The sequence below is a fragment of the Pseudophaeobacter leonis genome, assembly GCF_002087335.1.
Taxonomy (GTDB): domain Bacteria; phylum Pseudomonadota; class Alphaproteobacteria; order Rhodobacterales; family Rhodobacteraceae; genus Pseudophaeobacter; species Pseudophaeobacter leonis.
Genome location: NZ_MWVJ01000018.1, coordinates 1 through 57,671, shown reverse-complemented (window position 1 = coordinate 57,671; position 57,671 = coordinate 1). Strand labels below are relative to the sequence as shown.

Annotated in this window: 44 protein-coding genes and 13 pseudogenes; 25 read left to right on the top strand and 32 right to left on the bottom strand. The window is 58.2% G+C overall.

Going from position 1 to position 57,671, the window contains the following annotated elements; all coding sequences use genetic code 11:
• Positions 1–2: 2 nt before the first annotated feature.
• A complete protein-coding gene (locus B4968_RS06320) occupies positions 3–236 on the bottom strand; it encodes a DUF1127 domain-containing protein (protein ID WP_083097551.1) in 234 nt (77 codons plus the stop codon).
• Between the two features lie 96 nt (positions 237–332).
• On the opposite strand from B4968_RS06320, the pseudogene B4968_RS06315 reads away from it, so the two are divergent.
• A pseudogene (locus B4968_RS06315) lies at positions 333–1,737 on the top strand (aminotransferase-like domain-containing protein).
• Between the two features lie 67 nt (positions 1,738–1,804).
• On the opposite strand, the gene B4968_RS06310 reads toward B4968_RS06315, so the two are convergent.
• Complete coding sequence (locus B4968_RS06310) at positions 1,805–2,290, bottom strand: hypothetical protein (RefSeq protein WP_139792614.1); 486 nt, start codon at positions 2,288–2,290, stop codon at positions 1,805–1,807.
• 342 nt (positions 2,291–2,632) lie between these two features.
• Between B4968_RS06310 and rplM the strand changes: the two genes are divergently transcribed.
• Together rplM and rpsI are read left to right on the top strand one after the other, a co-directional pair.
• A complete protein-coding gene (gene rplM / locus B4968_RS06305; RefSeq protein ID WP_083097547.1) occupies positions 2,633–3,091 on the top strand; it encodes a 50S ribosomal protein L13 in 459 nt (152 codons plus the stop codon).
• 5 nt (positions 3,092–3,096) lie between these two features.
• Positions 3,097–3,582 carry a 30S ribosomal protein S9 gene (gene rpsI, locus B4968_RS06300; protein ID WP_083097545.1) on the top strand — a complete coding sequence of 162 codons (486 nt, stop codon included), beginning with the start codon at positions 3,097–3,099 and terminating at the stop codon, positions 3,580–3,582.
• Between the two features lie 561 nt (positions 3,583–4,143).
• Here the strand turns inward: rpsI and B4968_RS06295 are convergent.
• The 7 genes and pseudogenes from B4968_RS06295 to guaA form a co-directional block, all read right to left on the bottom strand.
• Complete coding sequence (locus tag B4968_RS06295; RefSeq protein ID WP_083097543.1) at positions 4,144–4,758, bottom strand: TetR/AcrR family transcriptional regulator; 615 nt, start codon at positions 4,756–4,758, stop codon at positions 4,144–4,146.
• Entirely contained in the window at positions 4,751–5,620 is an 870-nt protein-coding gene (gene ppk2 / locus B4968_RS06290) for a polyphosphate kinase 2 (protein WP_083097541.1), read from the bottom strand. Before ppk2 ends, B4968_RS06295 begins: the two co-directional genes overlap by 8 nt.
• 148 nt (positions 5,621–5,768) lie before the next feature.
• Positions 5,769–6,692 (bottom strand): homoserine O-acetyltransferase MetA, encoded by a 924-nt coding sequence (gene metA / locus B4968_RS06285; RefSeq protein WP_083097539.1) that lies wholly within the window; start codon positions 6,690–6,692, stop codon positions 5,769–5,771.
• Between the two features lie 54 nt (positions 6,693–6,746).
• The gene (locus B4968_RS06280; RefSeq protein ID WP_083097537.1) at positions 6,747–7,610 is read right to left on the bottom strand and encodes an ATPase; all 864 of its coding nucleotides are present in this window, start codon (positions 7,608–7,610) and stop codon (positions 6,747–6,749) included.
• Positions 7,611–7,690: 80 nt separating this feature from the next.
• A pseudogene (locus B4968_RS06275) lies at positions 7,691–8,586 on the bottom strand (DMT family transporter).
• A 120-nt stretch (positions 8,587–8,706) separates the two neighbouring features.
• Positions 8,707–9,579, bottom strand: a complete 873-nt coding sequence (locus B4968_RS06270) for a hypothetical protein (RefSeq protein ID WP_241525601.1) — start codon at positions 9,577–9,579, stop codon at positions 8,707–8,709.
• A 220-nt stretch (positions 9,580–9,799) separates the two neighbouring features.
• A pseudogene (gene guaA / locus B4968_RS06265) lies at positions 9,800–11,369 on the bottom strand (glutamine-hydrolyzing GMP synthase).
• Between the two features lie 325 nt (positions 11,370–11,694).
• Between guaA and B4968_RS06260 the strand changes: the two are divergent.
• Positions 11,695–13,240, top strand: a pseudogene (locus tag B4968_RS06260) (trimethylamine methyltransferase family protein).
• 57 nt (positions 13,241–13,297) lie between these two features.
• Here B4968_RS06260 and B4968_RS06255 read toward each other — a convergent pair.
• Positions 13,298–13,684 carry a DUF6477 family protein gene (locus B4968_RS06255; protein WP_241525600.1) on the bottom strand — a complete coding sequence of 129 codons (387 nt, stop codon included), beginning with the start codon at positions 13,682–13,684 and terminating at the stop codon, positions 13,298–13,300.
• A 362-nt stretch (positions 13,685–14,046) separates the two neighbouring features.
• On the bottom strand, positions 14,047–14,322 hold the full coding sequence (locus tag B4968_RS25625; RefSeq protein WP_338153222.1) for a hypothetical protein: 276 nt from the start codon (positions 14,320–14,322) through the stop codon (positions 14,047–14,049).
• Between B4968_RS25625 and B4968_RS25620 the strand changes: the two genes are divergently transcribed.
• The 3 genes from B4968_RS25620 (at position 14,299) to B4968_RS06245 (ending at position 16,107) form a co-directional block, all read left to right on the top strand.
• A complete protein-coding gene (locus B4968_RS25620; protein ID WP_338153221.1) occupies positions 14,299–14,994 on the top strand; it encodes a DUF6456 domain-containing protein in 696 nt (231 codons plus the stop codon). The two genes, B4968_RS25625 and B4968_RS25620, sit on opposite strands and share 24 nt — an antisense overlap.
• Before the next feature lie 155 nt (positions 14,995–15,149).
• A complete protein-coding gene (locus B4968_RS25615) occupies positions 15,150–15,500 on the top strand; it encodes a LysR family transcriptional regulator (protein ID WP_338153220.1) in 351 nt (116 codons plus the stop codon).
• Positions 15,478–16,107, top strand: coding sequence for a hydrogen peroxide-inducible genes activator (locus B4968_RS06245; protein ID WP_338153219.1), 630 nt, complete (start codon positions 15,478–15,480; stop codon positions 16,105–16,107). Before B4968_RS25615 ends, B4968_RS06245 begins: the two co-directional genes overlap by 23 nt.
• Before the next feature lie 27 nt (positions 16,108–16,134).
• On the opposite strand, the gene B4968_RS06240 is transcribed toward B4968_RS06245, so the two are convergent.
• Positions 16,135–16,683 (bottom strand): peroxiredoxin, encoded by a 549-nt coding sequence (locus B4968_RS06240; protein WP_083097533.1) that lies wholly within the window; start codon positions 16,681–16,683, stop codon positions 16,135–16,137.
• Positions 16,684–16,789: 106 nt separating this feature from the next.
• Here B4968_RS06240 and B4968_RS06235 point away from each other — a divergent pair, with 106 nt between their 5' ends.
• Both B4968_RS06235 and lipA read left to right on the top strand, forming a co-directional pair.
• Positions 16,790–16,978 (top strand): hypothetical protein, encoded by a 189-nt coding sequence (locus tag B4968_RS06235; RefSeq protein WP_083097531.1) that lies wholly within the window; start codon positions 16,790–16,792, stop codon positions 16,976–16,978.
• 76 nt (positions 16,979–17,054) lie between these two features.
• Entirely contained in the window at positions 17,055–18,008 is a 954-nt protein-coding gene (lipA, locus tag B4968_RS06230; RefSeq protein ID WP_083097529.1) for a lipoyl synthase, read from the top strand.
• A 132-nt stretch (positions 18,009–18,140) separates the two neighbouring features.
• On the opposite strand, the gene hpt is transcribed toward lipA, so the two are convergent.
• Entirely contained in the window at positions 18,141–18,686 is a 546-nt protein-coding gene (gene hpt, locus B4968_RS06225) for a hypoxanthine phosphoribosyltransferase (RefSeq protein WP_083097527.1), read from the bottom strand.
• Between the two features lie 67 nt (positions 18,687–18,753).
• On the opposite strand from hpt, the gene B4968_RS06220 reads away from it, so the two are divergent.
• Genes B4968_RS06220 through B4968_RS25605 form a run of 3 tightly spaced genes read left to right on the top strand, consistent with a single transcriptional unit; the run spans position 18,754 to position 20,528 of the window.
• Positions 18,754–19,209 (top strand): type II toxin-antitoxin system RatA family toxin, encoded by a 456-nt coding sequence (locus B4968_RS06220; protein ID WP_420916476.1) that lies wholly within the window; start codon positions 18,754–18,756, stop codon positions 19,207–19,209.
• Between the two features lie 27 nt (positions 19,210–19,236).
• The gene (locus B4968_RS25610) at positions 19,237–19,803 is read left to right on the top strand and encodes an MmgE/PrpD family protein (protein WP_338153218.1); all 567 of its coding nucleotides are present in this window, start codon (positions 19,237–19,239) and stop codon (positions 19,801–19,803) included.
• On the top strand, positions 19,725–20,528 hold the full coding sequence (locus B4968_RS25605) for an MmgE/PrpD family protein (protein WP_338153217.1): 804 nt from the start codon (positions 19,725–19,727) through the stop codon (positions 20,526–20,528). Before B4968_RS25610 ends, B4968_RS25605 begins: the two co-directional genes overlap by 79 nt.
• Before the next feature lie 130 nt (positions 20,529–20,658).
• Here B4968_RS25605 and B4968_RS06210 read toward each other — a convergent pair whose 3' ends face one another.
• The 4 genes from B4968_RS06210 to B4968_RS06195 all read right to left on the bottom strand — a co-directional run bounded on the left by B4968_RS06210 (position 20,659) and on the right by B4968_RS06195 (position 24,213).
• A complete protein-coding gene (locus B4968_RS06210; protein WP_083097523.1) occupies positions 20,659–21,840 on the bottom strand; it encodes an ammonium transporter in 1,182 nt (393 codons plus the stop codon).
• A 152-nt stretch (positions 21,841–21,992) separates the two neighbouring features.
• Positions 21,993–22,511 carry a CinA family protein gene (locus B4968_RS06205; protein WP_083097521.1) on the bottom strand — a complete coding sequence of 173 codons (519 nt, stop codon included), beginning with the start codon at positions 22,509–22,511 and terminating at the stop codon, positions 21,993–21,995.
• Entirely contained in the window at positions 22,508–23,005 is a 498-nt protein-coding gene (locus B4968_RS06200; RefSeq protein WP_083097519.1) for a phosphatidylglycerophosphatase A family protein, read from the bottom strand. Before B4968_RS06200 ends, B4968_RS06205 begins: the two co-directional genes overlap by 4 nt.
• The gene (locus B4968_RS06195) at positions 23,002–24,213 is read right to left on the bottom strand and encodes a bifunctional 2-C-methyl-D-erythritol 4-phosphate cytidylyltransferase/2-C-methyl-D-erythritol 2,4-cyclodiphosphate synthase (protein ID WP_083097517.1); all 1,212 of its coding nucleotides are present in this window, start codon (positions 24,211–24,213) and stop codon (positions 23,002–23,004) included. The genes B4968_RS06200 and B4968_RS06195 overlap by 4 nt, the downstream gene beginning before the upstream one ends.
• Before the next feature lie 226 nt (positions 24,214–24,439).
• Here B4968_RS06195 and dusB point away from each other — a divergent pair, with 226 nt between their 5' ends.
• The 5 genes and pseudogenes from dusB (at position 24,440) to ntrX (ending at position 31,661) form a co-directional block, all read left to right on the top strand.
• Positions 24,440–25,426, top strand: coding sequence for a tRNA dihydrouridine synthase DusB (gene dusB, locus B4968_RS06190; protein WP_083097516.1), 987 nt, complete (start codon positions 24,440–24,442; stop codon positions 25,424–25,426).
• A pseudogene (locus B4968_RS06185) lies at positions 25,423–26,490 on the top strand (two-component system sensor histidine kinase NtrB); the annotation flags it as partial. The gene dusB and the pseudogene B4968_RS06185, both read left to right, overlap by 4 nt.
• A 15-nt stretch (positions 26,491–26,505) precedes the next feature.
• Positions 26,506–27,873, top strand: a complete 1,368-nt coding sequence (locus B4968_RS06180) for a response regulator (RefSeq protein WP_083097567.1) — start codon at positions 26,506–26,508, stop codon at positions 27,871–27,873.
• A 100-nt stretch (positions 27,874–27,973) separates the two neighbouring features.
• Complete coding sequence (locus tag B4968_RS06175; RefSeq protein WP_083097514.1) at positions 27,974–30,256, top strand: sensor histidine kinase NtrY-like; 2,283 nt, start codon at positions 27,974–27,976, stop codon at positions 30,254–30,256.
• A pseudogene (gene ntrX / locus B4968_RS06170) lies at positions 30,253–31,661 on the top strand (nitrogen assimilation response regulator NtrX). The gene B4968_RS06175 and the pseudogene ntrX overlap by 4 nt, the downstream one beginning before the upstream one ends.
• A 215-nt stretch (positions 31,662–31,876) precedes the next feature.
• Here ntrX and B4968_RS06165 read toward each other — a convergent pair.
• Positions 31,877–32,365, bottom strand: a complete 489-nt coding sequence (locus tag B4968_RS06165; RefSeq protein ID WP_083097512.1) for a hypothetical protein — start codon at positions 32,363–32,365, stop codon at positions 31,877–31,879.
• A 115-nt stretch (positions 32,366–32,480) separates the two neighbouring features.
• Between B4968_RS06165 and trkA the strand changes: the two are divergent.
• The 4 genes and pseudogenes from trkA to hflX all read left to right on the top strand — a co-directional run bounded on the left by trkA (position 32,481) and on the right by hflX (position 37,036).
• Positions 32,481–33,856: pseudogene (gene trkA, locus B4968_RS06160) on the top strand (Trk system potassium transporter TrkA).
• Position 33,857: 1 nt separating this feature from the next.
• On the top strand, positions 33,858–35,393 hold the full coding sequence (locus tag B4968_RS06155; protein ID WP_083097510.1) for a TrkH family potassium uptake protein: 1,536 nt from the start codon (positions 33,858–33,860) through the stop codon (positions 35,391–35,393).
• Between the two features lie 133 nt (positions 35,394–35,526).
• A complete protein-coding gene (gene hfq / locus B4968_RS06150; RefSeq protein ID WP_008204623.1) occupies positions 35,527–35,766 on the top strand; it encodes an RNA chaperone Hfq in 240 nt (79 codons plus the stop codon).
• Positions 35,766–37,036 (top strand): annotated as a pseudogene (gene hflX / locus B4968_RS06145) (GTPase HflX). The gene hfq and the pseudogene hflX overlap by 1 nt, the downstream one beginning before the upstream one ends.
• 77 nt (positions 37,037–37,113) lie before the next feature.
• On the opposite strand, the gene B4968_RS06140 reads toward hflX, so the two are convergent.
• Positions 37,114–38,316 (bottom strand): cation:proton antiporter, encoded by a 1,203-nt coding sequence (locus tag B4968_RS06140; RefSeq protein ID WP_083097508.1) that lies wholly within the window; start codon positions 38,314–38,316, stop codon positions 37,114–37,116.
• A 5-nt stretch (positions 38,317–38,321) separates the two neighbouring features.
• Positions 38,322–40,845, bottom strand: a pseudogene (locus tag B4968_RS06135) (penicillin acylase family protein).
• A gap of 114 nt (positions 40,846–40,959) precedes the next feature.
• On the opposite strand from B4968_RS06135, the gene B4968_RS06130 reads away from it, so the two are divergent.
• Entirely contained in the window at positions 40,960–41,832 is an 873-nt protein-coding gene (locus B4968_RS06130; RefSeq protein WP_083097506.1) for an NAD(P)-dependent oxidoreductase, read from the top strand.
• Positions 41,833–42,012: 180 nt separating this feature from the next.
• Here the strand turns inward: B4968_RS06130 and B4968_RS06125 are convergent, their stop codons facing one another.
• Together B4968_RS06125 and hemB are read right to left on the bottom strand one after the other, a co-directional pair.
• Positions 42,013–42,588, bottom strand: a complete 576-nt coding sequence (locus B4968_RS06125; protein ID WP_083097504.1) for a lipid-binding SYLF domain-containing protein — start codon at positions 42,586–42,588, stop codon at positions 42,013–42,015.
• Positions 42,589–42,846: 258 nt separating this feature from the next.
• A complete protein-coding gene (gene hemB / locus B4968_RS06120) occupies positions 42,847–43,845 on the bottom strand; it encodes a porphobilinogen synthase (protein WP_083097502.1) in 999 nt (332 codons plus the stop codon).
• A 240-nt stretch (positions 43,846–44,085) separates the two neighbouring features.
• On the opposite strand from hemB, the gene B4968_RS06115 reads away from it, so the two are divergent.
• Together B4968_RS06115 and mfd are read left to right on the top strand one after the other, a co-directional pair.
• A complete protein-coding gene (locus B4968_RS06115; protein ID WP_083097565.1) occupies positions 44,086–44,613 on the top strand; it encodes a component of SufBCD complex in 528 nt (175 codons plus the stop codon).
• Between the two features lie 142 nt (positions 44,614–44,755).
• Positions 44,756–48,217: pseudogene (mfd, locus tag B4968_RS06110) on the top strand (transcription-repair coupling factor).
• 83 nt (positions 48,218–48,300) lie between these two features.
• On the opposite strand, the pseudogene B4968_RS06105 reads toward mfd, so the two are convergent.
• The 5 genes and pseudogenes from B4968_RS06105 to B4968_RS06085 all read right to left on the bottom strand — a co-directional run bounded on the left by B4968_RS06105 (position 48,301) and on the right by B4968_RS06085 (position 54,081).
• Positions 48,301–49,975: pseudogene (locus B4968_RS06105) on the bottom strand (tetratricopeptide repeat protein).
• A gap of 59 nt (positions 49,976–50,034) precedes the next feature.
• Positions 50,035–51,258: a multidrug effflux MFS transporter gene (locus B4968_RS06100; protein WP_083097499.1), complete on the bottom strand. Its 1,224-nt coding sequence runs from the start codon at positions 51,256–51,258 to the stop codon at positions 50,035–50,037.
• Positions 51,259–51,396: 138 nt separating this feature from the next.
• Positions 51,397–51,816 carry a potassium channel family protein gene (locus B4968_RS06095; protein WP_083097497.1) on the bottom strand — a complete coding sequence of 140 codons (420 nt, stop codon included), beginning with the start codon at positions 51,814–51,816 and terminating at the stop codon, positions 51,397–51,399.
• Between the two features lie 2 nt (positions 51,817–51,818).
• The gene (locus tag B4968_RS06090; protein ID WP_083097563.1) at positions 51,819–52,520 is read right to left on the bottom strand and encodes a DsbA family oxidoreductase; all 702 of its coding nucleotides are present in this window, start codon (positions 52,518–52,520) and stop codon (positions 51,819–51,821) included.
• 52 nt (positions 52,521–52,572) lie between these two features.
• Positions 52,573–54,081, bottom strand: a complete 1,509-nt coding sequence (locus tag B4968_RS06085; protein WP_083097561.1) for a class I adenylate-forming enzyme family protein — start codon at positions 54,079–54,081, stop codon at positions 52,573–52,575.
• 64 nt (positions 54,082–54,145) lie between these two features.
• On the opposite strand from B4968_RS06085, the gene B4968_RS06080 reads away from it, so the two are divergent.
• Positions 54,146–54,769 (top strand): helix-turn-helix domain-containing protein, encoded by a 624-nt coding sequence (locus B4968_RS06080; RefSeq protein WP_083097495.1) that lies wholly within the window; start codon positions 54,146–54,148, stop codon positions 54,767–54,769.
• 88 nt (positions 54,770–54,857) lie between these two features.
• Here B4968_RS06080 and B4968_RS25140 read toward each other — a convergent pair whose 3' ends face one another.
• The 5 genes and pseudogenes from B4968_RS25140 to B4968_RS06055 form a co-directional block, all read right to left on the bottom strand.
• Positions 54,858–54,986: a hypothetical protein gene (locus tag B4968_RS25140; protein ID WP_277620927.1), complete on the bottom strand. Its 129-nt coding sequence runs from the start codon at positions 54,984–54,986 to the stop codon at positions 54,858–54,860.
• A 371-nt stretch (positions 54,987–55,357) separates the two neighbouring features.
• Entirely contained in the window at positions 55,358–56,014 is a 657-nt protein-coding gene (locus tag B4968_RS06070; RefSeq protein ID WP_083097493.1) for an aquaporin, read from the bottom strand.
• Positions 56,011–56,483, bottom strand: a pseudogene (locus B4968_RS06065) (arsenate reductase ArsC). The gene B4968_RS06070 and the pseudogene B4968_RS06065 overlap by 4 nt, the downstream one beginning before the upstream one ends.
• Positions 56,484–56,505: 22 nt before the next feature.
• Entirely contained in the window at positions 56,506–57,279 is a 774-nt protein-coding gene (locus B4968_RS06060) for an arsenate reductase/protein-tyrosine-phosphatase family protein (protein ID WP_420916473.1), read from the bottom strand.
• A gap of 157 nt (positions 57,280–57,436) precedes the next feature.
• Positions 57,437–57,671 (bottom strand): annotated as a pseudogene (locus B4968_RS06055) (ABC transporter substrate-binding protein); the annotation flags it as partial.

Here is a 57,671-nt window from a genome sequence, read left to right as displayed (position 1 = left end):
GATCAAGGGCGCCAGAACGGAAGAGTACTTTGATAATGAGCGTCTTGGCGGGAGAGCCCAATATCTTTTAGCTGCTCTGCGCTGAGATGGCGCAGCTGTTTACGTGAGCGTTGGCGGTTGGACCACTTGGTGACCAGGACTGCAAAAGCAACTGCCGCCTGCGCCAGCACCGGCAGAGGCGCGCGGTTGCTGAGGTAAGACATCTGTGAGTGGCTGTGAGTTGCAGGAGAAGTCATGGTCGTTGTCCTTTTATTGTGTTGATACAATCCTGATTGTCTGTTACTGGTATTTTGATACAATGGCATATTGATGCTGTCTAAGGATGGATTGTAATGGGTACAATTTGGTCGCCAGACCTTGGTGGGAAATCGGGACCGAAATACCAGCGGGTTTCGGATACCATTCGTACAGCGGTTTCTGAGGGGGTTCTGAGCTGCGGCGCAAAGCTGCCTCCGGTGCGAGAACTGGCCTATCAGCTGCAGATTACGCCGGGCACGGTTGCGCGCGCCTATACGATCCTTACCCGATGAAGGCTTGCTGCAGGCAGAAGTTGGGCGCGGCACCTTTGTCGCTGAAAAGCAAAGCCAGGTGATGGATGATGTCTGGTCTCGCCAACTGCACCTGAAAGAAGAAAAAGACCCGCACCATGTCAGCCTGTTCAGCCCGCGTATGGTTGATGTTGGTCAGGTCGCTGCCGTCCGTGAGGCGCTGGAGATGGTCGCAGAAGGCGACCCTATGATGTTTTTGAACTACCCAACCCGTGATGCCTTTTTGCCTCTGCGGCAGGCCGTTGTTGACTGGCTGGCGGATCAGCCTCTGGGAGCGCTCAATGAGGCTGAAGTGGTTTTGACCCATGGGGGGCAGAACGGTATTCTGACGGTGCTGCAAACGGTTTTGCGGGATCCGCAACCGGTGATCCTGGTTGAGGACCTCTCCTATGCCGGCTTCCGCCGCGCCGCAGAGTTGCTGCGGGCCAAGGTTGTCGGCGTCGCCATGGATGAGCACGGCATTGTACCGGCCTCGCTGGAGCTGGCTATTCGCAAAACCGGCGCGCAGGTGCTTTGTACCAGTCCCGAAGTGCACAATCCCACCGGGCTGTTTACGCCGCTGCACCGGCGCAAAGAGATCGTCGCCGTGGCGCGTCGCCACGGGGTTCAAATCCTTGAGGACGACTGCTATCGCATGGGAGAGGCAGGTGCCCCAAGCTACCGGGCGCTGGCACCGGACATGACATGGCATGTGCTCTCGATCTCCAAGAACCTGACCCCTGCGTTGCGTCTGGGATTTGCTTTGGCGCCAAAGGGCCGGGCGCAGGATTTACGCCGGGCGGCGGAATACAGCTACTTTGGCCTCGCACCGCCCCTGGCAGAAATGACCCGCATCCTGCTGTCTGATCCGCGGACCAGACAGTTGGCTTTGGCGGTGCGCCAGGAGATGGCAAAATATGTGCGCGTCGCTGTGAATGCCCTTGGGGGCTTTGATCTGGTCTGGAACGATCAGGTGCCTTTCCTGTGGCTGAACCTGCCGGCAGGTTGGCGCTCTGCCGCCTTTACCCGCGCAGCCGAGGCTGAGGGGGTGCAGATCAGATCCTCTGATGAGTTTGCGCTGCGGGACGGGCGGGCGCCCAATGCTGTGCGCATTGCGGTGAATGGCCATGTCACCATAAAGCGGTTTGAGGCCGCCATGCTGCGCCTGCGGGCTCTATTGGACAACCCCCCGGAACAGATCAGCGTGTGATCAGCGTGCGATCTGTGGTCATTTACGCCCTTCCTGTTGAAAGGAAGGGCGTAGTGTTGAATTGGCTCTAGTCTTTCAGGTTGACCCAAACGATGATGTCGTCCGCGCTGTAGGACCAGTTGTCTTTGCTGGCGGCAATCCCTGCTGTCACAGCGGCGGCAACAAGCCCGGCAATTGAGGCACCGCCAACAACAACCCCGTCAAGCATCGGGTTGTGGGTGAAATGTGTCAAAAGCTCCGGTGTTTTGCAGGTCATCCGAAGCTTTGAGGGTTTGCCGTGGAATTTGGGGAGGCGGACAATGGCAGGCGTGCGGAACTGCGCCGAGAACTCAGCCGTGTCTATTGCGCAGGTGGCACCAGAAACTTCGGTACGATTGGCCCCCTGTGGTTGCGAATTCGGGTTCGCCAGGTACTGCTGTTTTTGCGCTTCTGTCAGCTCTTTTGGCACAAACGTGCGAACGACGGGTTCCGTGTAGCCAACGACCCTGCTGGCGCTGGTTTGGTTTTTGAGGGTGGCTGTGACAGGGGGCTGTTTGATCGGAGCTCCCTCCATGCAAGCTGACAAAAGCAGAGCAAGGGGCAAAATCTTTAGGGTAGTCAGTTTCAAGGTGTAGCCTTTTAGGTTGTTTTTCACTTGTCTACGCGATTTCTGCAGGCCAGCAATTTAGGCGTGCAGTTTTACCGGGCCTCCAGTGCGGAAATGCCACGAACGGAACTGGCAGGTAGCGGATACTGTGGGGTATTATTATACCTAATTCATAACGCACTGTTTTTGTTGATTTAAAACTTGAATACCTGTGTTGACCAGGCGCATGGAACCCCGTAGATCCCTCACATCAAATTCGGGCGTTGGACCTCTGTCCTGCGTCGCCACGATAAACAGGATAGACCTGCCATGAAAACCTTCTCTGCTACACCAGCAGATATCGACAAGAAATGGATCATCATCGACGCCGAAGGCGTGGTGCTGGGCCGTCTCGCATCGATTATTGCTATGCGCTTGCGCGGTAAGCACAAAGCAACATTCACGCCGCATATGGACATGGGTGACAACGTCATCGTGGTCAATGCTGACAAGATCCAGATGACCGGCAAGAAGCGCGAAGAGCCCTTCTACTGGCACACCGGTCACCCCGGTGGCACCAAATCGCGCTCCAAACAGGAAATCCTGGAAGGCAAGCACCCCGAGCGTGTTGTCTATCAGGCTGTTAAGCGCATGCTGCCAGGCAACCGCCTGTCGCGTCAGCAGATGACCAACCTGCGCATCTATGCAGGCACCGAGCACGGGCATGAAGCCCAGGCGCCCGAAGTTCTGGACGTAAAGTCCATGAACAAGAAAAATACGCGGAGCTGATATAGATGACTGATCAGATCAACACTCTCGAAGAACTGAGCGCCGTTGCTGGCGTAGACGTTGCCGCCGAAGAGATCGTTCTCCGTGAGCCAGTGCGTGACGCGCTGGGTCGTTCCTATGCCACTGGTAAGCGTAAAGATGCGGTTGCCCGCGTCTGGATCAAGCCAGGCTCCGGCAAGGTTGTGGTCAACGGCAAGGAAATGAAAGCCTATTTTGCCCGTCCGGTTCTGCAGATGATTCTGCGTCAGCCGTTCACTGTTGCTGGTGTCGAGGATCAATTCGACGTTTTCGCAACCGTAAAAGGTGGCGGTCTTTCCGGTCAGGCCGGTGCGGTCAAGCATGGTGTTTCAAAAGCTCTGCAGCTTTATGATCCCTCCCTGCGTGGCGCTCTGAAAGCCGCCGGCTTCCTGACACGCGACAGCCGTGTTGTTGAACGTAAGAAGTTTGGCCGCCGCAAAGCGCGTCGTTCCTTCCAGTTCTCCAAGCGTTAATTTTACCGCTTCAGATCAAAGACAAAAGGGTTCGCACAGCGCGGGCCCTTTTTTGTGTTTTCAGGGCCCGTGCAATCAAAAGCCAAAAGCCTGCTGCAATGCCTTCGCAGTGGCCCGTATATTTGTCGGCCGCTATTTTCGGGAGGCATAAATTTACGGCCAATGGGTTGTTTTTCGGTTTTCGTCCTAGGGAAGGGTGAGAGTACCAATATTCTTTAATAAAAATGCCGGATTGTCCCAAAGACTGCCATGCGCGGTTTCATTCGAGAAAAGGTGACAAGATGTCCGACAGGCATGATTATGACGGTTGTCCGCTCTGTGAAGGGCTGGATATCAAGGGGTTCAATAGAGCTGATTGTTCGGGCCACCCCCTGTATTAGCGCCCCTGTCGCCCACGATGTTCTGGAACACGTACCCTATCCTAAAAAATTCCTGCTGGGCGTGTCTGACAGCATGGAAGACGACGGCGTCTTGCTGATTTCCTGCCCAAATAGCGAAAGCCTGATTTTCAAAACCAAAGCTGTCAATCTGCGCAGCGGCGGCTGGCGATCACAGCAGGACCTAGTCCGGATCAATCAGCCCCAGCCCGCGCAGGTAGATGCCAATTCCGGTCTCCAGCAATTCCTCTGGTGGAAACGGCGAGGTCGCGCCGGGGGTATTTCGGGCATATAACTCGACGACACCGTGGCTCATCGCCAGAATATGGGCCGAGAACATCGAAGCCGGCGGGCGTTTGTCGGCCGGGATGTGCTGGCTCAGATCTTCGGCGGCACGTTCAAGGATTGCGCGGGCACGATGGGCCGCATTGGCCAGATCGGGGGTGCGATTGCTGGAGATGCCGCTCTCAAACATCGAGATGTAATGGCCGGGATTCTTGCGGGCAAAGGCCAGATAGGCCCGCCCTGTTGCCTCAAACGCGGCCAGGGCCGAGGGCTGGTATTTGTCATAGGCATGTTGCATCAGGTCGGCAAACATCAAGAACCCCTGCCGGGCGCATTCGGCAATCAGATCCTCACGGCCTTCAAAATGGCGATAGACCGCCGCCGGGGTGACACCAGCGCGTTTGGCCGCCTCTGAGAGCGTAAAGCCGGTGCGGCCCTTGAGCTCGATCAGACTCAGAGCCGCCTCCACCAGAGCCTGGCGCAGGTTGCCGTGATGGTAGCCGCGTTTAGGCATCCCAAATATCCGGTCCGGCGCAGATCAATGGGTCCAGCGGGCCAATGGCCTTTTTGTCTTTGTTTTTGTAGTCGACCCCATGCAGCACGGTGCGGATTGCAGCCAGACGCGCCCGGCGTTTGTCGTCTGAACGGATCACGCGCCAAGGCGCCAGATCACTATGGCTTCGGGTCAGGGTCTCGTGAATTGCGTCCGAGTAGTCATCCCACCTGGCCAGACCTTTGACGTCGATCGGGCTCAACTTCCATTGCTTTAACGGGTCGCTTTCACGTGCCAAAAAGCGGCGCAATTGTTCGGGACGACTGACGTTGAGCCAGAATTTGAACAGCAGGATGCCATCATCCACCAGCGCGTCCTCAAAGCCACCAGGTTGGTGAAAGAAGTGTTCGCGCTGCGCGGGGCTGCAAAAGCCAAAGACATGTTCTACCACACCGCGGTTGTACCAGCTGCGATCAAAGAAGGTGATCTCACCCCCTGCGGGCAGATGATTGATATAGCGCTGGAAATACCATTGGCTCTGTTCGGCATCAGAGGGTTTCGCCAGCGCCACAGTCCGGGCACCACGTGGATTGAGGTTTTCGCGAAACCGCTTGATTGTGCCGCCTTTACCTGCGGCATCGCGCCCTTCAAAGACAAGCGCGATACGGGTTCCGGACGCCTTGACCCAGGCTTGCAGTTTGACCAGTTCGATCTGCAGGCGCGCCAGTTCCTTTTCATAGTCTTTGCGGCCCATGCGCGCGTCATAGGGATAGTCTTTGCCCAGGATATCGTCTTTGTCGCTGCGCTTGATGAGCTTTCTCACATGCGCCGGAGCCTCGGTTTTGAAATAGCTGCTGATGGCGCCGTCAAATGGCAGTTTCATGGTCAAAACCCTCCTGTCCTCAACCCTTTATAGGGCATTGCTGTGAAAGATGTGACTCGCTTTTGCGCAAATTTCCGCGTCCAGCCATCGCTGCCAGAAATCCAAGGGCAGGGCTTTAGCAGCGGTCAAAGGGCGGCGACAAAAACGCCTAGGTCTGTTTGCCAATATCATCCATGTCATAGGGCGTCGACTGGTAGATGTCGTTGATCCAATTACCATAAAGCAGATGCGCATGGCTGCGCCAGCGGTTCTGAGGCACGCGGCTTGGGTCGTCGTCTGGATAGTAGTTTTGCGGCACATTGATTTCGGTGCCATTGGCGATGTCGCGATCGTATTCCTGCTTTAGGGTGTCGCTGTCATATTCAAAGTGGTTGAAAATATAGAGCGCGCGGTGGGCCGGATCCTGCACCAGGCAGGGACCAGCCTCTGTGCTGCCCAACAGCGTCGTGAGGCCTGGGCGTGCGTCGATTTCATCCTGGCGGATCTCGGTCCAGCGCGATACCGGAATGACGCAGTCATCGGAAAACCCCCGCAGAAACTGCGAGGCCGGCGCCAGGTTCTGATGCCGGAAGCAGCCAAAGGCTTTGTGTTCCAGCATGTGTTTGCGCACGCCATTGAAGTAGTTGATCATGGCCATACCGCCCCAGCAGACACCAAATGTCGACTGCACGTTGGTCTGGGTCCAGTCAAAAACTTCGCAAAGCTCCTGCCAGTAGGTGACCTCTTCAAAAGGCATACGTTCAATCGGCGCACCTGTGATCAACAAGCCGTCAAACTTCTGGTCCTTCACCTCCTGAAAGGAGTGATAGAATTCTTCCATATGTTCGGCGGCAGTGTTGCGGGTCTGGTGCTCGGTCATGCGGATCAGCGAAAGCTCAATCTGCAAAGGGGTCGCGCCAATCAGACGGGCAAACTGGTTCTCGGTCTGAATTTTCTTTGGCATCAGATTGAGCAATCCGATGCGCAGCGGGCGAATGTCCTGACGCGCAGCCTGATCCGGCGACATGACCATGACGCCTTCGTTCGTCAGAACGTCATAGGCGGGCAGGTCAGAAGGGATCTTGATGGGCATGTCAGGGCCTCAATGGGATGAATTACAGGGTCAGGAGAGGCAGAGATAGGTGGATTAACTCTGGGCCTCAAGGGTTTGGGCGATCAAGCTGTTGAAATCAGCTTCGGTTTTGACACCCGAGATCTGGTCCGCAGTCACGGTGATGCCCCAGTTTTGGGCCATTGCCGCATAACGAGGTTGGCGATGTGCCAGCGCCTGTGCGTAGGTCCAGCGAATAAAGGCGTCGGGATCAACATCCCCCTCGGATACGCCCATTTGGTTTAGATAGTCTTCCCAAACGCGGTCAAGAAACTCTGGTTGGTAGGACATGGGTTTGGGCGCGCGGTCAAAGCGGCGGATCAGCTCTTCGGTATGGGCCTCATCGCCCTTGATCCAGATCATCAGACATTGCTGTGACAGCTCCGTGAGAATTTGATCCTCGGGATCTTCGGGGTCAACCCATTCGCAGATCGACCCACCACTGTCACAAATGAAATGCGGATAGCCATAGAGCCGATGGGCGCGATCGGCAAAATACTCGGTATCCAGCAACGCGCGCTCTTCGGCCTGACGGAACTGGTCCTGACGGCGACGGTACTCGTCCATCGCCAGGCCGCCTGCGTCAGGGTTACCCGGTTTGCCCAGGTAAGACGAGACTGGCGTCAGGTTTTCAAAGGTGATGTTGGAGCCGATGTAGATCGAATCTGACAGCAGCAGATCACGCAGAAACGGGTTCTTCATGGCTTCTGCTTTTGCGTTGTCAGCAATGTATTCACCCATGTAGCGGGTGCCGATCCGGTAGTCGACGGAGTAATGAAACCAGCTGCCGGCACCGCGCAGGATATTGCTGACATAGGTCTTGCCAAGGCCAGACATGCCAAAGAACAAAACGCGTTTTTGCGGCGCATCGCGCCAGTCTTGTGCGGATTTATAGAGCATGCCCCGGCCTTTCCATTTTTTGTCTGGCCTAGCTAATCCCGCAGGGCAATTTGGTCAATTCTACTTTCACGCAGTGGTCATCAGCTCCGGCGTTGTTTCATCGCGCCAATGCGGCCTGCGGCCTCAAGGATATTGAGGTAGTTGGCGGCAAAGATCAGCGCCGCCCCGACAAAGATCCAGACCACAACTGCCTCATCATACAGGATCATTGCCAGCAGGGCGATGACCGGAAGGCGCGCAAAATCAAAAGGAACCACCACGGTGGCCGGGGCAATCGACAGCGCATTGGAAAAGCAGAAATGCGCCGCCAGCCCAGCAACCCCGATGAGCAAAATCCAGGGCAGGGTTGTAGCGTGGGCAGCGTCATGTCTGCGTCCCATCCCGCCATGATCAGCCCCAGCACCAGTTGCATCGAGGTCAGCCAGAACAGGATCGACGCGATGCCGTCATGTCGGGTCAGCCGTTTTGTGAAAATCACCGTGAGAGCAAAGAAAATCGCACAGCTGGCGGCGGTTATAACCCCGGCGTTAAGGCTGTCAGGCGAGGGACGTGCGACGATCAGGATGCCTGCAAACCCCAACAGGGCCGCGATGCCGCGTATCCGGGTGAGCCGTTCTCCCAACAGCAGCGGTGACAACACCATGACCCAAAGCGGCGAGGTGAATTCCAGGGCAAAGACCTGCGCCAGAGGGCTCAGTGTGACGGCATAGAACCACAGGTTTTGGCCGGTAAAATGGGCGAGGTTTCGGATCAGATGACTGCCAAGGCGATTTGTTTTGACCGAGCCCCATTTGCCGGTAAAAGAGATCAGGCAGACGACAATGATCAGTCCGACCAGGCTGCGGTAGGTCATGATCTCAAAGGTGTCGAGCGCGTGCCCTGCTTCGCGCCCGGCAATAGCCATAGAGGAAAAGGACACGATCGCCCCGGTCATCCATAAAGCGGCTTTGCCTATTTCGGTAGGTTGATTGTGCATCTCGGACCTTCCCACGTTCTTGAAGAGCACAAGGTGGTAAATTCATGGGAAGGTCAAGCGCATGCGCCGGTATTCATGAGGCCAGCATTCACGAGGCCAGTATTCACGAGGCCAGTATTTTCAAGAAGCCAGTCTGGTATCTTGCATCGAAAGACTGTGATTAGCCTCCAGGTAGGCAGAGACGGTGGCGTCCGGGTCAAACCCGCTGTTGGCAATCATGTCGCCGATTTTTGCGACCATCTGGTCGTTGGATGGCTGGGCCGAGGCATTGTATTTGGGCGGCAGGATATGCTCCTGGTCGTAGCCGAGATCCGACAACAGCCGCGCCGCCCCTTCAGCGGTGACGGCCTCTTCGAGCTGGACCTCCACAAAGCGCAACCGATCTCCATAGACCCGCTGATAGTAGCACTGCCTGCTTTCCATTTCCAGGGTGTACCAGACTGCCAGCCCAATCGCGCCAAGGGGACGTAGGGTTTCTGAAGGCACTATGATATTGGGGTAGTCGGGCGCAAGAAACCACTGCCACCACATGAGGATATTTGAGAAATCGTTGCGGTTTATGTAGCTTGCGCATTGCTTTGCCAGGTTTCGCTTCAATACGATAATGGTGTATTCATCCGCATTGGGCTGTTCGGCCAGGGTTTCGATCAGGCCGCATTTGCCCAAGGTGTGATTGGTTTCACAGTAGGGGGCATTTTCAGGCAAAGTCTTCAGTTTACGCTGCCAGAAGTCACGCACCACCGAATCCATGCCGCGGGTATTAAAGCTTCGCAAAACTTTGATGCTCGGCATCCTGACGTCTATATCATCAATTTCCAGAGGCTCATGGACACTGGTAATATCAAGGTTGGCTGCAATGAATTTCGAGAGCCAGCCGCTGCCGGAGCGGCCTGCCGTCAGTGTGAAAATCATCTGGTTCGTGTTGAACAGCTTCCCAAGTTGTCCCCAGCACCTCTTTAAAAGATCGCTGAGGTTTGGCGCATGTGTTTCCATCTAGTTAGCCGAGCATGTCTTAATTGTGCTGCCTGTTACGCCCTTACGGGCTGGTGTCAGTCTGCACAGATCCATGGTCTCAGCGGTCTCACCTCCTTGGTTAACTGAGGAATTTTAACAATTCCCTTAGGTCGGATCTGACGTTTGTTGCCGTTCTGGCTCGAGACACAAAAAAACCGGCCGAGACCCGACCGGTTTTTTCTGTTTCAGCCTGCGCAGACTATTCCCATTCAATGGTGCCCGGAGGCTTGGAGGTGATGTCATAGGTGCAGCGGTTGATGCCCTTCACCTCGTTGATGATCCGGGTTGCGGTTTCGCCCAGGAACTCATGCGTAAAGGGGTAGTAGTCTGCTGTCATGCCATCTACCGAGGTGACCGCGCGCAGCGCGCAGGCAAAATCATAGGTCCGCCCATCGCCCATCACGCCCACGGTGCGCACCGGCAGGATGGCCACAAAGGCCTGCCAGATCTCGTCATAAAGGCCATGTTTGCGGATCTGGTCGATGTAGACCGCATCGGCTTCGCGCAAAATCGCGAGCTTTTCACGGGTGATCTCACCGGGGCAGCGGATCGCAAGACCAGGACCAGGGAAGGGGTGACGGCCAATAAAGCTTGCAGGCAGACCCAGCTCGCGCCCCAGTTCGCGCACCTCATCCTTGAACAGCTCGCGCAGCGGCTCAACCAGTTGAGACCCATCTTTTCGGGCAGGCCGCCGACGTTGTGGTGGCTTTTGATGGTGACAGAAGGTCCGCCAGAAAAGCTAACAGATTCAATAATATCAGGATACAAGGTGCCCTGTGCGAGGAACTCGGCGCCCGCAATCGAGTTGGCGTGTTTCTGAAACACATCGATGAACAGCTTACCGATGATCTTGCGCTTGGTTTCGGGATCAGATTGCCCGTCCAGCTCTCCAAGGAACAGATCCTGCTCGTCGGCGTGAATGAACTGCATGTTGTAGTTGTCGCGGAACATGGTGACGACCTCTTCCGCCTCACCTTTGCGCAACAGCCCGTGATCAACAAAAACGCAGGTCAGCTGATCGCCAATGGCTTCGTGTAGCAGCACGGCCGTAACCGAGCTGTCCACACCGCCGGAAAGGCCGCAGATCACCTGCTTATCGCCCACCTGTTCGCGAATCGCGGCAATCGCCTGCTCGCGGTACAGCCCCATGGTCCAGTCGCCGCTAAAGCCAGCAAGACGCACAAAGTTCTCATAGAGTTTGGCGCCATTGGGGGTGTGGTGCACCTCCGGATGGAACTGCACCGCGTAAAAATTGCGGCTGACATCTGCTGTGATGGCATAGGGCGCATTGGGCGAGGTGCCGTAGACCTCAAAACCGGGGGCGATTTTGCTGACGTGGTCGCCGTGGGACATCCAGACCTGTTCGCGGTCTTCATCGTCCTGGAACCAGCCCGCAAGCAGCGGCAGGCTGTCCACGGTTGGCTTGACATAGGCGCGGCCAAATTCGGCGGTGCCGTGGCCACTTTCGACCTGACCGCCGAGCTGATGCATCATCACCTGCTGGCCGTAGCAGATGCCGAGGATCGGCACGCCGTAGTCAAAAATTTCCTGGGGAACGCGCGGGCTGCCCTCGCGGGTCACGCTGTCTGGGCCACCAGAAAAGATCTCACGGCCTTGGGCGCCAACTGGCGCACAAAATCCATTGTGACGTTCTGGTAGGGGTGAATTTCGCAATAGACGTTCAGCTCACGCAGGCGGCGCGCAATAAGCTGCGTAACCTGGCTGCCAAAGTCTATGATAAGAAGGCGGTCATGGGATGTCTGGCTCATGTTTGGCTCATAGGGCCTGCGCAGGGTTCTGGCAAGAGGACAGATGGGCCTGAAGCGAGGCGAGGACGAAAAAATGCCTGCGCTGATTTTCCAGGGCGCCTACGCGCCCGGATATTGGTCGCAAATATTGGTCGCAAATTGACAACCCTGCTGCAGGTTGCGGTGCGACACGCCAGGTAAGGGGGGTGGGACACCGGTGATGGATCTGGGCCCAAAAATACAGCTGATATGTCGCTTTCCAACCGGATTGGCCGTTATCCTTCGGCGGTGATTGCGGCGGGCGAGCTAAAAGTCACTCAACGCAATTCCTTCAAGAGGGAAGACTATGGCCGAAGAAGCACCACGTCGTCGCAGCCGAGGTGGCGGTGGCGCCGCCCGCCGCGCAGAACGTACCAGCATCAAGATCGAGACCGCAAAATACATCCAGCGCAACATACCGAACTACGAGGTGCTGACGCAGGAGGCGCTGGAGGTCATCGAGGCCAACGCAGACATCATCCTCGAAGAGGTTGGCGTCAATTTTGTCGACAATCCAGAGGCGCTGCAGCGCTGGCGGGATGCCGGGGCTGATGTTCAGGGAGAACGCGTGCGTATTCCCCGCGGGTCTGGCCCGCAAACTCTGCGCCACAGCGCCAAGCGAGTTTACCCAACACGCCCGCAACCCCGAAAAATCGGTGGTGATTGGGGGCAATAACATGGTGCTGGCACCCGTTTATGGCCCGCCCTTTGTGCGCGATGCCAAGGGGGGACGCCGCTATGCCACCATGGAAGACTTTAACAAGTTCGTGAAACTGGCCTATATGTCCAAATGGCTGCACCATTCCGGTGGCACCGTGTGCGAGCCAACCGATATCCCGGTGAACAAGCGGCATCTGGACATGTTGCTGGCGCATATGACCCTGTCGGACAAGCCTTTCATGGGCTCTGTGACAGAGCCAAGCCGGGCACAGGATTCGGTCGAGATGTGCGAAATTCTGTTCGGCAAAGAGTTTGTGCAGAACAATACTGTGATGACCTCGCTGACGAACATCAATTCGCCTATGACTTTTGACGATGTAATGATGGGCTCACTAGAGGTCTACGCGGCCAACAATCAGGCCTGCATCATCTCACCCTTCATTGTTGGCGGTGCCATGGCGCCGGTCTCGGTGGCGGGCACGCTGACACAGGTTCTGGCCGAGGTCATGGCCGGGGTTGCCTATAGCCAGCTGGTCCGCCCGGGCGCACCTGCGATCTTTGGTGCTTTTGTCTCGTCAATCGACATGAACTCTGGTGCGCCGACCTTTGGTACCCCCGAGGCCTCGCTGGTCACCTATGGTGCAGGCCAGCTGGCACGCCGGATGAACCTGCCATTCCGCTCGGCAGGCTCGTTCTGTGGCTCGAAATTGCCCGATGCGCAGGCCGCCTATGAGACGGCAAACTCCCTCAACATGGGGCTGCTGTCCGGTGTGAACTTTATGCTGCATTCCTGCGGCTGGCTCGAAGGCGGTCTGGTGGCGGACTTTGAGAAATTCGTCATGGATGCGGATCAGCTTGGCACACTGCATGGTCTGGCCAAAGGTGTGCCGATCAGTGAAGACGACCAGGCAATGGGTGCGATCCGTGAAGTAGGCCCCGGTGGGCACTATCTCGGCTGTGCGCATACGCAGGCAAACTTCAAGACAGCGTTCTGGAAGTCCGACCTGTTTGACTATAAGCCGTTTGAAACATGGGAAGAGGAAGGCGCACGCGATACCTATGCGCTGGCCAGCAACCGTGTGGAGTATCTGTTGTCCAACTATCAGGCCCCACCGCTGGATCCCGCGATCAGAGAGGCATTGGAAGCCTATGTCGCTGAGAAGAAAAGCGCGAGCCCAGACGCTTTCATGTAAAATTTACGGTCCAGCTCATGACCCATTTGCTCTCGCTTAAGGCGAGGTCGGTCTCGCCTAAGGCGAGAGAGGTCGGGCGGCAGCTGATTTGGTTGCCGCCCCATTTATGACGTCGCCCTGAAGCGCCGCATTCAGATTTGACGCGCCGCTGAACTGCGTTTTGAGCGACGCCGCCAGAATGTTGGCTTCTCCCATCAGCGCGATCAATATTTCGATATGTCGTGTCAGGATATAGCCCGCGTCCCCCGTAAGACGCTGCAGATTAACCTCCTGCTCCAGCTCCAGCAGTCGCAAAATCGTAGCGGTTGGTTTTCGATCTGCGCCAAACCCCAGTATTCTGCGCAGATCACGCTGTCGGCTGTAAGCGGCGGCTCCTATTCTGGCTGTGCGAACCAGAAGCCTTGGGCGGTGAAGAGTTTTCAGACGGCTCATTACATCCTGCATGGGAATGCCCCTTTTGGCGTTTCGTGTGCTCTTTGCCCTACCACAACTTTAACGAGTGTTGCCCGCAGAGGCGGTTCGGCGAACGGTCTATTGCCTGTTGATTGATGAAAATTTGGAAACAATGATGGATAACTCAAAGTTCTGTTCAAAATCAGGCGGGTAAACTATTCGACTCTGTGGGTAACCATGGGGGCGGCTTGTGGATTGTTGACCTGACTGACGGCCGGAGATCAGCAGTCATGCAAAGACAGTCCATACAATCGTTTCCAGAGTGGGTTCCTCAAGATGTGCAGCACTATCTCGACCACACCGAAGGCGGCTGTTCCATCCGCCAGTTGGCAAGAGGTTTGAAATGCCATCCTTCAACGATTTTGCGGCAGGTTCGACGGGTTGAAAATCGTCGTGATGACCCCCTCATTGACCGCGCGATTTGTGAATTGGCAGCGGGTCATTTTGGCGACAATGCGGGCGCTAAAACGCCTCTCTATGATGATGCCGCGATGCTTGAAGCTGCCGCGCTGGAGGTCCTGGCAAGCCTGTGCCAAAGCGGCGCTGTCCTTGCGGTTGCTGCGGGCATGGAAAAGGCCGTGGTCGTGCGAGAAGGTGATAGGGCGATGAGCAAGCTTGCCGTTGAGCAAAGCCTGGCGGGCGTTCTGGCCTTGTTGGGGTGGATCAGTTGTACCAGATCCGGGCGCCTGCGGCGCTATCACATTACGCCTGCGGGTCGCACGGTTTACAGCCGGTTGATGGCCCTGCGCGAAAACCAGGCGCGGGCAAAACTGGAGCAGGGCTTTGGCGAGGCGCAGAGCAGCTTTTTGCCTTGTCGGCGCCAAAAACCAAAGGAGCGGCGCTCCCGGTATGGTCTGGGTGAAACCCCATTGGATACGCTGGCGCGTTTGCTGGACAAAAGCGGAGAGCCGTTTTTGCAACGGGATCTTGTCGATGCGGGAAAGCGCCTGCGCGAGGATTTTGAGCTGGCGCAAATTGGCGACCATCTGGCCCAGAACCAGGCCTATTTTGCAACCTCCGGTCGCTGTGGGCGCAAACCGCCGCCCTGTGCCAGCCCGGCCTCCAGCGCGGCAAAGAAGCGGGCCGCGGCTGCAATGGCGGCCCTTGGATCCGGGCTGAATGACATTGCATTGCGCTGTTGTTGCCACCTTGAGGGGCTGGAGGCGGCCGAGCGCCAGCTGGGATGGTCCGCACGTTCGGGCAAAATTGTCCTGCGCATTGCGCTGTCGCAATTGAAATCCTTCTACGACCAGCTCGACGCCAGCAGTGATGCGGCACATAACAATCAGATGATCGGCTAAAGGCTTGCTTGGCGTTTGCTGTCCCTGGCCAACAGGCAAAACTCTGTTCGAGACATGCAGTCTAAAGAGGGGCAGCCTCAACACGTGCATCCTGAATAAAGGTAGCCTCAATAAGGACATCTTGAAGATATGCGGGTGTGTGATAGGGAGAGGTTATGAAATTCACCCTGCGCCAACTTGGCTATTTCAAAGCGCTCTGCCTGCATCGCAACTTTGGCCGCGCCGCGGAGGCAAGCCATATCTCGCAGCCCGCCCTGTCTGTTCAGATTAAAACCCTGGAAGACCTGATGGGCGGCACTTTGGTTGAGCGCCGGGCGCGGGATGTGCTTCTCACACCGCTGGGGCGCGAGGTTCTGGCCCAGAGTGAACAGATCTTGCAGGCAGCCGAAACACTGGACCGGCTTGCCCGTGATCAGGACAGTGGCCAACGAAACCTGTCGCTTGGAGTTATCCCAACCATAGCCCCCTATGCTGCCGGGCCTGTTGGCAGATCTGCGTGCCCATGATCTTCAGATGAATATTCAGGTGCGCGAAGCCAGAACCGAGCAATTGCTTGAGTCTTTGCAAAGTGGCGCTTTGGATGTGGCGATCATGGCGTTGCCCAGCGGGGTGCCCGGATTGTTTGAGCAAGAGCTGTTTGCGGATCGGTTTCTTCTTGCCGGGTCGGCCAAGCGCCTGGCGCAGGTCAATGCCGGGCAGCCGCATGTCAGCCCAAAAGATCTGCAGGCAGATCAGTTGATGTTGCTGGAGGATGGCCATTGTCTGACCGATCAGGCGCTGGCGGTCTGCGGTGTCGCGCGCACGTCTGCAGGGATCAACATGGGAGCGGGCTCTCTGGCCACCCTGTCGCATCTCGTGGCTGCGGGTTTTGGTTTGACTTTGATGCCGGAACTGGCGGCAGCCTCGGAATGTGGGGCTGCAAAAGGGCTATGTGTGCAGCGGTTTAGCACGCCAGAGCCGCAGCGTCGTATTGGCCTGGTCCGGCGCGCAAGCACCAATGGGGGGGGGTGTTTTGCGGATCTGGCACAGGTGGCGCGCCAAACGGGACAGGCCATATTATCGCAGGCTCAAAGCGACTACGGGCCCGCCAGTGGCGCGCCCGGTCTTTACTAAGCTAACAGCTGCTGCTGCCTGCTTTTCTTAGGCAGAAATGGCGGCTGTTGCGCCCTGAAGATGCGTCATCAGGGTTTCCGGGGAAGAGACGCCATAGGGGTCTTCGCCGTGGTTGTCCGACAGGCCCGGCTCTTCAAACCAGGCCTCAACAACACCATCGTCCACGATGGCAGCATAGCGCCAGGACCGGGCGCCAAAGCCCAGGTTGTCCTTGGCGACAAGCATTCCCATTTTGCGGGTGAACTCGCCAGAGCCATCTGGAATCACGCCGACGTTTTCCAGTTCCTGCGATTCGGCCCATTTGTTCATCACAAAGCTGTCGTTCACCGACATGCAGTAGATGGCATCAATGCCCTCGGCCTGAAAATCGCCAAAGCCCTTTTCAAAACCGGGCAGCTGGTAGGTCGAGCAGGTGGGCGTGAACGCGCCGGGCAGGGAGAACAGCACAACGCGCTTGCCTGCAAAATAATCCGCAGTGGTCTTGTCTTCCCAACGAAAGGGGTTTGGACCCTCAATGGCTTCGTCGCGTACGCGGGTTTTAAAGGTCACGTCGGGCAGTTTTACGCCAGCTTTCATCTTTGAACTCCATGGGTGATGAACCAGTTTTGCAGCCACCTATAAGAGTTGGAAATGGGGCGCAAGAGATTCTGAATACCCGCGACTGCGCTTGAAGTTGCTCTCGGTGTTTTTTGAAATTCTGTTTTATTTTCATTTTGTTATCGCCTGTATTTACAGCGATTTTGAGGCAGGTCTTGGCAGAGCTGGGCAGAATAAGGAACCAAAGGTGCGGTGGCTAAAAGGGAACATCGGTAAAGCAATTCTGAACCAATGGCGGCTAGGTGTTTCCGGTATGCGTCTGCTGCAACGCTGAAATCTCAATGTCGCGGTGACGTCAAGGAAATGAACGTGCTAAGTCAACCTGAACACAGGCCAGAAGCGGACCCACCATGCGTGATCTAAAAATCCCCGAGCAACGGCACCCCGAAAAGGCAAAACGCCCGGACAATGCCCAGCCAAAGAAACCCAGTTGGATCCGGGTGAAAGCGCCGGGCGGCAAGGGCTATGCGGAGACCCGAAAGATCATGCGTGACAACGGTTTGGTCACCGTGTGCGAAGAGGCGGGCTGTCCCAATGTCGGCGAGTGCTGGAGCCAGGGCCACGCGACCATGATGATCATGGGCGAGGTCTGCACCCGCGCCTGTACTTTCTGCAACATTGCGACCGGCAAGCCTCCCGAAGATCTCGACGCGTTTGAGCCGGGCCGCGTTGCCCATGCGGTGCAAAAGCTGGGCCTGAACCACGTGGTGATCACCTCGGTTGACCGCGATGACATCTCTGATGGCGGCGCCGAGCATTTTGCCCAGACCATTCGGGCCGTGCGCCACCGCAGCCCTGGCACCACAATCGAAATCCTGACGCCTGACTTTCTCAAATGTGATATTTCTGTTCTGGAACAGATCGTTGAGGCACGCCCTGATGTGTTCAATCACAATCTGGAAACCGTGCCTGGCCTCTATCCAGAAGTGCGGCCCGGTGCGCGCTACTTCCACTCTTTGCGCCTGTTGCAGCGGGTGAAAGAGCTGGACCCTTCGATGTTTACCAAATCGGGTATCATGGTTGGTCTGGGCGAGGACGAACAATCCGTGCGACAGGTGATGGACGACATGCGCGCCGCTGACATCGATTTCCTGACCATCGGCCAGTACCTGCAACCAACGCCAAAACACCACGTTCTGGATCGGTTTGTCACCCCGGATGAGTTCAAATCCTACGAGAAAGCCGCCTACGGCAAAGGTTTTTTGATGGTCTCCGCAACGCCGCTGACGCGCTCATCCTATCATGCGGGCGATGATTTTGCCCGGCTGCGTACGGCGCGAAACAAAAAACTGGGCATCGCTTAAGGCCACGCGCCCAGTGTGAGGTAGGGCCAGGGGCCCTGTGTGAGGTAGCGCCGGAGGCCCTGTGAGGCCTCACTGAACAAAAAATATCTGCGCCGCAACGATCTGTTGGCGGCGCAGATATTTACGCACCTCTCAGGCGTCGTCGGTAAAGCGCACCTTTCCGATATGTGGCAGGTTTCGATTGCGCTGTGCATAATCGATGCCATAGCCGACAACAAATTCATCCGGGATCTCAAAGCCAATCCAGTCCGAGCGAAAATTCACTTCGCGGCGCGATGGTTTGTCGAGCAACGCGATGGATTTCAACCGGGCCGGTTTACGGCTGGCGAGCAGTTTGGTCACGTGATTCAGAGTGTGGCCTGTGTCGACGATATCTTCGACAACCAGCACGTCTCGCCCTTCAATTGCGCCGCGCAAGTCTTTAAGAATGCGCACTTCTCTGCTGCTTTCCATGCCGTCGCCATAGGATGAGGCCTCAAGGAAGTCGACCTCGATCGGCAGGTCCAGCTCGCGCACCAGATCGGCAATAAAGACAAAACTGCCACGCAACAGACCAACAACTATCAGCTTGTCTGTGCCAGAAAACTCTTTGGTGATTTCGTCGCAAAGCTCTTCGATTCGCGCGGCAATTGTTTTGGCTGAAATCATCACATCGATGACATATGGACGCTGTGACATGGCTGCCCCCTTGAATTTCCCGCGCTTTCATAGGACATGACGCGGCACGATCATAGCAAGAAAATTGATAGCCACCAGGCCAGTTCACTCTGAAACCCGCCAAATGCCCTATTCCGCGCAGCAGATGTACGGGCTGGTGGCGGATGTGGCGCAGTACCCAAAGTTCCTGCCGTGGTGCGCCGCCGCGCGTATTCGCAGCCGTAGCCATCAAGGGCCAGCTGAGGTGATGGAGGCGGATCTGGTGATTTCCTTTAAGGTCTTTCGCGAGAGATTTGGCAGCCGTGTGACACTGTTTGCTGACGAGATGAAGATCGACACGGAATACCTGGATGGGCCGTTTCGCTATATGAAGTCGAACTGGTCTTTTGCAGCCCGCGACGACGGAACCTGTGATGTTACTTTTTTTGTCGATTTTGAGTTCAAAAATGCAGTGTTGCAGGGCATCATTGGAGTTGTCTTCAACGAGGCGATGCAGCGTATCGTTAAGGCATTTGAGCGCCGTGCAGCAGAGCTTTATGGCTAGGCTGCCTCAACAGGAAGCCTGATCACCATGCAAGACACCCTCACGGCTCAATTAGCCCGGTTTGCAACCAACGATATTCTCCCCTCCGGGCTTGCCCGCAACATGGCGCGGCTTTCGGCGCTGGACTGGCTTGCCTGCGGTGTTGCCGGACGCGCCGAGCCCGTCTCGCAAATATTGCGGGCGCAGGCCCTGTCGGAAGGGGGCGCCGTGCCGGCCAGTCTCTTTGGCGGCACGCGGGTGCCTGCCCGAATGGCGGCGCTCACCAATGGCACCATCTCGCATGCGCTGGACTATGACGACACGCATTTTGGCCATATCGGTCACCCCTCGGTTGCGGTGTTCCCAGCGGGTTTTGCCATCGCAGAGACCGCAGGGCTGTCACTGCCACAGGTACTGGAGGCGGCGCTTGTCGGCATGGAGCTGTCCATCCGGGTTGGGCTGTGGCTGGGGCGTAGCCATTATCAGAGGGCTTTCACCAGACGGCAACGGCGGGTGCCTTTGGGGCCACGGCAACTGTGGGGCGGCTTTTGGGATTTGATGCGGATCAGATGGCGATGGCACTGGGACTGGCTGCGACCCGTGCCGCTGGTCTGAAGGCGCAGTTTGGCACCATGGGCAAACCCTACAACGCCGGGCTTGCGGCCTCGGCTGGCGTTGAGGCGGCGCAACTGATTGCTGCCGGGTTCCAATCCAACCCGGATGCGCTTGATGGTGAGCTTGGGTTCGGCGCGACGCATCACGGCGCCGGCAATACAGCAGCCGCGCTGGAGGGGCTGGGACAGGTCTGGCATGTCGAGGGCCTCAGCCACAAATTTCACGCCTGCTGTCATGGCTTGCACGCCGCACTTGAGGCGGCCCGGATGCTGGATCTGGCAGCGCCTGAGATCGCGGCTCTGACCGTGCGCACCCATCCGCGCTGGATGTCTGTGTGCAACCAGATCGCGCCGAGCACCGGGCTGGGGGCGAAATTTTCCTACCGGACTGTGCTGGCAATGCAGGCGCTGGGTAAGGATACCGCACAGCTGGAGAGCTATAGCGATGCGAGTTGCGCAGATCCTCGCCTTGTCACGTTGCGTGACCGCATCCATGTAGAGGCTGATGACACTCTGTCGGAGACAGAGGCCCATGTCAGCCTGCTGCGACGCGACGGTAAGCGGTTTGAGGCCAGCCATGATCTGCAGGCGCCGGTTGACTATACGGATCGTCAAACGCGCCTGTTGCAAAAGGCGGCGGCGCTTCTGGGCACAGATACCGCGACCGAGGTTTGGTCTGTTTTACAAGGCGAGGCTGCGGTGTCTGATTTTACCCGGCACTTTTGAGCCAGGCCCGGACGGGCCTCATAATTAAAACGGGCCTCCCAATGCTTTGGAAGGCCCGTCAAATCTATGGTGATGCATCTGCGTCGTGTGAGCGATGCCATCTGGTTTCTGGCCCTGAAAGAGCCTGACCTTAGCTGGTCATGTCATAGGCACGTTCGCCATGAACCGAGATGTCGAGACCGTTGGTTTCAGTCTCAGGATCAACCCGCAAAGAGGTGAAGGCACCGACGATCTTGATCAGAGCGATGGTCACCACCGTGGTGAAGACACCAACCACAGCCAGTGCACCCAGCTGGGCAACCCAGGCACCCTCGCCGAAGACGGCAATCATGATGGTGCCAAAGATGCCGCCTACGCCGTGCACGGCAAAGACATCCAGCGTGTCGTCGATCTGCAGCTTGTTGCGGACCAGGTTCACCAGCTCCTGACAGAGGATACCGGCAACGCCGCCGATGATCAGCGCCTCAACCGGGCCAACAAAGCCGCTGGCTGGGGTGATCGAGGCAAGCCCTGCAATGGTGCCGGTGACCAGACCCACAACCGAGGCCTTGCCATATTTGACCTTCTCCCAGAACGCCCAGGAGAGCGACGCCGCTGCGGCTGAAATATGGGTGACGGTCAGCGCCATGGCAGCACCGCCATCCGCAGCCAGCTGTGAGCCGCCATTAAAGCCGAACCAGCCGACCCATAGCATTGCCGCGCCAATGACGACATAGCCGGGGTTATGCGGTGGGGTGTGGCGGTTTTTGCGTGGGCCAAGAAAGATCGCAAGGATCAGCGCTGCCAGACCTGCGGTCTCGTGGACCACTATGCCACCGGCAAAATCTCTGACACCGGTTTCGCCAAAAATGCCGCCATCGGACATGATACCGCCGCCCCAGATCCAATGCACCACCGGCGCATAGCACAGCAGCATCCAAAGGCCGGAGAAGGTCAGCACAAAGGCAAAGCCCACGCGCTCAACATAGGCGCCGACAATCAGCGCCGGGGTGATGATGGCAAAGGTCATCTGAAAGGCAAAGAACAGCACTTCCGGCAGGGTGCCGCTCAGGCTGTCTGCGGTGACCCCATTGAGGAACATCTTGTCGAGGCCGCCCCAATAGCCGGTCTCACCGGGGCCAAAGGCGATGCTATAGCCAAAGGCGAGCCACAGAATGCTCATCAAACAGGCAATTGCATAGCATTGCATAAAGACGCTGAGCACGTTTCGCGCCCGCACCAGACCGCCATAAAACAGGGCGAGCCCCGGCAATGTCATGAACAGCACAAGGGCCGTTGCTACAATAATCCAAGCTGTATCAGCTCCATTCATGGGGTCGTCCTTCCATCCCGTCTGCGTGGTTGGTGGATCAAAGACCCGATCTGGAATGGGGAAAAAAGCATCATGAGGCGCAAAAGCGCCAAAAACTTGGGCTTTTATAAAAGTGCATAATAATTAGGCATATGTTAGCGGCCGCTGCTTAATTACTGCTCCATTTGCGAAAGGGCCCGCTGCAGCAAATGCAGGGCATGGCTGCAGCTGGCAGCGCGCACCTGTGCGCGTCCCGGAGCGCCAAATTCGATGGTCTCGACAAAAACCGCCTGGCCTTGTTGCGCCAGACCAAAGCAGACGCGCCCTTCGGGTTTGTGCTCAGAGCCCCCCGGACCCGCGATGCCGGTGATAGACACAGCAAGGCTGACTTTGGCCCGCGTCAGGGCCCCGGCGCACATCTCACTGGCAACCTCTTCGCTCACCGCGCCGTAGGAGGCTAAGGTCTGTGGCCGGACCCCGAGCATGGCCATTTTGGCGTCATTGGAATAGGTGACAAAGCCGCGATCCAACACGGCAGAGGATCCGGGGATATCAGTCAGCGCAGCCGCGACCATGCCGCCGGTGCAGCTTTCGGCGGTAGCGATAGTCACCCCAAGGGCTGTGGCGCGCGAAATAAGGGCTGCGACATCTACGGCTGGGGCGGGCTGCTTCTCTGCTGTCTTCTCTGTCATAGCCCCAAAACCCCATGGCTGAACCCGGCGAGCGCAGCCACGCCCAGCGCGGCCAGGATGCCGGCGATAACATCATCCAGCATCACGCCCACAGGTCCGGTTTTTCGATCGGCCCATCCGACGGGGCCAGGCTTCCAGATATCAAACAGACGGAACAGCGCAAAGGCTGCAACCCAGCCGGGCCAGAGCGCCGAGATGGCGATGTCATGCGCCCAGGCCGGATAGGAAATGGCCCAGATCGCCAGCCATTGCCCGGCCACCTCATCAATGACAATCTCGGATGGGTCGTGATTGGCTTGTCCCCGGGTCATCTCGGCGGTGGCCCAGTATCCGGCGATGCAGACAGCAAGCGTTGCAAGCGCCAGCAGTGGAAAGCCGCCCAGCAGATGCAGCCCATAGGCCAGCGGCAGCGCAGCAAGCGAGCCCCAGGTGCCGGGCGCCGGGCGCAGATAGCCAACGCCCCCAACGGTGCCTATCAACGTCGCGGCATTCATGTCTTCACCAGCGCGGCTGTGGCAATCGAGGCGATGCCTTCGCTGCGGCCGGTGAAGCCGAGGCGCTCGGAGGTGGTGGCCTTGACGGAGACGCGGCCCTCGTCAATGTCGAGTATCCTGGCCATTGCGGCGCGCATTGCGGCAGCGTGCGGCCCGATCTTGGGGTATTCACAGACCAGGGTGCAGTCCACATTGGAGATCTGAAACCCCATCTCGCGCGCCAGATTGGCGGCGTGGCGCAGAAAGATCTCACTGGCAGCACCTTTCCACTGCGGATCAGAGGGCGGGAAGTGCTGGCCAATGTCGCCCTGCGCCAGAGCGCCATAAATCGCATCGCTCACCGCGTGCATGCCGACATCGGCGTCAGAATGCCCCTGCAGGCTGCGATCATGCGGCACCTCTACGCCACACAGGGTGACGCTGTCGCCGGGGCCAAACCGGTGCACGTCATAGCCATTGCCCAGTCTGACATCCAAGTTGATAGCCATTGCCTCTTTCGTTTCCAAAGTCTGTTCCGTTTCCAAAATTCTGGCGGCGCGGGCAAAATCCTCGGGCCTGGTGATCTTTATGTTATCTGGTTCGCCCGCAACAATTGTCACGTCAAGCCCGGCGGCACGGGCCACCTCAACATCGTCAGCAGCTCCGCCGGCCTGTACGGCATGGGCGGCCTGAACGGCGGCCTGTTCGGCATGTGCCGCATGTGCGGCAAGAATCGCTTCAAACTGAAAGCCCTGCGGTGTCTGGGCCGCATAAAGCCCGTTTCTGTCGGCTGTGCCAGTCACCCGGTCATTGGCGCCGGACCAAAGCGCATCTGTGATCGCCAGCGCAGGTGCCGCCGCCGGAGCTGTGTCCAGCGCCTCTATCACAGATGAGATCAGCGCCTGACTGATGCAGGGCCGTGCGGCGTCATGGATCAATACCTTGGTGATGCCGCGTCCCATCAGGGCGCGCAGGCCGTTTTGCACCGAAATCGCCCGCTCACCACCTCCTGCGGTCAGAATAACGCCCCTGTCATCGCGAAAACTCTCCCAGGCGGCGTCGTCCTCGGGGGACAGAACCAGGGCAATGGTTTGCACCCCGGCGTCGCGAAAGGCCTTCAGGGTCCAGTCGATGACCCTCTGGCCCTGCAGCTGGCGCCATTGTTTTGGCACGCCCCCGCCCGCGCGGGTGCCGCGGCCGGCTGCAACGATTAAGGCGGCTGTTGTCATTGAGGCCCTCTCATGTTGCGGCCAATGCTGTGGTCAACATTCTGGTTAACACTGTGACCAGCGTTGCCGAATGTTTATGTTCTGCCGCTTCCGGTGGCAATCACCTGCGTCATTGTGCTTAAAAAATAGGCGCCACATCATTATTGTGCGCTTGCGAAGGGCGCATTCATTGTCCAATAGCAGGGGCTTCGGTTATAAAATCGTCACTTGCACAAGGATTAGGCAGTTGTCCTTCACCCTCGGAACCACCTCTCTGACACCGCCCATTGCACTGGCCCCCATGGCTGGAATCACCGATCGTCCGTTTCGCGATCTGGTGCGCTCTTTTGGGGTTGGGCTGATGGTGAGCGAGATGGTGGCGAGCCAGGAGATGGTGCAGGCCAAGCCCGGCGTGCGCGAACGCGCCGAATTAAGCGCCGACGTCGAGAACACAGCGGTGCAGCTGGCTGGGCGCGAGGCGAGCTGGATGGCTGAGGCCGCACGTCAGGTGGCGGATCGGGGGGCAAGGGTTATTGACATCAATATGGGCTGCCCGGCCAAGAAGGTGACCAATGGCTATTCCGGGTCTGCTTTGCTGAAAACACCCGATCATGCGCTCTCTCTGATCGAGGCCGTGGTGGCGGCGGTGGATATTCCTGTGACCCTTAAGACCCGGCTTGGCTGGGACGACAATTGCCTGAATGCGGCCTCGGTTGCCGCACGCGCCGAAGAGGCCGGGGTTCAGATGGTGACAATCCATGGTCGCACCCGGTGTCAGTTTTACAAAGGCCGCGCCGACTGGACGGCCATCCGCGCCATCAAAGAGGCGGTGTCTGTGCCCGTTCTGGCCAATGGAGATATCCTGGGGACCGCTAGTGCGCGCGAGGCACTGGCCTGTTCCGGGGCTGACGGTGTCATGATCGGCCGTGGCATACAGGGCAAGCCCTGGCTGCTGGCCCAGGTTGCGCATGATATCTGGGGCAGTGCTGCGCCGACGGAGCCTGAAGGCGCGGATCTTATTCAAATGGTTTCAGCGCACTACGAGGCAATGTTGGCGTTTTATGGCGCAGAGCTGGGGCTGCGTGTCGCGCGCAAGCACCTGGGGTGGTACATGGATCAATCCCAGACGCCCGCGTCCCTGCGGCGGCAGGTTTTGACACAAAAAGCTTCTGATCAGGTTCTGCGCCTTTTGCCGGATGCCCTGGCTATTCACGAAGGGGAGAGACCTCAATGATCTCAGATACTGCCCTCTGGGCCTCTCTGCCGGTTCCGGCCTTTCTGATCGGAGCGGACAATCGCATTCTGGATGCAAATTCTGCGGCAGAAGGGTTTTTGAACACCTCCAGACGTGCCCTTCTTGGTCAGCCTGTCTGGGAGCAGATTGCAATTGATGCGCCGATTGAGGCCTCATTTGACCGGTCGCGGGCGCAGGGCACACCGCTGTTTGTCAATGACATCGACGTTGGATCCCGCACGCGGGCGCCCTTGCAATGTGGGGTGCAGATCGCGCCGGTTCAGGGGCAGGCGGGCCATATGCTGCTGCTGCTGTCCCCACGTGAGCTGGCTGCGCGCATGACACAGAACCATTCGGCAAAATCGGCGGCGCAATCTGCCATCGGTATGGCCGAAATGCTGGCGCATGAGATCAAGAACCCGCTGGCGGGGATCACGGGAGCCGCACAGCTTTTGAGCATGAACCTGACCGGAGAAGATGTTGAACTTACGGATCTTATCGTCAGCGAGAGCCGCCGCATCGTAAAGCTGTTGGATCAGGTGGAGCAGTTCGGCAATCTGAGTGAGCCCGACTTTAAGCCGGTCAATCTGCATGATGTGCTGGACCGGGCCCGGCGCTCGGCGCTGTTGGGGTTCGGGGCGCATATGACCATAATTGAGGATTATGATCCCTCGCTGCCGCTGGCCTGGGGCGATGCTGATCAGCTGCTTCAGGTGGTCCTTAACCTGCTGAAAAACGCCTCTGAGGCCGCGGGTCCAAACGGTGGCACCATTCGCATTCAAAGCTATTATGAGCATTCCTTCCGATTGCGTCGCAGTGATGGCACTGGCAAACTTTTGCCCCTTCAGATCGAAGTAATTGATGACGGCCCCGGCTTGCCAGAGGCCATCCGCAACGATGTTTTTGACCCCTTTGTTTCGGGGCGTGAAAACGGAACCGGCCTTGGGCTTGCTTTGGTGAGCAAGATCATCGCCGAACACAATGGCTGGATTTCAGTGGACTCGGTGCCGGGACGAACCGTGTTCCGGCTGTCGTTGTCCCGCACCCCAAAAGACGCAGAACCGCAGGAGAAAGAACCCATGGACGGCACCGTTCTTGTAGCAGACGACGACCGCACGATCCGAACCGTGCTGACCCAGGCGCTGACCCGGGCCGGCTGCCGGGTGCATGCGCCCTCGTCGCTCACCACCCTGATGCGCTGGGTCGCTGAAGGGAAGGGCGACGTTGTGATCTCGGATGTTGTCATGCCCGATGGCAACGGGCTGGAGATGTTGCCAAAGATCGCCGAAGACCGCCCCGGCCTGCCAGTGATCGTGATCTCCGCACAAAACACAATCATGACAGCGATCAAGGTGGCGGAAGCCGAGGCCTATGACTATTTGCCAAAGCCCTTTGATTTGCCGGAACTGATGAAACGCACCGCCAAGGCGATGGCGGAATCGCGCAAATCTCCCAGCAAGGCGACGACAGTAGAGCAGGAGCGCCCGGAAGACCTGCCTCTGGTGGGGCGGACCGAGGTGATGCAGGCGCTGTACCGGCTGATTGCGCGGGTGATGAACACGGATATGCCGCTGATGATCACAGGCGAAAGCGGCACCGGAAAGTCGCTGATCGCGCGGGCGGTGCATGATTTTTCCGACCGCAGAACCCTGCCGTTTGTCACCGCCTCCGAGGCTGATTTGATGGCGTTAGAGGGGCCTGCGCGTCTGCTTGCCGAGGTCAAGGGCGGCAGTCTGTTGATTGATGAGCTGGTGGATTTGCCGGACGAGGCCCAGGCACGGCTGGTGCGTATGATGGATTCTCCTGGCAATCATGCGCCCCGTTTCATGGCGACCAGCCAGAAAGACCCAGCAGCCGCGATGGAAAGCGGTGGTCTGCGTCAGGATTTGTTTTACCGGATCTCGGGGACCGAACTCAGAGTGCCAAGCCTGCGCGAGCGGGTCGAGGATATCGCCCTGTTGTCAGAGCATTTTTTGGCCAAAGCCGAGAATGACGGGGCGCCGCATCGCCGGTTCAGCGCCGAGGCCATTGAAATGATGCGCCATTGTGCCTGGCCGGGGAACGTGCGTCAGCTGGAAAACCTGGTGCGGCGCCTGGCTCTGACGGCGCGCAGTGAAGAGGTTGCCAGAACCGAAGTTGCTGCCGCTTTGGGGCCGCAGAATGATGCAGGGCCGGTTATCGGTGGCACGGTAAATGAAAAACTGGCGGATTCGGTGGCGCGTCACCTGCAGCGCTATTTTGATCTGCATGGCGATATTCTGCCACCGCCCGGCCTCTACACCCGCATCCTGCGCGAGGTGGAGGCGCCTTTGATCGAGATCGCTCTGTCGGCCACCGGCGGAAATCAGGCAAAATGTGCCGAACTTTTGGGAATAAACCGCAATACGCTGCGAAAGAAGATCACTGATCTGGATATAGAGGTGACACGTCGCCGCAAGCTGATGTAATATCGCCACATGATTGTGACGCCAGATGTTTCGCATTTTGGAGTAACCACGACATATGGCGGTTGACCTGTGTGGTCGCACATTAGAATGAGGATGATGCGTGGCGCAAAAGTCACATATTTGGATCGGGTATTGGCCATTTATGACCTTGGACCGATGGCGTAAAACGCGCCAGGCCCGCAATATTGGCACACTTGGCATGGTTGTGCTGGGACCTCTTCTGGCGTTGCTGACCTTTTTGATCTTTGGCCCGCTTGGCCATGGCGCCTCCTCTCGTCCATTGCGCCTGATTCTGCTGGCGGACATGGTCTATATCATGGCCATTGCCGCCCTGGTGCTGACGCAGATTGTCAGACTGTTTGCGGCCCGCCGGTCCAAGTCGGCGGGTTCCCGCCTACATTTGCGCCTGATCGGGGCCTTTGGGTTTCTGGCGCTGGGGCCAACTGTAATTGTCGCTGTTTTTGCCGTGCTCACGGTGAATGTCGGGCTTGAGGGCTGGTTCTCGCAGCGTGTCCGCCAGGTGATCGGCAGCTCGCTGTCTGCAGCAGAGGCCTATCAAGAGGAACAGCGGCGCGATATTACTGCCGACGCACAGGCGTTGTCGCGGTTTCTCGATCAAAGCCGCAGCCGCAGCTTTTTTATGAACGACGCCGAGCTGCGCCAGATTTTGACCCAGGGTCAGTTGCAGATCCAGCGCGGCTTGCGTGAGGCCTATGTGATTGATGGCACCGGGCGCATTCGGGCCCGTGGTGAGCGCTCGTATGAGTTTGATTTTGAACGCCCCAGCGCCGAGGATATTGCCCGCGCCAGCGCTGAGGGCATGGCCATTATTCAGGACTGGGACAACAACGAGTTCCGTGCCCTGGTGCGGCTTGCGGCCTTTGTTGACCGGTTCCTCTATATCAGCCGGGACGTTGACGGCACCCTGTTGAATTTGCTGGATGAAACAAAAGAAACCGCCCTGCTGTATCAGCAGCTTGAGAAGGAGCGCGGGCGTGTCCTGTTTGAATTTGGTCTGTTGTACATCGGCTTTGCCCTGATCCTGATCCTCGCTGCCATGTGGCTGGGCATATGGTTCGCGGAACGCCTGTCACGTCCGGTGGGGCGTCTGACCGTGGCCGCACAGCGGGTGGGCGGCGGTGATCTCAACGTTCGGGTGCCAGAGGAAAATGGCGGCGATGAGATCTCTCAACTTGGCCATTACTTTAACCAGATGACCCGCGAGTTGCGGGCGCAGCGGGCCGCATTGCTGGAAAATACCGATCAGATCGAGCACCGGCGGCGGTTGTTTGACTCCGTTCTCTCCTCGGTGACCTCAGGGGTGGTTGGACTGGATGATGCGGGCAAGATCACCTTTGTAAACCGCTCAGCCGAGCGCCTGCTGGATTGGCATGAAGATCAGCAAACCCTGGCACTTTCCGTGGCTATTCCGGAATTCGGAACTTTGTTTGAAACACTTGTTGCCAGCGGCGGTGAGGCGGAACAGGATGAAATAAAGGTCACCCGTCAGGGGCGGCTGGAAAACCTGTTGGTGCGGATGTCGCGGCGTCGCTCCGAGGATGGTCGGCTGGAGGGCTATGTGGTGGCCTTTGATGATGTGACGGATCTGGTGTCTGCCCAGCGTATGGCCGCCTGGGGGGATGTTGCCCGCCGGATCGCCCATGAGATCAAAAACCCACTGACGCCCATTCAGTTGAGCGCGGAGAGGATCAAGCGAAAGTTCGCGCCGATGCTGGGGGAAGAAAACAGTGACAACCTTGAGGCTATGACCGATGTCATCGTGCGCCAGACCAATGATCTGCGACGGATTGTGAACGAGTTTTCCAAATTTGCCCGCATGCCAGAACCAGAACGCCGCGAAGAGGATCTGGTGAAACTGGTCCGCGATGCGGTGGTTCTGCAGCAGACCGGGCAGCCCGGTGTTACGATCACTGCTGATTTGCCCGAGGCGCCCCTTTGGGCGGATCTGGATGCGACCATGATTGGCCAGGCCTTGACCAATCTGATCAAAAACGCCGGTGAAGCCATTGAAACTCTGCAGATAAAGAAGCCAGATGTTGCAGTGGATCCGCAAATTCGTATCGCCTTATCCCTGGCCCAGGGCGGCGGCTATGAGATCACAATCGCGGATAACGGCATTGGATTGCCCGAAGATCGTGCCCGGCTGTTTGAGCCCTATGTGACAACCCGCAATGAGGGCACCGGGTTGGGGCTTCCGATCGTGAAGAAGATTATTGAAGAGCATGGCGGTGCACTCTCGCTCGAGGATGCACCGATTTTTGAAGGGCACCAGCATTCTGGTGCCATGGCAGTTATTCGCTTGCCCGCTGCTGCCAGCGCGGCGCAGGTGAACCGGAATACAGTGAAAGCAGGTCTGACATGAGTGATATTCTGATTGTTGATGATGAACGTGATATCCGCGAGTTGATTTCCGACATCCTCGAAGATGAAGGCTATGCCACGCGCAAAGCGGGCAATTCCGAAGATTGCATGACGCTGCTTAATCAGGACCTGCCGTCGCTGCTTATTCTCGACATCTGGCTAAAGGACAGCCAGATGGACGGCATTGATATTCTCAAAACCGTCAAACGCGACAACCCCGAAGTGCCGGTGGTCATCATCTCCGGTCATGGCAACATTGAGATCGCGGTGGCCGCGATCAAGCAGGGGGCCTATGATTTTATCGAAAAGCCCTTCAATATCGACCAGCTGATGGTGGTGATCCGGCGCGCAATGGAGGCGTCGCAACTGCGGCGTGAGAACACCGATCTGCGCCGTAAAGAGACTGGCAGCTCTGAAATGATCGGCTCTTCTGCGGCGTTCCGCGGTCCTATTGGGCAGCTGGACAAGGTCACCAAATCCAACGGACGGGTGTTGCTGAGCGGCCGCTGCCTGCAGGGCAAGGAGATCGCGGCGCGCTATATTCACACAAATTCTGCCCGGTCCACAGCGCCCTTTATCACCGTCAGCTGTGCTGGCATTGAGCCAGACCGCATGGAGGAGGTGTTGTTTGGTCGCGAGACCTCGGAGCGTGGCGTGGAGCCGGGACTGCTGGAGCAGGCGCATGGGGGGGTGATCTTCTTTGACGAGGTGGCAGATATGCCGCTTGGGACCCAGTCAAAGATCCTCAGGGTGCTTGTTGATCAGCAATTCCAGCGGGTTGGCGGCAACGACAAGGTGCGTGTCGATCTGAGGGTGATTTCCGCGACTAGCAAGGATCTTGAGATTGAGATCAACGCAGACCGGTTTCGCCAAGAGCTGTATCATCGCCTGAATGTTGTGCCCATTCTGGTGCCGTCACTGGCTGACCGGCGTGAGGATATTCCGCAACTGGCCGAGTTCTTTATCACTCAGTTCAATGAAAGCCAGGGCTTGCCGCTGCGGGATCTTGCTGATGAGGCGGTGGCCTTGATGCAGACCATGACCTGGCCGGGCAATTTCCGTCAGCTGAAGAACATGGTCGAGCGGGTGCTGATCCTGGGCGATGGCAGTGGTCCCATCGAAGTCAGGGATCTGCCGCGCGAAGAAGAGAAAGTCGTTGAGGGGGCCGGGTGGTTCTGTCCGGCGCACTTGCAACCCTGCCGCTGCGTGAGGCCCGCGAAGCCTTTGAGCGGGAATATCTTTTGACTCAGATTAACCGTTTTGGCGGCAATATCAGCCGCACAGCCTCGTTTGTGGGGATGGAGCGGTCTGCCCTGCATCGTAAGCTGAAGTCGCTGGGCGTTGTGACGTCGAACAAAACAGGGGCGCGTATCGCTCATGTTGAAAAGGAAGAAGATCTGGTCTGACGCTTTCGGCGTCAGAACCTCCCCGCCAGGTGTGTTTCAGCCGGGGGGATCCGGGGTGTTTCGGCTGAGGCGTTTCAGCTGGCGAGCCTGCCGGGTGTCGGCCACGGGCTGTGTTTTAGCAACAGATGTGACTTCAGCGCCAAACTGATTTTGGCGAGACGGCACTGGATACGCCAGAAGACGGAACCGGATATGGCAGAACTGTGAGGCGCTGATCAGAGCCTTGGCAAGATGACCGTGGTGCCGTCTTTTTGACGCAGTGCACAGGCGTTTACAGAGAGGCCGTTTCCAGAGGCGCCTGTGCTCTGCGCAGAGGGGGACTGCAGCGCGGCGGCTTGCTCTTTTGTGCACCGTGGCAGCTCGACCCGGCTATAGCCTTTTTGCGCCATGCAGCTTTGCTCGATACGGCTGCGCAACCCCTGGTTCAAATCCACCGTGTAAGAGCCGCCGTCGACCCAGTAGCCGGGCCGGGACCAACAATTGCCCTGCGAGCAGTGCCGCGTGCCGGGATAATAGCTGGGCGCACGATGCCGTATCTCATTGGCGACAGGGGCCTCTTTCAGGGCTTTGACCTGGCAGGCGAGAGTATCGCTGCTGGTATGGGCCTGATCGCGGGTTGCACTGTAATAGACAGGCAGGGGGCCGCAGGAGGCAAGTCCAAGCAAAACAATGGAAAAAGAAATGATTCGAGTGGGGCCAAACATGGATAAACTTTGCCGCATTCTTGCAAGAGGTACAATTGATTTGACCGCCCCGGTGGCTTCTGTCATTCAAATCTGGCAAAATGGCGCCCCACACTAGCGCCCAAGGGACAGTCGCATGAAAGTTATTATCTGTGGCGCGGGCCAGGTTGGCTGGCAAATCGCACGCCACCTCTCTGGTGAACACAACGACGTAACTGTGGTCGATAACAACCCCGCACTGGTGCGCCGCGCGACAGATACGCTCGATGTGCAGGGGGTTACCGGATTTGCCTCCTATCCCGATGTGCTGGAACGGGCAGGGGCGCGTGACGCCGATATGATCATTGCCGCCACCCATTCCGATGAGGTCAATATGGTCACCTGCCAGGTGGCCCATTCTGTCTTTTCGGTGCAGCGTAAGATTGCCCGCCTCAGAGCGCGCAGTTATCTTACGGCGATCTACTCTGATCTCTACCGGCGCGAGCATTTGCCGATTGATGTGGTGATCAGTCCTGAACGTGAAGTGGCGGCGGCCGCGATGCAGCGCCTGTCTGCGCCGGCGGCTTTTGATACTGAAATCTTTATGGACGGCAAGGCCCAGCTGCTGGGCATTCAGATTGATGAAGACTGTCCGGTGGTCAACACACCGCTGCGTCAGCTGACGGATCTGTTTTCGACACTCGGGCCATCGTGGTTGGGGTGCGCCGTGAGGGCACTCTGTTTGCGCCGGAACCTGGTGATCAGCTGTTCATTGGCGACAGCTGCTATGTCTTTGCGCATGCGGATGATGTGACCCGAACCATCGAAGTTTTTGGCAAGGTCGAAAAACGTCAGGACAGGGTGGTCATCGTCGGCGGCGGCAATGTCGGGCTAGAGGTAGCCAAAGCGCTGGAGAGCGGCACCAGTCGCATCCGGGCCAAGATGATCGAGAAGAGCCGGAAATGCGCCGAACACGCGGCTGAAACCCTGGAACGTACGATTGTGCTCAACGGCGATGGTCTGGACCGGGCCCTGATGATCGAGGCCGGTATTGACCGTGCCGATGCAATGCTGGCGGTGACGGACGACGACAAGACAAACATGCTTGCGGCCGTGCGCGCCAAGGCCGAGGGCTGCCCTTTTGTCATCGCCCTGATTAACGACCCGACCTTGCTGCCGCTGATGGCGCCGCTTGGCATTGATGCCTTTATCAATCCGCGCGCAACAACCGTGAGCTCTATCCTGCGCCACATCCGATATGGGCGGGTCCGGCAGGTCTATAGTATTGGCGATGCCGAGGCTGAGGTGATCGAGGCAGAGGTCATGGGAACCTCGCCCATGGCCGGGCAGACGATCCGGGAGATTGATTTTCCCGAAGGCGTTTTGGTCGGGGCTGTGCGCAAGGGAGGCGAGGTGCTGCGTCCAACAGGGGGTCTCAGGATCGAGGAGGGCGATGTGATCGCGCTCTTTGCCATGGCGGATGACGTGCCCGAAGTGGAGCGTTTGATGCAGGTCTCAATCGACTACTTTTAGAATGGCACGCCGGAATAAAAAGCCCAGAGGGTTGTTGAGACTGCCTTTGTTCCTGCTAATCTGCAGCATTGCATCTCTGGCGATGTGGATCCCGGCGGTGCATGCGCTGGTGCTGAACGACCACCCCACCTCGCGCGCCTTTTTCTATACCGGAATTCTGGGTCTGTTTATGGTGGCCCTGGCTGGTCTGTCGCTTGGCAACCGGGTGCCGCGCTACGGGATGCCTGGCCAGCTGTTGTCGCTTTTGGCGACCTTTGTGATTTTGCCGCTTTTTCTTGCAGTACCAGTGCATGATGCCCTGGGCAACACCAGCTTTCTCAACGCCTATTTCGATATGGTGAGTGCGGTGACAACCACCGGCGCGGATATTTATTCTGACCCGGGTCGGCTGCCGCCAAGCGTGCATCTGTGGCGCGCCATGGTGGGCTGGCTTGGCGGGCTGTTGATGTGGGTCTCTGCCTCTGCGGTTCTGGCGCCCCTGTCGCTTGGCGGATTTGAGGTCACGGGGCGTGGCGCCCCAGGCGGCGGCAGTGCCGCACCGGCGCAGATGCAAGAGGCCGACCCCAAACGCCGACTTATCGCGGTTGTCAGCACCTTGGCCCCGGTTTACGGCGGCCTGACACTGATGCTTTGGATTTTGTTGGTGATCACCGGAGAGCCCCCGCTGACAGGCCTCAGCCATGCCATGTCTGTGCTGGCGACCTCTGGGATTTCGGCCGTTGGTGGTGTCGAGAATGCCTCAAGCGGGATCGCAGGAGAAATGGTGATGTTCCTCTTCATGTTCTTTGCCCTGTCCCGGCTGACGTTTTCCAATGATACGGTCACAATTGGCTCTGACAGATTGGACAGGGATCCAGAGTTCAGAACCGGTTTGCTGATCATTATTGGCATGCCCCTGCTGCTGTTCCTGCGGCATTGGCTGGCAACCTTTGAGGTTGGCACGCCGGGAGATGCGGAGCAGGCGCTTAAATCCTTTTGGGGCGGCCTTTTTACCGTGATGTCCTTTCTGTCGACCACGGGATTTGAAAGTGCCGATTGGGAAACCACGCGGCAATGGTCAGGGCTGCAGACGCCGGGGATGATCCTGTTGGGGCTTTCGGTGATTGGCGGTGGGGTTGCCACCACGGCGGGGGGGGTGAAACTTCTGCGGGTCTATGCGCTCTATCTCAATGGCATGCGCGAGATGGAACGTCTGGTGCATCCCTCGTCGGTCAGCGGCGAGGGGCGCGGCACCCGGCGGCTGCAAAGAAATGGTGCCTTTGTGGCCTGGATTTTCTTTATGCTGTTTGCCCTGTCTCTGGCGTTGATCAGTATTGCGCTCTCGGCTGTGGGCAGCGATTTTGAACAATCTTTGATTCTGGCGATCGCCGCCCTGTCCACAACTGGTCCGCTGACGGAAATTGCCGGAAATGCGCCGATTGTCCTCTCGACGCTGCAGCCTGCAGCCAAGTATATTTTGTGCTTTGCAATGGTTTTGGGGCGGCTTGAGACACTCGCGATCATTGCACTTTTGTCGCCAAATTTCTGGCGCAGTTAAGCAACCCTGATGATCCTGACCTTATACGGGGTATTTTTCGGCTGGAAACTGTCAAAAACTGGGTCCATAGTCGGAAACAATATGGCGCATTGGTCCGCAACGCGCCGCAAGAACAAAGGCGAGAGAAAACAAAATGGCTTCGGACAGACAGAATTTGCAGGATGCATTCCTCAATCACGTTCGCAAAACCAAAGTACCAGTAACGATTTTTCTGATTAACGGAGTCAAACTACAGGGTGTGATCACCTGGTTTGACAACTTCTGTGTGCTGCTGCGCCGCGATGGTCAGTCGCAACTGGTCTACAAACACGCGATTTCCACTATTATGCCGGCCCAGCCGATCAGCCTATATGAGGGTGAAGACGCCTCTTGATGGAGCATGACAGGATCCGTACCCGCGCCTGGGTACTACATCCGGATATCAAATCAGATCATGGGCGTCGCCCAGCTGAACCCGCTTTGGCGGAAGGCGTCGCACTAGCTGAGGCCTTGCCCGATCTTGACGTGATCGGCTCGACGGTTGTGCGCCTGCCAAAGGCGCATGCAGGCATGTTGTTTGGCTCTGGTAAAATTGAAGAGCTCAACACCGTATTGCATGATGCAGAGATTGATCTGGTGTTGATTGATGGTCCGGTGTCGCCGGTTCAGCAACGCAACCTGGAAAAGGCCTGGAAGGTCAAGATCCTGGACCGGACCGGTCTTATTCTCGAGATCTTTTCCGATCGTGCCCGCACCCGTGAAGGGGTCTTGCAGGTCGAGATGGCGGCGCTCAGCTATCAGCGCACCCGTCTGGTCAGGGCCTGGACCCACCTGGAGCGCCAGCGTGGTGGTCTTGGATTTGTCGGCGGACCCGGCGAAACCCAGATCGAGGCGGACAGCGGCCCATTGATGACCAGCTGGTCAATCTGCGGCGCCAGCTGGCCAAAGTGGTCAAAACGCGTGCGCTGCACCGCGCAGCACGGGCCAAAATCCCCTATCCGATTGTCGCACTTGTCGGCTATACCAATGCCGGGAAGTCAACCCTTTTTAACCGGTTAACCGGTGCGGACGTCATGGCGAAAGATATGCTTTTTGCCACGCTTGACCCCACCATGCGCCGGGTTGAGATGCCGGATGGTCCTGAGATTATTCTCTCGGATACCGTGGGATTTATCTCGGATCTGCCAACCGAACTGGTGGCGGCCTTTCGCGCCACTCTTGAGGAGGTGCTGGCAGCGGATGTGATCCTGCATGTGCGCGATATCAGTCATGAGAACAGCCAGGAACAGGCCAATGACGTGGCGGCTATTCTGTCCACGCTGGGGGTTGATGAAAACCGGGCCAAGATTGAGGTCTGGAACAAACTCGACCTGCTGCCTGAGGATGTGCAAGAGGCGCGTCGTCAACGTGCCACGCGCGAAGAGGGGATCCATGCAATCTCTGCCCTGACAGGCGAAGGGATTGACGCTCTGTTAGAGGATGTCGCAACCAAACTGCAGGGCGTGCGCCACGAAGAGGAGTTCACCCTGACCTATGCGCAGGGCAAGCAACGCGCCTGGCTGTTTCAGCAAGACCTTGTGTTGAGTGAAGAGCAGAGCGACGAAGGCTTTGTTTTGACGGTGCGCTGGACGGATAAGCAAAAGGCGCAGTTTAACGCGCTTTGAGATCACGCGGTTCTTCTGATCCACAGAAAATAAGGGCGCAGGGCGATTGGTCTTGCGCCCTTTTTCCATCCAGAGCCTTATTGCTTGTCAGCCGCTTGGTCAGAAGCTTTTTGTTTGGACACCACCACAGCTGTGATGACAGGACCGATAAGTTCAAATCCTGCAGTGGTGCCAATGGCCAGTGCGGTGATCTGGCTCGCATAGGCGGGAAACTGTTCCGCAGCAGCCAGCGCCATCCCGATGGCGACGCCGGCCTGTGGCAACATTGCCGCGCCATACAGCCTGCGTTCGGCCCTGGGCGCATTGGACAGGGCACCGCCGAGCCAGCCTCCCAGAATACGTCCCAGAACACGAAAGACGGCATAGGCAATGCCAGCGCCGCCAGCCAGCGCCAGCGCCTGTGCGTCCAGCGAGGCCCCGGCCAGCACAAAGAACACAATCATAAAGGGCCACTCAAAGCTGCGGACCTCTTCAAAGGCGCGGCTGTGATGTCGGGTATGATTGACGATCACCGCGCCCACGGTCATCCCGGCGATCAGGTAGGACAGACCCAGCAGCAGCGACAGCCCGGCGGTGAGAAAGATCAGACCCAAGGCCTCAACCCGCAGTGGCTCGCCATCTGAGAACCGCCCGATCAGGATGGCCCCCGGCCAGCCAATCGCGACCCCAAGAGCGATGGAGCCGCCGAGTTCATAGCCTGCGGTGGCCAGCGGTGATCCCTCGCCACCGGTGTCGGTGAACAGCCGCAAAACCAGCATCGATAAACTAAAGGCCAGCAGCCCCCAGGCATCGTCGATAGCCACCAGGCCCTTGAGGCGGCGGGTAAATCCATTGTCCACCCCGGACTGATCAATGACATCATAGGTTGCTGCAGGATCCGTTGCGGTGGCCAGGGCGCCCAGAATGAGCGCAAGCGCAAAAGGCAGGCCAAAGCCCCACAGGCCTAATCCCCACAGACCGATGGTTACAACCGCCTGGGTGATCAGCACCACCGAGAGCGACACCACCACCACAATACGCCCATGTTGGCGCAGGTTCTCCAGCGAAAGAGAACTGCCAAGCAGCACAGCGACGGCGCTCAACGCCACGATCGTGACCACCGGATAAAGATCACTCAGCGCTGTTGGCAACAGATCAAACCCGGCTTGTCCGACCACAAGCCCAAAGCCCAGCAGCAGCGTCACACGGGGCAGGCGCAATTGCCGTCCGATCCGGTCGGCTGCCAGTCCGACAAAGAACAACAGCCCAAGAACAATCAGCAGCGTGGCAATATCAGACATGGGGCCTAGTTCCCTGGCAGGATGGTGGTGACGCCAACGGCGGCGGCGCGGGCCAGGTCTTCATCAAGCGACATTGGGATGTATTCCCCGCGGCGCCACAGCTGGGCCATATCGTCATAGTAGCGCGACAGGAAATGTCCTGACTGCCCTGTGGCCAGAATGAACAACGAGCTGTCCGGATCAGCAAAGTCATAGACACCGCGATAGCCGGCGGCATGGATGTTCTGAAACGGATTGGGGGCTGTGCCAGAGGTCAGCCCCCGTTGCAGCGTGTTGTCGCCGCCACTGGTCGACTGGCGTATGTTCACAAAGAACCGCAGCAAAGGGACATTTCCCAGCACCTCATGATCATGAGTGGCCTGATGCGCGTCTCCCCAGCGCAGGGATTCCAGCGCCCTGCCATAGCGTTCTTCGATCCAGATCAGCGCATCATCAAGCGCCAGACGGGACATGTCGGTGCAACTCTCTCTTGGTGCACTCTGGCGCACGTCACACCAACTGCTGGCACCGTCAACATCCCGGTAGACCCGTTCGATGAACAGCGGGTCTACCTGGGTAAATTCGTTTGTCAGCGGGCCCAGCTCATCTGAGATCAGGCGCTTTTGCAAGGCCCGCAGCCAGGTCGCATAGAGCAGAGGTTCCGGAAGATGTTCGTTCATCTCGCCATTCCACTCTGACAGCAGCGACAGCGCAATTTGTCGTTGCCGTTCCCGGCTGCCCTCTTCGGCGGTCTCGCCGGTAAACCAAAGGTCAGCACCAATCAGCGGCAGCAGCGCGCGTGCGGTGTAAGAGACGGTATCCAGCTGCGCCTCAATAAAACTGTCACGGGTATGGACTTCGCGGCTCTGCATCAGGCGGCGCCAGCGATTGATCCGTTGGGTGTCTCCCCACACGTAGGACACATGGTTGGGAAAGGGGCGCTCCAGAACCTTGTTGTTTGTGTTGCCAAGAATGCCACCGCGGGGGCTGACGAACCCGGGATTGGCCGCATAGGGCGCACGCCCGATCCAGCGGTTCTCGCGGAGCCAGCCCTGACTGGGCAGCCGCCCTTTGCTGCTGTGGCGGGCATCACGGGCCGGAAAGGCACCGATGGTTTTCTGGGCGATGGTGTTTTTGTCTGCCAGGATCAGGTTCTGTGCCGGAGCAATATAATCCTGGGTAGTTTCAATGGCTTCGGCAACAGTCACGCTGCGCATCAGTCCAATGGCGGCAGTAAGCGAGGTGTCTTGCGGATCCAGCGCCGTCCAGCCCAGGCTCACCACGTGACCTGGAGGCGTTATGGCGGCAAGGCCAAAGAGGGATCCGGGCAGGACCGGGCCGTTCTCGCTCCAGCGCAGGCTCAGGGTGACCGGGGCGGCGTCCTTGATCTTGATGATCGAGGGACGGGCGGTGAAGTCTCTATATCCCTGCGGGCTGAGATATTGTTCCGGATTGCCGGGGTTTAGCTTTTCGATGAAAAGATCCTGATCATCCATAAAGGACGCCGTGATGCCCCAGCCCAGCGCTTGGGAGCGTCCGGTCAGGATTGCCGGGATGCCGGGGAGTGTGCCGCCGATGACGCCGCCGGTGGCCAGCTCCATGCGGGCCAGATACCAGCTGCCGGGCGCTGTGAGGTTTCCGTGGGGATCATTCGCCAGAAGTGTCCCACCTGCGGCTGACCGGCTGGGGGCCGCGGCCCAGGCATTGGAGGCGCCGCCAAAGCCGCGCGCCGAGACGGGGAACAGGGTGCTTTCGGTCCCAGCAGGGGCGCTGGCATAACGCGGCAGATCGGAAAGCGGGCCGGGAACAAGGCCCGGAAACAGGCCGGGAATAAGGCTGGGAAACAGGCTGGCATATTCCGGCAGGGCGGCGAGGCCTTTGCCGGGGGCATCGGGCAAAATGTCTTTTAGGCGGTCAGGATCGCCCAGCGACAGCGAGGTGCGCGCCCGCAGCACCTCTTCCTGCAAATGATTTGACGACTTCAACGCCATCAGTTTCATCAGCGCGATGCTGTCAGCGGGCTGCCATGGCGCCATCGGCATGTTGAACAAAAACATCTCCGGCGCACCGCGTCCCAGCGCGTCGGTGTTGATTTCCAGAATGCGGGCATTGACGCCTGCGGCATAGGCCTGCAGCGACTGCAGGGTCTCGGGGGACTGTGCAGAGACCGATTACTGCGCCAGCCCGTACAGATCAAGCCTGCGGATCAGCATATCGCTTTCAGTGGTGCGCGCGCCAAAGACCTCGGAGAGACGCCCCTGGACGGTGCGCCGCAGCACCGCCATTTGCCACAGACGATCCTGCGCATGCACGTAGCCGAGACCAAAGTAGACGTCTTCGTCGCTGGCGCCAAAGCTGCCAAAAATATGTGGCACATTGGCGTTGTCGCGAATAATTTCTACCGGAGCCGAGGGGCCAGGCAGGCTGATTTCCTTGTCATATTCCGGCAGGGATCGCGATGCCAGATAGTAGGAAAGGCTGCTGGCAAGGACAACCAAGAAGAATCAGCGTGGCCGCGAGCCGCAGGAGCCAGTGAAAAAGACGTGCCATCAAGGGCCTGTTTCCTATATTTTGTGGCTTTGGCGTCTTTCGTGCGATTGCACCTCGCCGGACCGGTGTTAGGGTGACGCCAACATAAGCCAGTTAAGAACAAGGGAAAAGTAGATGGCAAAAATTGCATTTTTGGGTTTGGGTGTCATGGGCTACCCAATGGCGGGGCATCTTAAATCCGCAGGTCATGAGGTCAGCGTTTATAACCGGACTGCCGCCAAGGCCTCGGCCTGGGCAGACGCGCATGGTGGCACGTTTGGCACGACACCGCGCGAAGCGGTTGCGGGCGCGGATTTTGTCATGGCCTGCGTTGGCAACGATGATGACCTGCGCTCGGTCTGTCTTGGGGCGGATGGTGCGTTTGCCGGGATGGAAGCGGGCAGCGTGTTTGTCGACCACACCACGGTTTCGGCCCAGGTGACCCGCGAACTCTATGCCACAGCGGCTGAGACGGGCGTCTCCTTTGTGGATGCGCCAATCTCTGGCGGCCAGGCAGGCGCCGAAAACGGCGTGTTGTCGGTGATGTGTGGCGGCGATGCCGACAGCTATGCCCGGGCCGAGCCGATCATTGCGGCCTATGCGCGGATTTGCCGTCGGATTGGCGACAGCGGGGCCGGGCAGATGACCAAGATGTGCAATCAGATTGCCATTGCCGGTCTGGTCCAGGGCTTGAGCGAAGCGCTGCACTTTGCTGAAAAAGCCGGGTTGGATGGCCGGGCCGTGGTTGAGGTGATCAGCCAGGGCGCTGCGGGTAGCTGGCAAATGGCAAATCGCTATGAAACCATGCTGGATGACCAGTTTGAACATGGCTTTGCGGTCGACTGGATGCGCAAGGATCTCGGGATTTGCCTGAGCGCTGCCAATGAAACCGGTGCGAGCCTGCCGGTGACGGCGCTGGTGGACCAGTTCTACAAAGAAGTGCAAAAGCTTGGCGGCGGTCGCTGGGATACCTCGTCCTTGCTCAAACGTCTGCGCGCGCTGGACTAACCGCCTCTGACTCTGAGGCTCCCGGTTCTGCTATGGCGCCGGGGGTTTCGCCTGTAGCCCTGGTCAACGACCAGAGATGAAATGAGCCGGTACAGATTATGATCTGCACCGGCTCTCTTTTTGTGTTTTCATAAGTATCCCGAATTCATCCCAGGGGCAGATTGCCCTAAGCGGAGGATCTTATGGGATGATACGGGTGTATTTGGTGCCTTCCAGCGTGGCGCCGACGCGCAAGCCGGCCTGACCAAAGACCGCAGCCAGAATGGGCGAGGTCATCGTGTTGGTGTCGGCCGTAAGAGAGTTGCCATCGTCACGGACAACATACTCCAGATCGGCGCCTGCGGCCCAGCCGGACGAGCGGCGGAACTTACCAAGGGCGTCTTCGGTCATGAAGAACAGCACATGGGCATATTGCTGGGCGCCAATCTGCAGGCCCGCGTTGCCCTTTACGGTAGAGTAATAATCAACGGTTGCGCCATTGATCCGAAGAGCCCCACGGCCAAAGGCACCGCCAATCAGGAACCCGGCCTCTGTCACCAAAGGCATGACCAGCATGCCGGTGGATTTCTCCGCCAGAGTGACCGTGTGAGGGTAGAGGTTGTACATCTGATTCAGGGTGGCATCGACGCGGGCATCAATGGTCGCGCCATTGTTGGTGCCAACGCCATTGCCGCAGGCTGCGGTGACGCCTGCGCCGGCCAAGAGGCTAAAGGTAAAGCCGCGGCGCGACATGCGGTCAAAAGATTTTCTGCTCATATATCCAGTTGCCTGTCCTGGTGCTCTGGGCTCTGTTCCGAAACACATGCGTGTCAGGAAAATAATCCGCCCGAGCGGGGTGTTTGAGAAGGCCGGTTTTCCGGCTCTATACGCCCATATACGCCTATTGCAGGCGGGTGTCATCTCTTTGACAGTAGCCCAGGACATAAACGGGCATAACTTGGCAGCTTCTTGCTGGCTTTGATGTCAGATCTGTCGCCGCGAGACTGTTTCAGCCATTGGGTTCAGCCATTGCGCTCAGCCATTGAGAATGCGGGCCGTTTCGGGCGCAAAGTAGGTAAGAACCCCGTCACAGCCGGCGCGCTTAAACGCCATCAGGCTTTCAAGCATGACCTTTTCGCCGTCGATCCAGCCATTTTGCGCCGCAGCCTGGATCATCGCGTACTCGCCAGAGACCTGATAGGCAAAGGTCGGAGTACCAAAGGTCGATTTCACCCGGTAGCAGATATCCAGATAGGCGATGCCGGGTTTGACCATGACCATATCGGCGCCTTCCCGCAGGTCGCGCTCGATCAGGCGCATGGCCTCATCCGAGTTGCCAGGGTCCATCTGATAGGTCTTCTTGTCGCCCTGCAGCGCCCCCGATGCGCCCACAGCGTCGCGAAATGGCCCATAGTAGCCAGAGGCGTATTTGGCCGAATAGGACAGAATAGAGACATTGCGGTGCCCGGCGGCCTCAAGCGCGCTGCGCATCGCGCCAATGCGGCCATCCATCATATCAGAAGGGCCAATGATATCAGCGCCGGCCTCGGCCTGTGCCAATGTCATCTTCACCAGCGCCTCTATGGTTTCATCATTAAGGATCTCGCCGTTGACCACATAGCCGTCATGGCCGTTGATATTATAGGGGTCCAGCGCCACATCGGTCATCACCGCGATGTCAGGGGGCACCTGTTTGATCGCCCGGATCGCCCGGTTGCACAGGTTGTCCGGGTTCCAGGCCTCGGCGCAGTCTTCGGTTTTGAGCGAAGCGTCAGTATAGGGAAACAGGCAGATCGCCGGAATGCCCAGCGCCTGTGCCTCGCATGCGGCCTCTGCGATTTTATCAACAGAGCGGCGCAAAACACCCGGCATCGAGCTGACAGGCTCTTCGATCCCCTCACCGTCGCGTACAAACACCGGCCAGATCAAATCATCGGTGGTCAGGGTGTTTTCGCGCACCAATCCCCGGATTGCGGGGCTGACACGGGTACGGCGCAGGCGGGCGGCGGGAAAGGGAGCGACGGTCGGCTTCATCTGGAACTCATCTTTTCTTGTTTCTTGCCACCTTGGGTCGCATGGATCCGAGGCCGATGGCAAGTGACACATTCGCCGCGCTTTGTCGCATCCCACGCGAAGACGACTTCAGGAGGGCTTGTCACTGGTCTGGCCTCAGAGGATACAGGGCCAGATCACATCACCTGGGTGTTGCTTTTCACCGGAAGAAAAGCCAATTCAGTTGGCATTGTGATCTGCATGAAGAGAGGCATTTGCGTTTTGAGTTTGTTTCAAACCCTGTCCGAGATGATTGATCTGCGGTCCTTTTCCAATCTTTGGTATTGGATCGCCTTGGCGGTCATGTGGTCTACCCTCAGCCACCGGATTATTGGCGTCCCGTTTGACATGGTCCAGCGTGCGCGCAAACACGAAGGCCAATCGGCCCGCGATCTAGAAGATCTGGTGCGGATCAACGTGAACCGGATACTGTTTGTGTTTCAGTCGGCCGGCGTCTGGCTCCTGGGATTTGCCTGTTTTGTGCTCTCCATTCTGGCGACCCTTGGATTTATTCTTGAGGTCGAGTTTGCCCAGGCCGTCTTTTTGTTGGTGTTTCCCCTGTCTTTGGTCGGCCTGATCAATCTGTCTACGGCGCAAAAGATCTTTACCAGCGAGGCCAGTGGAGAGGAGCTCTATAAGGCGCTGAGCCTCTGCCGTGTCATGGTGCAGTTCCTCGGCATGATCTGTATTTTTGTCACCGCCATGTGGGGCATGTACCAAAACCTTCACATCGGCCCCCTCGGGGGATGAGGCATGGCACGGAGCCCAGAGACGGACGGGGACCAGAGACGACCACAGTCGGCCTAGGTACATTGCCAAAACGGGTCTGCAAGCCGTTTTGTGATCCGGCGGTCTGAACAGCAGCGATCATTTGTTAAAGGAGAGGCGCACAATGGCGCAACGAGCAATCACCATGGGCGGTGCGCCAGAAGGGTTTGATGCCCGGCTCATTCTGGACGAGCTGGCAAAATCCGGCCAGCCGGTTCTGCATATCGCCCGCGATGATAAGCGGATGGAGGCCATGCGTGCAGCGCTTGCGTTCTTTGCGCCCGAGATGCCGGTGTTCATCTTTCCGGGCTGGGATTGTCTTCCTTATGACCGGGTCTCTCCCAACGCCGATGTTGCCTCCGCCCGGATGGCCTGTTTTCCGGCTCTGGTGCACCAGATGCCGAAACAGTATATCCTGCTCACCACCCTGAATGCCGCCAGCCAACGCCTCCCGGCCCGTTCAGTGTTGCGCGAGGCTGCGTTTTCGGCACGTGTCGGACAGCGTGTTGATGAAAAGGCCCTGCGAAACTTTCTGGTGCGTATGGGCTTTGTGCAAAGCCCAACAGTGATGGAGCCCGGGGATTATGCCATTCGCGGCGGTATCATCGACATCTTTCCTCCCGGTGAAAACGGGCCGGTTCGGCTCGACTTTTTTGGCGATGTTCTGGACGGCTGGCCGGTTCGATCCGGCCAGCCAGCGCCCAACCGAAACGCTTGATCTGATAGAGCTGGCGCCAGTGTCCGAGGTGATCCTCGACGAGGCGGCGATCACCCGGTTCCGGCAGAACTACCGCATTGAGTTCGGCGCTGCGGGCACGGATGACCCGCTTTATGAGGCCGTCAGCGCCGGGCGCAAACATCAGGGCATCGAGCATTGGTTGCCGTTCTTTCATGATACGCTGGAAACCCTGTTTGACTACCTTCCCGATGCCACCCTGACCCTGGATGATCAGGTGACACCGGCTCGTTTGGCCCGTTGGGAGAGCATCGAAGATCAATATGAAACCCGCAAGATCGCCATGAGCCAAAAGGGCCGGATGGATACGGTGTACAAACCGACCCCTCCCGGATTGCTCTATCTCGATGATGCCGCCTGGGAGGCTGCTGTTGCCTCGCACCGCAGTATTCAGCTGCACCCGCTGGCGCAGGCCTCTGGTCCGGGCGTTGTGGATGCGGGCGGCCGCATTGGGCGCAATTTCTCTCCCGAACGGCAGCAGGAAAACATCAGCCTTTTTGGCGCCTTAGCCTCGCATATTAAGGCGCGTCTGCTTGAGGGGCCGGTGGTTGTTGCCTCTTATTCGGAAGGTGCGCGCGAACGCCTGACCGGGCTGATCGAGGACGAAGGGCTGGCCGAGGTCATTCCGATTTTGGATGGCACCCGGATCGGAAAATCCGGGCTTCATTTGGCTGTCTGGGCGCTTGAGCATGGCTTTCAGTCGCCGCAGATGACGGTGATTTCAGAACAGGATGTACTGGGGGATCGGTTGATCCGCTCGCCCAAGAAACGCCGCAAGGCGGAAAATTTCCTGACCGAGGCGCAGTCCCTCAGCCCGGGCGATCTGGTGGTGCATGTGGACCACGGGATCGGTCGCTATCAGGGCATGGAGGTGGTGCGGGCAGCGGGTGCTGCGCATGAATGTCTGCTGCTGGAATATGCCGAAGAGTCAAAGCTCTATCTGCCGGTCGAAAATATCGAGCTGCTGTCAAAATACGGCCATGACGAAGCCTTTCTGGACCGGCTTGGCGGCGGGGCCTGGCAGGCCAAAAAGGCCAAACTAAAAGAGCGCATCCGCGAGATGGCGGACAAACTCGTTCGGGTTGCTGCTGAGCGCGCGCTCAGACGTGCCCCGGCGATGGATCCGCCTGCGCATGCCTGGGAAGAGTTTTCGGCCCGGTTCCCCTATCAGGAGACCCACGACCAGCTGCGTGCCATTGAAGATGTGATGGCGGATCTGACCTCTGGGCAGCCGATGGACCGGCTGATCTGTGGCGATGTGGGCTTTGGCAAAACCGAGGTTGCGATGCGCGCAGCTTTTGTTGCGGCCATGTCGGGCTTTCAGGTGGCTATTGTGGCTCCCACAACCTTGCTGGCGCGGCAGCATGCGGCGTCCTTTGTCGAGCGTTTTCGTGGGTTTCCTTTGGAGGTCAGGCAGTTGTCGCGCTTTGTGACGGCAAAAGAAGCCGCAAAAACACGCGAAGGCATGGCCAAGGGCACCATTGATATCGTCATTGGCACCCATGCGCTTTTGGCCAAAAACATCCGTTTCAAAGATCTGGGTCTTTTGATCATTGATGAGGAGCAGCACTTTGGCGTCGGTCACAAGGAGCGCCTGAAACAGATGCGCTCGGACATTCATGTGCTGACCCTGACCGCAACGCCGATCCCGCGTACGCTGCAGCTAAGCCTCACAGGGGTGCGCGTGATTTGTCGATCATCGGAACCCCTCCGGTGGACCGTCTCGCCATCCGCACCTATGTCAGTGAATTTGATGCCGTCACCCTGCGCGAGGGCCTGCTGCGCGAGCATTATCGCGGCGGCCAGAGCTTTTACGTGGTGCCGCGCATCTCGGATCTGCCAGAGATCGAGGCCTTTCTGACAGAGCAGCTGCCCGAGCTGAGCTATGTTGTGGCCCATGGTCAGATGGCTGCCGGTGAGCTGGATGACCGCATGAACGCCTTTTATGACGGCAAATATGATGTGCTGTTGGCCACAACGATTGTGGAATCCGGCCTCGACATTCCAACCGCAAACACCATGGTGGTGCATCGTGCGGATATGTTTGGCCTGTCGCAGCTCTACCAGATCCGGGGAAGGGTTGGGCGCTCGAAGACCCGCGCCTATGCCTATCTTACCACAAAACCACGTCAGCGCCTGACAGCCGCTGCTGACAAACGTCTGCGGGTGCTTGGCTCGCTTGATACCCTCGGGGCTGGCTTTACCCTCGCCAGCCAGGATCTGGATATCCGCGGTGCCGGCAATCTTTTGGGCGAAGAGCAGTCTGGCCAGATGCGCGATGTCGGCTATGAGCTGTATCAGTCGATGCTGGAAGAGGCGATTGCCAAGATCCGCTCCGGTGAGCTGGAAGGGCTGAGCGACGGCGATGAGCAATGGGCGCCGCAAATCAACCTCGGGGTGCCCGTGTTGATCCCCGAGGCCTATGTGCCTGATCTGGATGTGCGCCTTGGGCTGTATCGCCGCCTGTCGTCCCTCACCACCAAGGTCGAACTTGAGGGCTTTGCCGCAGAGCTGATCGACAGGTTTGGCAAATTGCCTAAAGAGGTCAACACCTTGATGCTTGTTGTTCGCATAAAGGCGATGTGCAAACGCGCAGGTATTTCTAAGCTGGACGCAGGGCCAAAGGGCGCGACCCTGCAGTTTCACAACGACAAATTTGCCTCGCCGCAGGGGCTGGTTGATTTCATTCAGGGCCAGGATGGTCTGGCCAAGGTCAAAGACAACAAGATCGTGGTGCGCCGCGACTGGAAAAAAGACAGCGACAAGATCAAAGGCGCCTTTGCCATTGCCCGTGACCTGGCTGAAAAGCTGGTCGCCGAGAAGAAAAGGGCCAAAGCAAAGGTCAATTAGGCACCAGTCTGTTTGGTGCCAGTCTGTCCTTTTCCGGGCATGACTTTTGCCCGGTTTGGAGCCTCCTGACCGAGCAAAAGGGGCTAGCTGCTACAGCAGCTCTCAGGTTGCATCGCGATCTGCGCACAGCCACAAGAGGCAAACACCCCGACAGAGCGCGCCTCGGCAATGTCGAGCTTTTGTTTGACGTGCTGGAGCTCGACGCTGTCACCACGCGCGTTAAGGCAGTCGTGTAATCCCTTGAGTCTCCAAACATTATCGGGATGAACAGAGGCGCGCGACAGCCTGTTGTCGAGGCCCAGATCAGCGCGGTAAACAGCTTCAGCCTCGGCCACATGACCCTGCTCCAACAAGAGCGCCCCAAGCGCATGTCGCGTGGGCTGCATCCAGCCCCAGGGCTCATCATAGGGCAGGTTGTCATCCAATTCGACCGAGCGGCGCAGATGCGCGAAGGCAAGATCATAGTTGTGCTTGCGGTACTCGATCTCGCCCCGCAGCATTTCACGGGCGATTTCCAGCAGGTCAGTCACCCGGTTGTTATGCATCAGCCGGGTCTCGGGCACGCGGCCCAGGGCGGCAAGGAATAGCTGCTCTTCTGCTTCAGCGTCGCTGACGCGGTTGGTGGCAGCATAGGCAAGGGCGCGGGCATAATGGGTGGTGGCGGTCAAGGTGCAATACAGCTCAGGGTCCGCGGGCAGGTCCAGATCGATGCAATCCTGCCAGCGGCCAAAGCGGATCAGGATGTGCGGATGCATTGCCATGTAGGATTCAAAATAGTCGGCCATTGGCGGGCTTTTGATGCGGAGCATTTCTTCGGGGGTGGTGTCCCACAGGCCCTGGTTTGCCTGTAGCGCGGGCTCCATTTGTCCAAGAAAAAGAGCGCCATAGATCACGAAGTGATAGTTGTGCTGCCGGTAGCCTGTATAGATGTTATAGGCACCTTCGCGGTCGTAATATTTCAGGTCCGCCTTTATGGCCTCCTGGTTCCACAAAACTACATCATGGTAGTTGCCGCAGAGCACATCGATATGGGTTGGCATATGCACCAGATGGCCAGCATCAGGCACCAGCCGCCGCAATACATCTGCCGCTTTGAGCGCCTTCTCCGGGGTCGGTGACATCTCCATCAGATGCACATAGAGATGCAGCAGGCCAGGGTGCGTCATCGCGCCCGGTGCTGTCTCCATCGCAGTCTCAAGCAGCTCTTGCGCCTCAAGGGTGGCGGCACCCTCGGCAGGTGCGCCGGTCTTGAGATCCCACATTTTCCACGGCGTCAGGTTGAGCAGGCTTTCAGCGAATATTGTGCGCAAATCCAGATGGGTATCGCAGGATTTGAATGCAGACCGCATCGCCTGCGCAAAGTCAAAATCCCAGTCATGCATCGCCTCACCGAGGCTGCGCTGCGGATAACGGGTTTTGAGGGCGCGGATCAGCAGGGTTTCGACGCTGGTGCAGCCTTTTAAGCAGCGGTTGGCAGCCTCGCAGGCGTCATAGGCCTGCGTCAGGGCTTCGGCGCGGCCGGTCTGGTCGTGCAGCTCCCAGGGCATATTATAGTTGGGACCAGAGGCATATGAGAGCCCCCAAATGGGCCATGGCACAGTTGGGATCATGTGAGAGGGCTTGTTTGAAGCAGGCAATCGCTTCCTGGTGATTGTAGCCATAGGTCCAGATCAAGCCGCGATCAAACCAGAGTTGCGCCTGTGGTGAGGCGGTGGTGATCGGGCAGGAATAACTGCCAAGGTCGTACGGATAATCCATGAAAAACCTCTCCAAATATTTGGAGAGGTTAGGAGTTTCGCAAGCCGTCAGCAAGCGCGCTAATCGGTGGGAAACCGCGCCTCGACCCGGGCGATATGCAGCATCAACAGGTAGCCTGCGCTGGCCATGGTCAGGATGCCAAGGGTAATCGGCAGCAGCGTTCCGTTGAACAAAAGCCCGATCGGGGCGGAAATAGCGGCTGCCAGAACGGTGGAAATAGAGCCAATGACCGAGGCGGCCATACCGGCAATATGCCCCATGGGCTCCATCGCCATCGCATTGAGATTGCCGAGGGTGGTGCCGGCAATGAAAAAGACACTGGTTTGCCAGGCCACAAACAGACCAAACGCCATACCTGCGGGCAAAGGAACCGCCTCAAAACCCAGCATTATGGCTGAGAACACAATCTGTGCTGCCAGCGACCAGGTCACCATCCGGCGCATGCCAACCCGTACCACAAGCGAGGCGTTCAGAATGCTGGCACTGCCAGACAACAGGGCAACCAGGCTGAACCAATAGGGGAAACTGTCGCCGTGATCAAAAACCAGGTCATAGATTTGCTGAACCATGGTGATCATGGTGAACAAAATTGCCAGACACAGGGTTTGAACCAAGATCGAAAGGCGCACAGTGGGATGCAGCATCATCTCGCGGATTGCAGCCATCATCAGGGGCAGGCGAAAGGGGCGACGGTTCTCGCGCGCCAGCGGCTCTGGCAGCCGGATCTGCACCCAAAGGGCAATGACACAGGCAAAGACCACAAAGGCGACAAAGAACCCGCGCCAGCCGGAAAAGAGCATGATGCCCTGGCCAAGCAACGGCGCAACAGCAGGCACCAGGGTAAAGATCATCATGGCGATCGAAATCATTTTTGCCATCTCGCGCCCCGAGTACAGATCACGGACAATGGCCAGGGCCACCACCCGTGGCCCTGCCGCGCCCAGTCCCATGGTGACGCGCGCGATCAAAACCAGCTCTAGGGACGTAGACGCCCAGGCGACGGCGGCAGAAATGATGTAGATGGCGGCGCCTGCGATGATCACCGGCTTGCGGCCAAACGCATCTGACAGGGGGCCGGTGAAAAAGGTGCCCAATCCCATGCCCAGCACAAAAGAGGTCAGGATAAGCTGGGCCCGGTTGATATCACCGGGGCTGAGTTGCACGCCGATCTCTGGCAGTGCGGGCAGCATTGCGTCGATGGAAAAGGCAATGGTTGCCATCATCATTGCAACCAGAGAAATGAACTCTGGCTTGGACATCGTGTGGGATGGGCTTGGTGTCATTGGAATCCTCATGCGAGACGTCTGGGTCCGGCAATTGGATCCTAATAAGGCGTCGTTGACGCGGCGCTATCACGATTGCCATCGGGAAACCATGGCGCGAAATGCACAGGGTTATGTGCAGCGATGTTTCGATGCAGATCAGGCGTTTGAAGGATCAGTTGAGGGCTTTGTGTCCTCTGGTGCGTCTTGCGGCACGCGTGTCCCATGCGGCGGGTCGTCTTCGTTTGCAGTCTTTTCCACGGTTTCCTCGGACCGGCTGTCCAGACGGGCAAAGAGCCATTCGTTGTGCTTTTGACGTTTGAGCAGTTGGATCTGGGCAAATTCATGCATCGCTAAGGCAAAGACCCCCAAGCCGCCAAAGATCAGGAAGGTCGTTGCCAGTTTGCCGGCAGCTGTGATGGGGACAAGATTGCCATAACCAACGGTCGAGATGGTGATCACGGTAAAGAAATAGGAATCCAGCCAGCTCCAGCCCTCAATAAAATGAAAGAAAACGGTGCCTGAGACCAGGATCACGAGCAGGGCGACAAATATGGTCAGACGACGGAGCTGGTTCATGTTCACTCCTGAGGCGTTTGAAGTTGCTGCATAATATCCGCGATGATCTGTTTCCACATCTCGGGCTGTTGTGCTCCGGGGACCGCGTGTTGATTTGCGATGATAAAGGTTGGGACCGAACTCACGCCCATTTTGCGCGAATGGGCATCGCGGTTGCGGATGTCCTCAACGTCATTGTCACTGGCCAAAAGCTGGCGCACAACATCGGCCTCCATGCCGACCTTGGCTGCAATCTCGACCAGAACCTCTGGGTCGCCAATGTCACGGGCCTGGGCAAAATAGGCGTCGAACAGGGCATCGACCATAGGCCCCTGCTTGCGTTCGATACCGGCCCAGTGGATCAGCCGGTGGGCATCAATTGTGTTGGGGGTGCGCTGCATACCTTCAAAATCGATGTTTAGTCCGGCCTTTTCGGCGTTTTCAACCACCGGTGCGTAGGCGCGCACCGCCCCCTCCTTGCCGCCAAATTTGGCCTCTAGGTAGTCACGCCGCCCCATGCCTGTTGCTGGCATGTCCGGGTTCAGCTGAAACGGATGCCATTCAATGACAAAGGGATGATTGGGGATTGCGGCCAGGGCCTTGTCCAGGTGGGTTTTGCCGATATAGCACCAGGGGCAGATCGGGTCGGAAATTATGTCGAGCTTGACCGTGGGCAGCGCTGCAGCCGCTGTTGCAGCCTGTGTTGGGGCCTGCGCGCCTGACATGTCTGAGGTCTGCGCCGGATGTGCGCTGGGGGTCTGATCATCAGTCATGGTGTTATCCTTTGAAATAGGCAGGCAGGGCGCGGCGCAGCAATTTTCCATTGGCGCCACTTGGCAGGGCATCAAGATGAACATAGGCGCGCGGTTGTTTGTAGCGGGCCAGACGCTCGGCGGCAAAAGCTTCCAGCTCGGCTGCGTTCACGTCTTTGGGACCGGTGTAGAACGCCACGATAATGTGGCTGTCAGCTTTTACCTCGACCGAGGCAACACCAACCTGCGTGAGGCCGGGATGGGCGGAAAGCTGGGTTTCCACCTCGATGGGCGAGACGCGAACGCCGGCGGCTTTCATCATGTCATCTGCCCGGCCCAGATAGCTGATCTGCCCGTCCACTGCCATGGCACCCTGATCACCGGTTAAAAACCAGCCATCCTGCATCCGGGCGGCGGTCTCTTCTGGTGCGTTGAGATAGCCCAGCATCAAACCGGGGTCGTTGTCGGCAATGGCAATGGTGCCCTCGCTGCCCTGCGGCACGGGACCGTCGGGGCCGAGAATGGCAACCCTGCGTCCCGGCTGCGGCTGCCCCAAGGCCTCCGCGCGGGCCGGATGCGCCGGGCTTGAGGAGATAAAGGTTGAGCATTCGGACATGCCATAGGCTTCGTATAGCTCGGTGCCGGAGGTTTTCACCCAGTTGGCATGCAGATGCGTCGAGAGTTTTTCACCGGCGCAAAGCCCATGGCGCAAATCGGGGAGATCCAGCGGCAACCCATCCTTTAGGATCTTTCGGTAAACACCTGGAGCTGCGGCAAAAATGCTGGCTTTATGTTGGCGCAGCAGCATGGGGAGGTCGCTGGGGTCGGTGCCCGGCTCCGGGATCAGCGCGGTGGCCCCAACGCTCCAAGGATCCATCAGACCGGTGCCGAGGGTAAAGGTCCAGTTAAAGGCACCGGCATGCAGCAGCCGGTCATCACTCTCAAGGTCATACCAGCCTTTGATCATCATCTGCCGGGCCCAGATGGCGCGGTGGGCATGCGCCACCGCACGCGCCTTGCCGCTGGTGCCCGAGGTATAGACCGCATAGGCCATGCGGTTGGGATCCCCCATGTCATAGGCGCAGGGCGCAAGACCGCGCATCGCCTGCAAGGCAGACAGAAGGATTTGGTTTGGATGTGCCGCGCAGGCAACCTCGGGGTCGCGCAGCACGGCGGCGGCATTCAGATCTTTGATAATGCCTGCAGTTTCGCCCTCGGTCAGCTGTGAGGAGGTTGGCACCGGAACCAGTCCGGCGGCAATAGCTCCCAGATAGGCAATTGGGAAATCAACGGTATTGCCAAGCCGCATCAGCAGGATTTGCCCCGGCACCAGGCCTGCCTCCAGCAGACCTGTTGCGGTGCCCCGAACGGCGGCCTCCAGCTGTGCAAAGGTCCAGATTTTGCAACCCTGGGCGCCAATCACCTCTAAGGCGGGCTTGTCAGCCATATCATCGGCGTGCCGCAGCACATGTGCCGCCAGATTAAACGGAGCGGGGCAGGGCGCAAAGGGGCCTTGATCAAAGAGAGATAACATCTGCATTGGCTAGCGCGACAAGTGCCGCGTTGCAAGCGCCTAGCGGGCGGCATATAGAAGCCCCATGACTGGAAGCGACCCAAAATCCCTGATTACGATTGCCCGCGCCAATGGCGACGAGCGCGAGGCGGAACCGCTTGACCTTGGGGCGCGCGTACGTGAGCTGCGCAAGGCACGGGACTGGACGCTGGAACACGCGGCCAATCAGGCTGGGCTGGCGCGCTCGACCCTGTCCAAGATCGAAAATGGCCAGATGTCGCCGACCTATGAGGCGTTGAAAAAGCTGGCTGTCGGGCTGCAGATTTCGGTGCCGCAGTTGTTTACCCAGCCACAGCGGGATCAGGTGAATGGCCGCATGACCGTCACCAAGCTGAACGAAGGATCTGAACAGGCCACGGCCACCTACGAGCATGAATTGCTGGCCGAGGGGCTACGCCGCAAGCAGATGCTGCCCTACCGGGCGCGTGTGCGGGCGCGCTCAATGGACGAATTCGACGGCTGGGTGCGCCACGATGGCGAAGAGTTTCTCTATGTGCTGACCGGTGTAGTGAAGATCTATACCGAATTCTATGAGCCGGTTGAGATGCGCCGGGGCGACAGTGCCTATTATGATGCTGCGATGGGGCACAACGTGGTGTCAACCAGTCAGGAGGACGCGACAATCCTCTGGGTTACCTCGCTCAGCTAGTTGCGGCGCTTTGCGGACCGTACCCAAATTGTATCTCACAGTTGGTGTTCGACTTTGCTGCAGGCAATTGGCTATCCCTGCGGGAAACTCAGCTTCTTGGCCGGGCGGCAGACTCTGGTTCCAGTTCCGCATGCAGGCTTTCGGTGAACAGGAAGTCAGCGACCTCTTCCTGGGCCTCGCGCAGGGTCAAATGATGGGTGCGGGTCAGATAGGCCACAAACCCTTGTTGATCCCGTTCCAGATTGGGGACACTGGTTGGGGACACTGGGCTGTAAATGAGGGAAGCGCTGCTTGGCGCGCCGATACGTCTCGTGCCACGGGATTGGCGTTGGAAGGATCGTCATGATTGGTGCCCCATTGATGCTGCTGGTACTGCTGCTGGTGGTGCTGGCGAAACAATGACTGCGTTCTTCCAAGGTTATAGCAAAAACGGGCTAAAAAGAAACGCGGGACTTTTGGGGCGCATACTGCGGCGCGAACCAGCCCGCATTCTAGGCGGTTTCCCTTTGTACGGGCTGGGCAGGGTCTCTTATGGCAGACAGGATCCTCTGCCTGTTTTAGGGGGGTTTGAGGCCCGCCTGATGCGTCTCAATCCTCAGCAAACAGCCAGCTCAAAACAAGATGTGCAATGCCGACTGCGAGTAGCTGCATGGCGATAAAGGCGGCGATATGGCCCGGGTAGATCCCCGCAAAGGTATCGCTGAGCCCGCGTGCGATTGTTACGGCAGGATTGGCAAAACTGGTGGAGGAGGAGAACCAATAGGCCCCGGTGATATATAGCCCGACCAGAGCGGGCACCGTATCAGGCCGCATCCGAAGGCCGCCAAAAATCACAAACAGCAGCCCAAAGGTGGCTATCACCTCAGAGGACCACTGCGCCACACCGCTGCGGTGCATCGTGCCTGAGAGCTGCAGAATGGGCAGATCAAACATCAGGTGGCAGGCCCAGACACCAAGGATTGCGCCGATGATCTGAACCGCAGCATAGGGGGCCAGGTGTTGCCAGCGGTGCTCACCACGCAGGCAAAAGGCGAGGGTGACGGCCGGATTGAAATGCGCCCCGGAAAGAGGCCCCAGCGTGGTAATAATGGCAAAGAGCATACAGCCGGTGGCAATGGCATTGGCCAGCAGGGCCAGGGCAGTGTTTCCACCTGCAAGGCTTTCAGCCATGATGCCCGAGCCGACCACCCCGATCAATAAAAAGGCGCTTCCCAGACCTTCGGCCAGCAGCTTTTTGGCAATCATGTCATCTCTCCAATTTCTTTGAGACGGGCGGCGTAGTTTGCCGGGGATTGCTCTGCGTTCAATGCAACAAAGGCCTCGGCCCGACGGTGCAGGGCCTGGTAGGCGGTCTCAAAGGCCTCTTCCCAATCGGGTTGCGCAGCGGCCGCTGGGTCGGGAATACCCCAATGGGCGCGCAGGGGGGCTCCGGGCCAGATTGGACATGTTTCACCTGCTGCCGAGGCACAGACGGTTATCACCAGATCCATTGCAGGCGCGTCCGGCCCGGCGAATTCATCCCAGCTTTTGAGCGGGCCTGATCCGCGGGGTATCCCTTTTGCTGCAACAGCTTGAGAGATTGTGGATGGACCTTTCCGGCCGGTTGCGATCCGGCCGAATAGGCCTTTATCTCTCCGGCACCCATTTTGTTGAGGAGGGCTTCCAACAGAATGGAGCGCGCCGAGTTGCCAGTACATAATACCAAGATATTCATGAGGGTTCTTTCCTGTGACCGGTCAGGTCTCGCTGGTGAGGGTGCCAATTGCATCAGATTGATGTTGCAGTGAAATTCGGTCCAATGTGTCAAACGGCAGGGCGGCAAAGGCTGTGATGCGCCTCTTGAGAAGACCATAGGATTGTTGCAGGGCCAGACTGCGCACGGCCTCGCTGCCAGTGACCTGCAGCGGGTCAGGCATGCCCCAATGCGCGCTCATTGGTTGTCCTGGCCAGGCCGGGCATTCTTCGTTTGCCGCATGATCACAGACCGTAAAGATGAAATCCATCTTCTCCGCATCGGGGCCGGAAAATGTCGCAAGCGTCTTTGAGGACAGGCTGCTGGTGTCATAGCCTTTCTCCGCCAGCAGCGACAGCACCCTGGGCGAGGGGCCAGTGTTGGGGCCTGTGCCAGGGTGGGTGCCGGCAGAGTAGGCCTGAAACCGTCCTTCCCCAAGCCTGTTGAGAAGGCTTTCAGCCATAATCGACCGTGCTGCATTCCCCGTACAGATAAACAGCACTTTTAGCGGGCGCTCTGATGTTGGCTGCGCCAGGCGGGCCACAGGGCCGGGCATGCAGATATCCGGGCGGTTTTGGCAGCAGCCGGTGAGCAGCATGTCGAACATGCCCCGCAAACCATCGAGATCGGCACAATAAAGCAGAGAGTTTCCCTGTCTGCTTTGGCTGATCAAACCGGCCTGTCGCAGGTTGCTGAGATAGGCCGAGGTGGTGTTTGGCTTGTGGGACAGCGCCGCCGATATGTCGCCGGCGGCGACCTTGGCCGGAAAGCGGCGCATCAGCAGTCGGAAAATCGCCAGCCTGTTTGGATGAGCAAGGGAGGCCAGTTGGTCTGTAGACGGGGGTGTCGAATCTATTTCCATAATTCACGAAATACGGAAATAGATCTGGGCTGTCAACATGGCGCGGCCCGCGCCCGGGAAAATCTTCGCTGTCTTAGTCTGGCTGATACCACCAGACGTCAGGCATAAAGCCGTGCGATCGCCGTAGATCGGCAGGGTTTTGGGGAACCGCAGCTCTTTGGCATGGGCAATGCGGCCCTTGTCAAAGGACCATATGGGGATCACGTAGCGGCCAGCGGTCAAAACCCGGTCCAGGGCCCGTGTTGCGGCAATGAATTCCGATGGATCCTCAACTGGAAGCATATGATCAATCATCGCATCCACAGCAA

Bases quoted from the DNA above. Each gene is read 5' to 3' on its own strand.
- B4968_RS06320 (WP_083097551.1), bottom strand. From the start codon at position 236: ATGACTTCTCCTGCAACTCACAGCCACTCACAGATGTCTTACCTCAGC.
- B4968_RS06310 (WP_139792614.1), bottom strand. From the start codon at position 2,290: ATGGAGGGAGCTCCGATCAAACAGCCCCCTGTCACAGCCACCCTCAAA.
- rplM (WP_083097547.1), top strand. From the start codon at position 2,633: ATGAAAACCTTCTCTGCTACACCAGCAGATATCGACAAGAAATGGATC.
- rpsI (WP_083097545.1), top strand. From the start codon at position 3,097: ATGACTGATCAGATCAACACTCTCGAAGAACTGAGCGCCGTTGCTGGC.
- B4968_RS06295 (WP_083097543.1), bottom strand. From the start codon at position 4,758: ATGCCTAAACGCGGCTACCATCACGGCAACCTGCGCCAGGCTCTGGTG.
- ppk2 (WP_083097541.1), bottom strand. From the start codon at position 5,620: ATGAAACTGCCATTTGACGGCGCCATCAGCAGCTATTTCAAAACCGAG.
- metA (WP_083097539.1), bottom strand. From the start codon at position 6,692: ATGCCCATCAAGATCCCTTCTGACCTGCCCGCCTATGACGTTCTGACG.
- B4968_RS06280 (WP_083097537.1), bottom strand. From the start codon at position 7,610: ATGCTCTATAAATCCGCACAAGACTGGCGCGATGCGCCGCAAAAACGC.
- B4968_RS06270 (WP_241525601.1), bottom strand. From the start codon at position 9,579: ATGGAAACACATGCGCCAAACCTCAGCGATCTTTTAAAGAGGTGCTGG.
- B4968_RS06255 (WP_241525600.1), bottom strand. From the start codon at position 13,684: ATGCAGGATGTAATGAGCCGTCTGAAAACTCTTCACCGCCCAAGGCTT.
- B4968_RS25620 (WP_338153221.1), top strand. From the start codon at position 14,299: ATGAGCAAGCTTGCCGTTGAGCAAAGCCTGGCGGGCGTTCTGGCCTTG.
- B4968_RS25615 (WP_338153220.1), top strand. From the start codon at position 15,150: ATGAAATTCACCCTGCGCCAACTTGGCTATTTCAAAGCGCTCTGCCTG.
- B4968_RS06240 (WP_083097533.1), bottom strand. From the start codon at position 16,683: ATGAAAGCTGGCGTAAAACTGCCCGACGTGACCTTTAAAACCCGCGTA.
- lipA (WP_083097529.1), top strand. From the start codon at position 17,055: ATGCGTGATCTAAAAATCCCCGAGCAACGGCACCCCGAAAAGGCAAAA.
- hpt (WP_083097527.1), bottom strand. From the start codon at position 18,686: ATGTCACAGCGTCCATATGTCATCGATGTGATGATTTCAGCCAAAACA.
- B4968_RS25610 (WP_338153218.1), top strand. From the start codon at position 19,237: ATGCAAGACACCCTCACGGCTCAATTAGCCCGGTTTGCAACCAACGAT.
- B4968_RS06210 (WP_083097523.1), bottom strand. From the start codon at position 21,840: ATGAATGGAGCTGATACAGCTTGGATTATTGTAGCAACGGCCCTTGTG.
- B4968_RS06205 (WP_083097521.1), bottom strand. From the start codon at position 22,511: ATGACAGAGAAGACAGCAGAGAAGCAGCCCGCCCCAGCCGTAGATGTC.
- B4968_RS06200 (WP_083097519.1), bottom strand. From the start codon at position 23,005: ATGAATGCCGCGACGTTGATAGGCACCGTTGGGGGCGTTGGCTATCTG.
- B4968_RS06195 (WP_083097517.1), bottom strand. From the start codon at position 24,213: ATGACAACAGCCGCCTTAATCGTTGCAGCCGGCCGCGGCACCCGCGCG.
- B4968_RS06180 (WP_083097567.1), top strand. From the start codon at position 26,506: ATGGACGGCACCGTTCTTGTAGCAGACGACGACCGCACGATCCGAACC.
- B4968_RS06165 (WP_083097512.1), bottom strand. From the start codon at position 32,365: ATGTTTGGCCCCACTCGAATCATTTCTTTTTCCATTGTTTTGCTTGGA.
- B4968_RS06155 (WP_083097510.1), top strand. From the start codon at position 33,858: ATGGCACGCCGGAATAAAAAGCCCAGAGGGTTGTTGAGACTGCCTTTG.
- hfq (WP_008204623.1), top strand. From the start codon at position 35,527: ATGGCTTCGGACAGACAGAATTTGCAGGATGCATTCCTCAATCACGTT.
- B4968_RS06140 (WP_083097508.1), bottom strand. From the start codon at position 38,316: ATGTCTGATATTGCCACGCTGCTGATTGTTCTTGGGCTGTTGTTCTTT.
- B4968_RS06130 (WP_083097506.1), top strand. From the start codon at position 40,960: ATGGCAAAAATTGCATTTTTGGGTTTGGGTGTCATGGGCTACCCAATG.
- B4968_RS06125 (WP_083097504.1), bottom strand. From the start codon at position 42,588: ATGAGCAGAAAATCTTTTGACCGCATGTCGCGCCGCGGCTTTACCTTT.
- hemB (WP_083097502.1), bottom strand. From the start codon at position 43,845: ATGAAGCCGACCGTCGCTCCCTTTCCCGCCGCCCGCCTGCGCCGTACC.
- B4968_RS06100 (WP_083097499.1), bottom strand. From the start codon at position 51,258: ATGACACCAAGCCCATCCCACACGATGTCCAAGCCAGAGTTCATTTCT.
- B4968_RS06095 (WP_083097497.1), bottom strand. From the start codon at position 51,816: ATGAACCAGCTCCGTCGTCTGACCATATTTGTCGCCCTGCTCGTGATC.
- B4968_RS06090 (WP_083097563.1), bottom strand. From the start codon at position 52,520: ATGTCAGGCGCGCAGGCCCCAACACAGGCTGCAACAGCGGCTGCAGCG.
- B4968_RS06085 (WP_083097561.1), bottom strand. From the start codon at position 54,081: ATGTTATCTCTCTTTGATCAAGGCCCCTTTGCGCCCTGCCCCGCTCCG.
- B4968_RS06080 (WP_083097495.1), top strand. From the start codon at position 54,146: ATGACTGGAAGCGACCCAAAATCCCTGATTACGATTGCCCGCGCCAAT.
- B4968_RS06070 (WP_083097493.1), bottom strand. From the start codon at position 56,014: ATGATTGCCAAAAAGCTGCTGGCCGAAGGTCTGGGAAGCGCCTTTTTA.
- B4968_RS06060 (WP_420916473.1), bottom strand. From the start codon at position 57,279: ATGCGCCGCTTTCCGGCCAAGGTCGCCGCCGGCGACATATCGGCGGCG.